General features: G+C 58.3%; 50 protein-coding genes and 6 pseudogenes (2 of these 56 running past the window's edge). 42 read left to right on the forward strand and 14 right to left on the reverse strand.

All coding sequences use genetic code 11. The annotated features are described in order from the left end of the window. The 7 genes from RPS27_RS04005 to RPS27_RS04035 all read left to right on the forward strand — a co-directional run. Positions 1-1074, forward strand: the 3' portion of a protein-coding gene (locus RPS27_RS04005; RefSeq protein ID WP_128929650.1) for an ABC transporter substrate-binding protein. It extends 27 nt beyond the left edge of the window; the window shows 1074 of its 1101 coding nt (coding positions 28-1101); its start codon lies off the left edge, out of view; it ends in the stop codon at positions 1072-1074. After that, on the forward strand, positions 1052-2068 hold the full coding sequence (locus tag RPS27_RS04010; protein ID WP_128929649.1) for an ABC transporter permease: 1017 nt from the start codon (positions 1052-1054) through the stop codon (positions 2066-2068). Before RPS27_RS04005 ends, RPS27_RS04010 begins: the two co-directional genes overlap by 23 nt. Next, positions 2062-2844, forward strand: coding sequence for an ABC transporter ATP-binding protein (locus RPS27_RS04015; protein ID WP_128929648.1), 783 nt, complete (start codon positions 2062-2064; stop codon positions 2842-2844). The genes RPS27_RS04010 and RPS27_RS04015 overlap by 7 nt, the downstream gene beginning before the upstream one ends. After that, entirely contained in the window at positions 2838-4010 is a 1173-nt protein-coding gene (locus tag RPS27_RS04020; RefSeq protein WP_128929647.1) for an acyl-CoA dehydrogenase family protein, read from the forward strand. The genes RPS27_RS04015 and RPS27_RS04020 overlap by 7 nt, the downstream gene beginning before the upstream one ends. Before the next feature lie 28 nt (positions 4011-4038). Then, positions 4039-5133, forward strand: coding sequence for an LLM class flavin-dependent oxidoreductase (locus tag RPS27_RS04025; RefSeq protein ID WP_128929646.1), 1095 nt, complete (start codon positions 4039-4041; stop codon positions 5131-5133). Then, positions 5130-6068 (forward strand): ABC transporter substrate-binding protein, encoded by a 939-nt coding sequence (locus RPS27_RS04030; protein ID WP_128929645.1) that lies wholly within the window; start codon positions 5130-5132, stop codon positions 6066-6068. Before RPS27_RS04025 ends, RPS27_RS04030 begins: the two co-directional genes overlap by 4 nt. 818 nt (positions 6069-6886) lie before the next feature. Continuing rightward, entirely contained in the window at positions 6887-7192 is a 306-nt protein-coding gene (locus tag RPS27_RS04035; protein ID WP_164933838.1) for a hypothetical protein, read from the forward strand. 423 nt (positions 7193-7615) lie between these two features. Here RPS27_RS04035 and RPS27_RS04040 read toward each other — a convergent pair. From RPS27_RS04040 to RPS27_RS04055, 4 genes and pseudogenes are all read right to left on the reverse strand, one after another. Beyond that, positions 7616-8010: pseudogene (locus RPS27_RS04040) on the reverse strand (type II toxin-antitoxin system VapC family toxin). Beyond that, positions 8010-8255 carry a type II toxin-antitoxin system VapB family antitoxin gene (locus RPS27_RS04045; protein WP_128929644.1) on the reverse strand — a complete coding sequence of 82 codons (246 nt, stop codon included), beginning with the start codon at positions 8253-8255 and terminating at the stop codon, positions 8010-8012. The pseudogene RPS27_RS04040 and the gene RPS27_RS04045 overlap by 1 nt, the downstream one beginning before the upstream one ends. Positions 8256-8484: 229 nt before the next feature. Further along, on the reverse strand, positions 8485-9429 hold the full coding sequence (locus RPS27_RS04050; RefSeq protein ID WP_128955087.1) for a VOC family protein: 945 nt from the start codon (positions 9427-9429) through the stop codon (positions 8485-8487). A gap of 27 nt (positions 9430-9456) precedes the next feature. Next, positions 9457-10236, reverse strand: coding sequence for an SDR family oxidoreductase (locus RPS27_RS04055; RefSeq protein ID WP_128929642.1), 780 nt, complete (start codon positions 10234-10236; stop codon positions 9457-9459). A 93-nt stretch (positions 10237-10329) separates the two neighbouring features. Between RPS27_RS04055 and RPS27_RS04060 the strand changes: the two genes are divergently transcribed. The 5 genes from RPS27_RS04060 to RPS27_RS04080 all read left to right on the forward strand — a co-directional run bounded on the left by RPS27_RS04060 (position 10330) and on the right by RPS27_RS04080 (position 16594). Continuing rightward, positions 10330-11022, forward strand: a complete 693-nt coding sequence (locus RPS27_RS04060) for a GntR family transcriptional regulator (RefSeq protein ID WP_128929641.1) — start codon at positions 10330-10332, stop codon at positions 11020-11022. A gap of 42 nt (positions 11023-11064) precedes the next feature. Continuing rightward, on the forward strand, positions 11065-12687 hold the full coding sequence (locus tag RPS27_RS04065; RefSeq protein WP_128929640.1) for an FAD-dependent monooxygenase: 1623 nt from the start codon (positions 11065-11067) through the stop codon (positions 12685-12687). Positions 12688-12801: 114 nt separating this feature from the next. After that, positions 12802-14142 carry an MFS transporter gene (locus RPS27_RS04070; RefSeq protein WP_164933839.1) on the forward strand — a complete coding sequence of 447 codons (1341 nt, stop codon included), beginning with the start codon at positions 12802-12804 and terminating at the stop codon, positions 14140-14142. Then, positions 14139-15068 (forward strand): alpha/beta hydrolase, encoded by a 930-nt coding sequence (locus RPS27_RS04075; protein ID WP_206733167.1) that lies wholly within the window; start codon positions 14139-14141, stop codon positions 15066-15068. The genes RPS27_RS04070 and RPS27_RS04075 overlap by 4 nt, the downstream gene beginning before the upstream one ends. Before the next feature lie 797 nt (positions 15069-15865). Beyond that, on the forward strand, positions 15866-16594 hold the full coding sequence (locus RPS27_RS04080) for a class I SAM-dependent methyltransferase (protein WP_128929638.1): 729 nt from the start codon (positions 15866-15868) through the stop codon (positions 16592-16594). Between the two features lie 521 nt (positions 16595-17115). On the opposite strand, the gene RPS27_RS39610 is transcribed toward RPS27_RS04080, so the two are convergent. From RPS27_RS39610 to RPS27_RS04095, 4 genes are all read right to left on the reverse strand, one after another. Next, positions 17116-17340 carry a hypothetical protein gene (locus RPS27_RS39610; protein WP_371746378.1) on the reverse strand — a complete coding sequence of 75 codons (225 nt, stop codon included), beginning with the start codon at positions 17338-17340 and terminating at the stop codon, positions 17116-17118. Then, complete coding sequence (locus RPS27_RS04085; RefSeq protein ID WP_128929637.1) at positions 17252-18115, reverse strand: asparaginase; 864 nt, start codon at positions 18113-18115, stop codon at positions 17252-17254. The genes RPS27_RS39610 and RPS27_RS04085 overlap by 89 nt, the downstream gene beginning before the upstream one ends. A gap of 272 nt (positions 18116-18387) precedes the next feature. Then, entirely contained in the window at positions 18388-18702 is a 315-nt protein-coding gene (locus RPS27_RS04090) for an extracellular solute-binding protein (protein WP_164933840.1), read from the reverse strand. A 187-nt stretch (positions 18703-18889) separates the two neighbouring features. Next, on the reverse strand, positions 18890-19216 hold the full coding sequence (locus RPS27_RS04095) for a hypothetical protein (protein WP_128929635.1): 327 nt from the start codon (positions 19214-19216) through the stop codon (positions 18890-18892). Positions 19217-20064: 848 nt separating this feature from the next. Between RPS27_RS04095 and RPS27_RS04100 the strand changes: the two genes are divergently transcribed. From RPS27_RS04100 to RPS27_RS04225, 27 genes and pseudogenes are all read left to right on the forward strand, one after another. Then, complete coding sequence (locus RPS27_RS04100; RefSeq protein WP_128929634.1) at positions 20065-21357, forward strand: aminotransferase class I/II-fold pyridoxal phosphate-dependent enzyme; 1293 nt, start codon at positions 20065-20067, stop codon at positions 21355-21357. A 242-nt stretch (positions 21358-21599) separates the two neighbouring features. Next, a complete protein-coding gene (locus tag RPS27_RS04105; RefSeq protein ID WP_128929633.1) occupies positions 21600-23105 on the forward strand; it encodes an argininosuccinate lyase in 1506 nt (501 codons plus the stop codon). A 205-nt stretch (positions 23106-23310) separates the two neighbouring features. Then, complete coding sequence (locus RPS27_RS04110) at positions 23311-23724, forward strand: acetyl-CoA carboxylase biotin carboxyl carrier protein (RefSeq protein ID WP_128929632.1); 414 nt, start codon at positions 23311-23313, stop codon at positions 23722-23724. Between the two features lie 4 nt (positions 23725-23728). Beyond that, complete coding sequence (locus RPS27_RS04115) at positions 23729-23899, forward strand: biotin carboxylase N-terminal domain-containing protein (protein WP_164933826.1); 171 nt, start codon at positions 23729-23731, stop codon at positions 23897-23899. Further along, positions 23896-24300: an acetyl-CoA carboxylase biotin carboxyl carrier protein gene (locus RPS27_RS04120; RefSeq protein ID WP_128929630.1), complete on the forward strand. Its 405-nt coding sequence runs from the start codon at positions 23896-23898 to the stop codon at positions 24298-24300. Before RPS27_RS04115 ends, RPS27_RS04120 begins: the two co-directional genes overlap by 4 nt. Positions 24301-24377: 77 nt before the next feature. Then, the gene (locus RPS27_RS04125; RefSeq protein WP_128955182.1) at positions 24378-25541 is read left to right on the forward strand and encodes an NAD(P)/FAD-dependent oxidoreductase; all 1164 of its coding nucleotides are present in this window, start codon (positions 24378-24380) and stop codon (positions 25539-25541) included. 220 nt (positions 25542-25761) lie between these two features. Beyond that, a complete protein-coding gene (locus tag RPS27_RS04130) occupies positions 25762-27138 on the forward strand; it encodes an NAD(P)/FAD-dependent oxidoreductase (RefSeq protein WP_128955181.1) in 1377 nt (458 codons plus the stop codon). A 71-nt stretch (positions 27139-27209) separates the two neighbouring features. Further along, positions 27210-28628, forward strand: coding sequence for an amidase (locus tag RPS27_RS04135; RefSeq protein ID WP_128929628.1), 1419 nt, complete (start codon positions 27210-27212; stop codon positions 28626-28628). A gap of 243 nt (positions 28629-28871) precedes the next feature. Next, positions 28872-29387: a thiamine pyrophosphate-binding protein gene (locus tag RPS27_RS04140; protein ID WP_164933841.1), complete on the forward strand. Its 516-nt coding sequence runs from the start codon at positions 28872-28874 to the stop codon at positions 29385-29387. A gap of 11 nt (positions 29388-29398) precedes the next feature. Beyond that, positions 29399-29983 (forward strand): thiamine pyrophosphate-dependent enzyme, encoded by a 585-nt coding sequence (locus RPS27_RS04145; protein ID WP_128929626.1) that lies wholly within the window; start codon positions 29399-29401, stop codon positions 29981-29983. Continuing rightward, complete coding sequence (locus RPS27_RS04150; RefSeq protein ID WP_128955180.1) at positions 29980-31437, forward strand: NAD-dependent succinate-semialdehyde dehydrogenase; 1458 nt, start codon at positions 29980-29982, stop codon at positions 31435-31437. Before RPS27_RS04145 ends, RPS27_RS04150 begins: the two co-directional genes overlap by 4 nt. 13 nt (positions 31438-31450) lie before the next feature. Next, the gene (locus RPS27_RS04155; protein WP_128955179.1) at positions 31451-32479 is read left to right on the forward strand and encodes an ABC transporter ATP-binding protein; all 1029 of its coding nucleotides are present in this window, start codon (positions 31451-31453) and stop codon (positions 32477-32479) included. After that, positions 32476-34290: an ABC transporter permease subunit gene (locus RPS27_RS04160; protein WP_164933842.1), complete on the forward strand. Its 1815-nt coding sequence runs from the start codon at positions 32476-32478 to the stop codon at positions 34288-34290. Before RPS27_RS04155 ends, RPS27_RS04160 begins: the two co-directional genes overlap by 4 nt. Positions 34291-34361: 71 nt before the next feature. Further along, the gene (locus RPS27_RS04165; protein WP_128929622.1) at positions 34362-35429 is read left to right on the forward strand and encodes an extracellular solute-binding protein; all 1068 of its coding nucleotides are present in this window, start codon (positions 34362-34364) and stop codon (positions 35427-35429) included. Positions 35430-35546: 117 nt separating this feature from the next. Further along, on the forward strand, positions 35547-36614 hold the full coding sequence (locus tag RPS27_RS04170; protein ID WP_128929621.1) for an extracellular solute-binding protein: 1068 nt from the start codon (positions 35547-35549) through the stop codon (positions 36612-36614). A 71-nt stretch (positions 36615-36685) separates the two neighbouring features. Then, positions 36686-37903 carry a pyridoxal phosphate-dependent aminotransferase gene (locus RPS27_RS04175; RefSeq protein WP_128929620.1) on the forward strand — a complete coding sequence of 406 codons (1218 nt, stop codon included), beginning with the start codon at positions 36686-36688 and terminating at the stop codon, positions 37901-37903. A gap of 22 nt (positions 37904-37925) precedes the next feature. Continuing rightward, the gene (locus RPS27_RS04180) at positions 37926-39350 is read left to right on the forward strand and encodes an MmgE/PrpD family protein (protein ID WP_128929619.1); all 1425 of its coding nucleotides are present in this window, start codon (positions 37926-37928) and stop codon (positions 39348-39350) included. 16 nt (positions 39351-39366) lie between these two features. Next, entirely contained in the window at positions 39367-40071 is a 705-nt protein-coding gene (locus RPS27_RS39615; protein ID WP_128929618.1) for a carboxyltransferase domain-containing protein, read from the forward strand. Further along, positions 40068-41114, forward strand: coding sequence for a biotin-dependent carboxyltransferase family protein (locus RPS27_RS04185; protein WP_128929617.1), 1047 nt, complete (start codon positions 40068-40070; stop codon positions 41112-41114). Before RPS27_RS39615 ends, RPS27_RS04185 begins: the two co-directional genes overlap by 4 nt. Further along, entirely contained in the window at positions 41092-41859 is a 768-nt protein-coding gene (locus tag RPS27_RS04190) for a LamB/YcsF family protein (protein WP_128929616.1), read from the forward strand. Before RPS27_RS04185 ends, RPS27_RS04190 begins: the two co-directional genes overlap by 23 nt. A gap of 25 nt (positions 41860-41884) precedes the next feature. Continuing rightward, on the forward strand, positions 41885-42910 hold the full coding sequence (locus tag RPS27_RS04195; protein ID WP_164933844.1) for an Ldh family oxidoreductase: 1026 nt from the start codon (positions 41885-41887) through the stop codon (positions 42908-42910). A 124-nt stretch (positions 42911-43034) separates the two neighbouring features. Further along, a pseudogene (locus tag RPS27_RS04200) lies at positions 43035-44589 on the forward strand (MFS transporter). 116 nt (positions 44590-44705) lie between these two features. Next, entirely contained in the window at positions 44706-46001 is a 1296-nt protein-coding gene (locus tag RPS27_RS04205; protein WP_128929614.1) for an NAD(P)/FAD-dependent oxidoreductase, read from the forward strand. A 7-nt stretch (positions 46002-46008) separates the two neighbouring features. After that, positions 46009-47325, forward strand: coding sequence for an NAD(P)/FAD-dependent oxidoreductase (locus RPS27_RS04210; protein WP_128929613.1), 1317 nt, complete (start codon positions 46009-46011; stop codon positions 47323-47325). Between the two features lie 29 nt (positions 47326-47354). Next, complete coding sequence (locus RPS27_RS04215) at positions 47355-48176, forward strand: pyrroline-5-carboxylate reductase (RefSeq protein ID WP_164933845.1); 822 nt, start codon at positions 47355-47357, stop codon at positions 48174-48176. Positions 48177-48380: 204 nt separating this feature from the next. Beyond that, entirely contained in the window at positions 48381-49787 is a 1407-nt protein-coding gene (locus RPS27_RS04220; RefSeq protein ID WP_128929611.1) for an MmgE/PrpD family protein, read from the forward strand. Between the two features lie 162 nt (positions 49788-49949). Next, positions 49950-50606 carry a GntR family transcriptional regulator gene (locus RPS27_RS04225; RefSeq protein WP_128929610.1) on the forward strand — a complete coding sequence of 219 codons (657 nt, stop codon included), beginning with the start codon at positions 49950-49952 and terminating at the stop codon, positions 50604-50606. Positions 50607-50687: 81 nt separating this feature from the next. On the opposite strand, the gene RPS27_RS04230 is transcribed toward RPS27_RS04225, so the two are convergent. From RPS27_RS04230 to RPS27_RS04240, 3 genes and pseudogenes are all read right to left on the reverse strand, one after another. Then, positions 50688-51035 (reverse strand): hypothetical protein, encoded by a 348-nt coding sequence (locus RPS27_RS04230; RefSeq protein WP_371746379.1) that lies wholly within the window; start codon positions 51033-51035, stop codon positions 50688-50690. Beyond that, positions 50999-51601: a plasmid pRiA4b ORF-3 family protein gene (locus RPS27_RS04235; protein ID WP_128929609.1), complete on the reverse strand. Its 603-nt coding sequence runs from the start codon at positions 51599-51601 to the stop codon at positions 50999-51001. Before RPS27_RS04235 ends, RPS27_RS04230 begins: the two co-directional genes overlap by 37 nt. Then, positions 51598-51984 (reverse strand): annotated as a pseudogene (locus RPS27_RS04240) (transposase); the annotation flags it as partial. The gene RPS27_RS04235 and the pseudogene RPS27_RS04240, both read right to left, overlap by 4 nt. Positions 51985-52099: 115 nt before the next feature. Between RPS27_RS04240 and istA the strand changes: the two are divergent. The 3 pseudogenes from istA to RPS27_RS04255 all read left to right on the forward strand — a co-directional run. Further along, positions 52100-53590 (forward strand): annotated as a pseudogene (gene istA, locus RPS27_RS04245) (IS21 family transposase); the annotation flags it as partial. A gap of 8 nt (positions 53591-53598) precedes the next feature. Further along, positions 53599-54321: pseudogene (gene istB / locus RPS27_RS04250) on the forward strand (IS21-like element helper ATPase IstB); the annotation flags it as partial. Between the two features lie 211 nt (positions 54322-54532). After that, positions 54533-54983 (forward strand): annotated as a pseudogene (locus RPS27_RS04255) (hypothetical protein); the annotation flags it as partial. A gap of 229 nt (positions 54984-55212) precedes the next feature. Here the strand turns inward: RPS27_RS04255 and RPS27_RS04260 are convergent. The 3 genes in view from RPS27_RS04260 to RPS27_RS04270 are tightly spaced (at most 15 nt apart) and all read right to left on the reverse strand, a layout consistent with a single transcriptional unit that may run on beyond the window. Continuing rightward, positions 55213-56874, reverse strand: a complete 1662-nt coding sequence (locus tag RPS27_RS04260) for a hypothetical protein (protein ID WP_128929607.1) — start codon at positions 56872-56874, stop codon at positions 55213-55215. Further along, on the reverse strand, positions 56871-57092 hold the full coding sequence (locus RPS27_RS04265) for a hypothetical protein (RefSeq protein ID WP_128929606.1): 222 nt from the start codon (positions 57090-57092) through the stop codon (positions 56871-56873). Before RPS27_RS04265 ends, RPS27_RS04260 begins: the two co-directional genes overlap by 4 nt. A 15-nt stretch (positions 57093-57107) precedes the next feature. Next, positions 57108-57671 carry the 3' portion of an SAM-dependent methyltransferase gene (locus RPS27_RS04270; protein WP_194408521.1) on the reverse strand. The gene runs 237 nt beyond the window's last position, so 564 of the gene's 801 nt are visible here — the last part of the coding sequence; its start codon lies off the right edge, out of view; it ends in the stop codon at positions 57108-57110.

The raw sequence follows: 57671 nt of genomic DNA on the forward strand, positions 1-57671 counted from the left end.
TCGAGCCTCGACCGGCGTCATTTGCTTCAGGCGGGACTGGCGGCGGCCTTTGCGGCCCCGTTCGGCGCCCTGGGCGCACAGGCGTTTGTGCCGCAGGCGCCCGCGCCTGGCATAGACTTCTCGGAATTCCCGCTATGCCGCACGGCCGCGGACGGTCCTGTGCTCACGGGAGCCCCGCGCAAGCTAAAGCTCTCGTGGAATGCCGGCGCGGTGTGCCTTGCGCCGCTGCCTGTTGCGATCGAGCACGGCTTCTTCCAGAAGCAGAATCTCGATGTCGAGCTCGTCAACTATTCCGGTTCGACCGACCAGTTGCTCGAGGCCATCGCGACCGGAAAGAGCGATGCCGGTCTCGGCATGGCGCTGCGCTGGCTGAAACCGCTCGAGCAGGGCTTTGACGTCAAGATCGCCGCCGGCACCCATGGCGGCTGCATGCGCGTGCTGAGCCGCGCCGATTCCGGCGTGAACAAGCTTGCCGATCTCAAGGGCAAGATCGGTGCGGTCGGCGATCTCGCTGGTCCCGACAAGAACTTCTTCTCGATCCAGTTGGCAAAACTCGGCATTGATCCTAACAAGGACGTCGACTGGCGCGCCTATCCCGGCAATCTGCTCGATGTTGCGGTCCAGAAGGGCGAGGTGCAGGCTTTCCTGTCGTCCGACCCGCTTGCCTATCTCTGGCTCAAGGACACCCAGTACAGGGAGGTCGCCTCCAACCTCGATGGCGACTATCGCGACAAGAGCTGCTGCATCGTCGGCCTGCGCGGCTCGCTGGTTCGCGAAGAACCCCAGGTCGCGCGTGCGATCACTCAGGCGCTGCTCGACGCCGCCATGTTCACCTCGCAGAATCCGGCCGTCGCGGCAAAGTCATTCCAGCCCTACGCACCGAAGGCCGCAACGCTCGCCGATATCGAGGGCATGGTGCGCTACCACACCCACCATCATCATCCGACCGGTGAGGTGCTCAAGCGCGAACTGAAGGCTTACGCCGACGATCTCAAGAGCGTGCAGGTCTTCAAGCAGAGCACCGATACGACCAAATTCGCGGAGCGCATCTATGTCGACGTATTCTCTGTCTGACGGGCTCGCCTCCGGCGCGCCGCGGACCACGACGGCGTTTGCCAGCTGGGTGCGCGAGTCCGGCGCCGGGGTTTTCGCCAGCATCGCGTGGATTGCCTTCGGCCTCTCCTGCCTGTGGTGGGAGGATGTCGGCGACTGGTCGCGCACCCATTCGCTCGGCATCGCGGCGCTCGTCATTGCCGCGGTCGTGTTGTTCGGGACCGTCGGCGCCGACTATCTGGGCACGGCGGGCAGGGCGCTGCGCCAGCGCGCGCCCTGGCTCATCGCGCTCGGCGCGTTCCTGACGCTGTGGGAGGTCGCGACCGCCAAGTTTGCCTGGCTGCCGCTGCCGTTCTTCCCGCCGCCGCAGGCGATCATCGAGGTCTATACCGACGATCTGCCGAAGCTGCTCGACAGCCTGTTCGCCTCGGTCAAGCTGCAGCTCGGCGGCTACATCATTGGCGCTGCGGTCGGCTTCCTGACGGGGGTGTCGATCGGCTGGTCGCGCGCGGTCGGCTATTGGGTGCACCCGGTGCTGCGCTTCATCGGGCCGCTGCCGGCAACCGCCTGGCTGCCGATCGCGTTCTTCACCTTCCCCTCGAGCTGGAGCGCGTCGACCTTTCTGATCGCGCTCGCGACCGGTTTTCCCGTCACGGTGCTGACATGGTCGGGCGTCGCGAGTGTCAGCAGTGCTTATTACGATGTCGCGCGGACGCTCGGGGAAAAACCGTCCTTCCTGGTGCTGAAGGTCGCGATCCCTGCCGCGCTGCCGCACGTCTTCGTTGGGCTGTTCATGGGGCTCGGCGCCTCCTTTGCCGTGCTCGTCGTCGCCGAGATGATCGGCGTAAAGGCCGGTCTCGGCTGGTACCTGCAATGGGCGCAGGGCTGGGCTGCCTATGCCAACATGTATGCGGCGCTGATCGTGATGTCGCTGCTCTGCTCCGGCGCGATCACGCTGCTGTTTGCGATCCGCGACCGTCTGCTGGTCTGGCAGAAGGGGACCGTGAAATGGTAGAGGCAATCGTGCATCCGGCCGCCGGTGCCGCGCTCGACATCGAGCAGGTCGGCCATGCCTTCGACATCGACGGCGCCGCGCTGCCGGTGCTGAGCGATGTCAGCATCGCCGTCGAGCCCGGCGAGTTCGTCGCGCTGCTGGGGCCTTCCGGCTGCGGCAAGTCGACCTTGCTGCGGCTGGTGGCAGGGCTCGACAAGCCCAAGGCGGGAAGTCTGCGCGAGGACGAAGTCCGCATCGTCAGGCCGCATCCGTCACGCGTCGTCGTGTTCCAGGATCCGACCCTGTTTCCCTGGCGGTCGGTCTGGGACAACGTCGCCCTGGGCCTCGAAGCCCAGGGCATTCTGAAGAGCCAGCGGCAGCGTGTCGATGATGCGCTCGATCTCGTCGGACTGTCGTCGTTCCGCAATGCCTATCCGCACCAGCTCTCCGGCGGCATGGCGCAGCGCGTGGCGCTGGCGCGGGCGCTGGTGAACGATCCCAAGATCCTGATTTTGGATGAGCCGCTCGGCAAGCTCGACTCGCTGACCCGCATCACCATGCAGGCCGAGCTGGTCTCGTTGTGGCAGCGCAAGGGCTTTACCACGCTCCTCGTCACGCATGATGCCGAGGAGGCGCTGGTGCTCGCCAACCGCGTCATCGTCTTCAGCGAGCGTCCGGCGCGCGTGAAGGCCGACATCCGCGTCGACCGTCCCTATCCGCGCCATCGCGGCGATCCATATCTTGCGGACCTGCGCCGCCAGATTCTTGGCCTGCTGGGATTGGATGCAACATGGTGACTTCTATCGCTCAGGGACGGGTGGCGCATGGCGAACCCGACTATATCGCGCGCGCCGAGGCGCTTGCGCCGGGCTTTGCCGTGCGCGCAGCCGAGCACGACCGCGCCGCCAGCTTTCCCTTCCAGAACTTTCGCGAGCTCTCCGAAGCCGGCCTGCTGTCACTGACGGTGTCGGCGGCTCTCGGCGGGGCCGGCGCGGGCGCACGATATGCCGCGCGTGTGCTCGGCATCATCGGCAAGGCCGATCCGTCGACCGCGCTGGTGCTGTCGATGCACTACATCAATCATTTGGTGATGGCGCGCAGCCCGACCTGGCCGGCGCGGCTGTCGCGCAAGCTTGCGCGCGAAAGCGTCGAGGGCCTCGCGCTCATCAATGCGCTCCGGGTCGAGCCCGAACTCGGCTCGCCCGCGCGGGGCGGCCTGCCGGCGACAGTGGCCCGCCGCACCGAGACCGGCTGGCGGCTCTCTGGCCACAAGATCTACTCGACCGGCGCGCCGATCCTGAAATGGTATCTGGTATGGGCGCGGACCGACGAAGCCGAGCCGCGGGTGGGCCAGTTCCTGGTGCCGGCAGGCCTGCCGGGAACGCGGATCGTCGAGACCTGGGACCATCACGGCCTGCGCGCCAGCGGCAGCCATGACGTCATTTTCGACGACGTCGTGATCCCGCTCGACGCCGAGGTCGATGTCCGCAAGCCCGCCGACTGGCGCGCCCCCGACGTCGCGCAGGCGACCGTCCACACCGTCTTCGTCGCCGCGATCTATGATGGTATTGCCCGTGCGGCGCGCGACTGGTTCGTCCAGTTCCTGAAGCAGCGCGTGCCCGCCAGCCTCGGCGCGCCGCTTGCCACGCTGCCGCGCGCGCAGGAAATCCTCGGTGCGATCGAGGCCAGGCTCGCGGTTAATGCTCGGCTGCTCGACACCTTCGCCCGCGACTTCGACGACGGCGTCGATCTCTCCAACGGCGAATCCAACGTCATCAAGCTGACGGTCACCAACAATGCGGTCGCCGCGGTCGAGGACGCGCTGTCGCTGACCGGCAATCACGGCCTATCCCGCAGCAATCCGCTGGAGCGGCATTATCGCGATGTCCTGTGCGGGCGCGTGCACACGCCGCAGGACGATGCCACGCGCACCGGCCTCGGCCGCGCCGCATTGGGCCTCTAGCCTTTCCGAAAACAACAGGGAGATTATCATGTCGGTCGAGTTCATCGGCTTTATCGCCAACAGCAATGCTTCCGAGACCATCGTGCGCCAGGGACCGATCCTCGATCCCGCTTATATCGAGACGGTGGCAAAAGCACATGAGCTTGCCGGTTTCGACCGCGCGCTGCTCGCGTTTCATTCCACCACGCCGGATGCGCTGCAAGTTGCCCAGCATGTGCTGACCATCACCAAACAGCTCAAGGTGATGATTGCGCAGCGGCCGGGCTTCACCGCGCCGACGTTGCTGGCGCGCCAGCTCGCCACGCTCGACCAGCTCTATGGCGGCCGCGTCTCGCTGCACGTCATCACCGGCGGCAATGCCGCCGAGCTGCGTCAGGACGGCAACACCTTCGACGACAAGGACGAACGCTACGCCCGCACCAGCGAATTCCTCGACGTGGTCAGGCTGGAATGGACCAGCGAAAAGCCGTTCAACTACAGCGGCAAATATTACACCGTCGAGAACGGTTTCTCCCAGGTGAAGCCGCTGCAGAAGGGCGGCATCTACACCTTCGTCGGCGGCGGCTCGGATGCCGCGATCGAGGTCTCGGGCAAGTATGCCGACACGTTTGCGCTCTGGGGCGAGTCCTATGCGCAGGTGCGCGACGTCACGGCGCGGGTGCGCGCAGCGGCTGCGAAACACGGGCGGCCGAGTCCGCGCTTCAGCCTGTCGGTGCGGCCGATCCTCGCTGAGACCGAGGAGAAGGCCTGGCAGAAGGCGGAGCACATCCTCGAACGCGCAACTGCGCTCCAGGACCAGACCGGCTATCGCCGGCCAAACCACGCCACCGACGGCGCCAAGCGGCTCCTGGCGCTGGCTGACCAGGGCGCGCGCATTGACAAGCGGCTGTGGACCGAGATCGCAAAGCTCACCGGCGCCAACAGCAACACCACCGCGCTGGTCGGCACGCCCGAGCAGGTCGCCGAGGTCTTCGCCGATTATTATGATCTTGGCGTCAGCCATTTCCTGATCCGCGGCTTCGATCCGCTGCCCGATGCCATCGACTACGGCCGCGAGCTGATCCCGCTGACGCGCAAGCTGATCGCGACACGCGACCAGCAACGGGGCATCGCGGCGGAATGATCCGGCTCATCGCTGCTTTGGCGCTCGCCCTTGCGGGCGCCGGTCTCGCCAGCGCGCAGACGACGCTGCGCGTCGGTGACCAGAAGGGCAATGCGCGGGCGGTGATGGAAGCCGCGGGCCTGCTCAACGACGTTCCCTACAAGATCGAATGGAAGGAGTTTCCGGCCGCGGCGCCGCTGCTGGAAGCGCTCAGCGCCGGCGCGATCGAGACCGGGCTGGTCGGAGACGCGCCCTTCACTTTCGCCGCCGCCTCCGGCGCGCCCGTCAAGGCGATCGCCGCGATCCGGCAGACGCGCGAGGGGCTCGCGATCCTCGTGCCCGAGAGCTCGGCGATCAAGACCTTCGCCGACCTGCGCGGTAAAAAGATCGCGACCGGCCGTGGCTCGATCGGGCATCAGCTGATCCTGGCCGCGCTCGAAAAGAACGGCTGGAGTGCCGGTGACGTGCAGATCGCATTCCTGGCGCCGTCCGATGCCAAAATCGCCTACACGCAAGGTTCGGTCGATGCTTGGTCGACCTGGGAGCCGTACGTCAGCCAGGAAGAGGTGCTGTTCAAATCGCGCCGCATCATCACCTCGGAAGGCCTGACGCCGGGCCTCAGCTTCCAGGTGGCGCGATCCGATGCCATCAGGGACAAGCGCACCGAGCTCAACGACTTCATCCGTCGCCTCACCGCGGCGCGCGCGTGGTCGCTGAACAATATCGACAGCTATGCCGCGACCTGGGGCAAGTGGATGAACATCCCGACATCAGTACCGCAGAACTGGCTCTCGCGCGCAAAAATCCGGATCGCGCCGATCGACGACGGCGTGGTTGCGGACGAGCAGGGCACGATTGATCTGTATTTCCGCTGGGGCCTCATCAAGCAGAAGCTGGTTGCGGCGGAGATCGTCGATCGTTCGTTTGCTGATGCGATCGGAAAGGCGGGGTTCTGATGCTTCTTTGCGAGAATATGCGTGGTGCTCCGTAGCAGCCGCCGCCGACACGAAGCAACTATCGCGGATAGCGCGCTCGCGCATTAGGTCAAGCAATTTGTCTCGGAAATGTGGCTCGCACGCTGGCGCTGTGCGACATCGGTGACGGAAAGATCCCAGTTGCCGAGATCGTTCTCATGTCAACCAAGGTCGATGTTGGCCCTCTGGTGGTGAATGGCATGCCTTCGGTGGGCTTCCAGTGAGGTCATGCTTATAGCTGTCCGCGAATTGTCGAAGGCGGCGTCGCAAGAGATAGGACATCGACGATGTCTCTGCCGCAGGTGGACGAGCAAACAACGCTGAACCAATGGGCCCCTTGAAGCAGGCAGAGCCGCTTGATCGCTCGTTGTAGCCGCGCCGCTCTGGTGGCTCCGCCGCGACGAGGGATATTGAAGCCCTGGGCCGCAAGCGTGATGCGCCGCGCTTCGGAAAGCGAGAGTTCCGACTTTAGCAGCGCTCTCCCAAGACTCTGCCGTTGATAGCTCGCAAGTCGGCCAGCATCAGCTTTGGCTCTCCCATCGCTGCGAAATGGCCGCCTGTTGGCATGTCGGTAGGTGTGCTCCGCAAATGAGCGCGGAGTCGGCAGGAACACGGGATCGGGGAAGGCCGCCACGCCATCGGCGCTCCAACACGGGTGCCCGCGGGAAACCGAGCTGATCCTTCAAGGCGCTTACCGTGATAAATCCGTGTCGCGGTTACAACCGCCGGCGTCGCGACATAGGAGGCGTCGTTCGACCGTGCGACAATCGAAACTATCCAGCGAATAGGCGGCGTGCCGCTTGGACATGGCAGCGTTGCACCCGGTTGCCCTAAATGCCGGTCAATTTGACCTCGGTCCTCAGATGCTCGGCGGCAGCGCCGAGCATGGTCGTTCCGATCGTTCACTAGCTGCGCCGGTGATGCGCTTGAATTCCTCACTTTGCTCTCCTCGGTCGACGTCATCGTGCAATGCGGACTTGTCGGATGCAGCCTCCTTCATCCTCTCCGCCGCATTTAAGAAAGAAGCGTTCGCCATAAAAATCGAGCCCCATGAGTTCGTGAAGGTGGCTGTCTTTATGCGCGAATCTTGTTGCGCATCTCGATGATTTCATCATGAACTTTGTGAAACGTTTAAGGAAGGTTATGGCGATCGAATCCGCTGCCGTTTCCGCCCTGATGCAGACGCACATAGGCTACGACAAACGCCGTCGTGAGCATGTCGAGCTCCATGATGGCATCCATGGTTGCGTCGAATGTGTATTCCGACAGGCGTTTTGCGCATATTTATGAGCCACCGCGGAGGTGAACGAGTTGGAAACTCGGGAGAGCTGCAACAGTTCTGTCTCGACGGAGTCTAGGGTGGCGCGTCCGCTCTGGAAGTCAATGCACCACTCTTCGGGAAGAAGATGAGACTGCCCGCGTTCTTCGGAAAGCCACCTGCCCTTTCCAGTCACTGGCCGGTCGTTGACCGGGATTTGTAGCTCTCGTCCTGGCCTACACTTGCCGTGAGCACTCCTGCGCGGACGGCATCATGCAGCTTCAATATTAGTCTGCGGAAAATCGGTGCCTTTGAACATCAAAGGCTCTCCTAAATGGCAGGCGCATGCATAAGCAAAACAGTCCCGAAATTCAGCCGTGCTGGGTGTCGGCCCTTGCCTTAACGGTCAAAGGCGTCGAGCGCGATCCGGGCCGTTTCGGGCGGCACTTGCACCATCTTGATTTCCATTAGCGCCAGATAGCTCTCGACTGCTTCGCTAGCGTCCGAGATTGGAAGACCAAGTATTCGGGCTACGGCGATCACCGCCTCCCACACTGCCAGCGGCGAGTGTCAACGCGCGGCCGCTTGTTGAAGGCGCGTCAACAGCTCCCGCGCTTCGTCTTCATCGATCGACATCGCGGTCAACGCCGAGGCATCGATAAACATCAGTCAACTTCGTAAAGGCCGTCGCGAAACACCTTGTCTGCCGGCCTACTTTTTTGCGGATTGCCCCTGGCCCGGAGATCGCGACAGAACTGTACGCCCAAGTCGACCAAGGTAGGCTTACCCTGCTCACGCTCCAGCTCATGGGTGAGCGCCGTATGCACGGCCTCGGTGAGGCCGATCTTCTTGAGCGCCGCGATCCTGCGGGCCAGCGCGTCAGTATCAGGATTCTTAATATGGAAAGCCATCCGGATCCTCTAGCCGTTGCCGTGTATCATTATATAGCACGTCGGATACACCCTTTGAAGGCTAGGGCTCCAAGTTGATCACCGAGCTCCCGACGCAGGCAGTCGGCGCGCTGATGGTTAACCTCGCGTCGCTCTAGCTTTTCAGTCCTGAATTCCACCCGGGTGCGCCTCTTCTAGAGGTACTATTCGGAATAGCCGGTGGCCCTCTGCCGCAGCCAGTTTGGCCGGACTATTCTGCCGCGCCGAACGGAGCTGCCTCGGTCATCCACGATTGGGGAGGAGGGGGGCCCCATCCACCGGCCAATACCTTCGCCATCTCCCATTTGAGCGGTTCGTCCTCGATGTCGATCGTCTGGTAGTGAGTGTTGAACAGTTCGATGCGGTGTCCGTCCGGGTCGCGGAGATAAACGAAGCGGGCATATCCGGGAGCGAAATGGCGCGCCGGGCCGTACTCCACCGACCTACCGAAGCCCATCTCGGCGAGCAGATCGCAGATGAACATGAGATGGTAGGTCTCCGGGATGGTGAAGGCGGCGTGATGAAGGAGAGGTCCTGGGCCCGGACCTGGGGCGAACACTATGTCGTGCGGATTGCCCTTTCTCTGCAGGAAAACGAAGCTCGGTTCTTCCGATCCGTCCTGCGTAATGTACTCCGACAGTCTGAATCCGAGACGAGTGTAGAATTCGAGCGCCCGGTCCACGTGTGGTGTCAAAATCTGAAAATGGTCGAGCCGCTGCGGACAGGCGCCGCTAAAACGGCTGGATTGCAAGATCAGACGAGGCCTCGTTTCCATGGAGGCGCAAATATCGAGAGGAACACCCGCGGCGTCGGAAACACGCAGCGTACGAGCCTGATGAGGTACCTCGACCCAGGTCGGACGATGACCTAGATCCCGGAAGAAAGCTTCTGCAGCATCCAAATCCTCTTCGGTCAGAACGCGAAAGCCAATGTGTTGCGCGCTCGGCTTGCCGCCCTGTTCCAGAACGAGGGAATGATGGCAACCTTCTTCGAGTCCTCGGAGGTAGAGGCGGTTTTCGTCTTCGCTGCTGACTACGAATCCGAGCGCGTCGACGTAGAAGCGCTTGCTCTCTTTCAGGTCTTTCACCGCGAGCACGACATGGCTTGCTCGGGTCATGTTGAACGGTGGACGAAATACGGGTCGCGGTATCGCCATCAAGTCCTCCCTTGTATTGGTTTTCGTTCAAATCAGGCCGGGGTAGGAGCCGCCGTCCAGTTGAAGATTCTGGCCGGTGATGAAGCCCGCCTGTACGCTGCAGAGGTAGGCACAGGCATCCCCGAATTCTTCTGGCTTTCCGAATCGCTTCGCCGGAAGCGAGTCGGCGATCCTGGTGCGTGCCTCTTCAAGCGATATTCCCAGCTCCGACATCATCCTTTCCGCCATGAAGCGCTGACGATCGGTATCGATGCGCTCGGGCAGCATGTTGTTGATGGTGACGTTGTAGGCGGCGTATTGCCGGGCAAGCGACTTGCAGGCCGCCGTGAGCCCGGCGCGCGCGCCTGACGAGAGTTCCATCTTGGGATGCGGCGCCTTCACCATGGCAGACGTGATATTGATGATCCGCCCGAACTTCCGGTCCCGCATTCCAGGAAGAAAGGTTTTTACGAAGTGAAGGGGCGCGAGCATGTTCTGCTCGATCGCCTCCAACCACTCCGTGCGGCCGAACTCGAGGAAATTTCCGGGCGCCGGCCCGTGATTGTTGTTGATGAGGATGTCGGGTTCGGGACAGGCCTCGATAACCGTTTGGCGACCCGATTCTTCCGCGATGTCCGCCTGGACGAACGCCACTGGCTTACCCGCGAGGGCCTCGATGGACTTTGCGGCCAGGCGAAGGCGCTCCTCATCCCGGCCGTTCAGTGTGATTTCGCAGCCCTCGCGGGCGAGCGAAGTCGCGCATGCAAAACCCAACCCCTTAGAGGACGCGCATACGAGGGCCCGTTTAGCCGCCAAACCGAGGTCCATTTCGGCTCCAAACAATATATTATTTGACTTGCCCGACTTAAATAAAGATTATCATACGTCAAGGCAAGAAATTTCTATTTCAGGAGGGGTAGTTTGTCGGACGCATCAGAGACGCTCGCAACGGCCGCCTACCAGAAGCTCCGTATGGACGTGATCGGAGGGATGTTTTCCTTCGGCCAAAAGCTGAAGATCCGCTCGCTGTGCGAACGTTATGGGGTCAGCGCAGCTCCGATGCGCGAGGCTCTGACCCGGGCGGCCAAAGACGGCCTCATCATGCATTCCGACCAGCGCGGCTTTTCCGTCGCGCCGTTGAGCATCGAGGATTTGGACGACCTCTTGCAGACCAGGATCGTGCTCAACGAGTTCGCTCTCAGAAAATCGTTCGAGTACGGTGGGGCCGAGTGGGAGGAGCAGGTCCTGCTCTCATGGCACCGGCTGTCCCGCATTCCGTTTACGCCGGCTTCCGTTGACCCGGAATGGGAGCGCGCGCATCGTGTCTTCCACGCCACGCTTCTCTCCGCGTGCCGCGCGCCGCGCATTCTGGCGTATTGCGATCAGTTGTTCGACAGCGCCGACAGGTATCGGTTCATGTCTCGCGCCGCACACGTCGGCGGAGCCCGCACCGCCGACCACAAGATGATCGCCGACGCGGTGCTCGCGCACCGTCCGGACGAGGCGGTCGTCCTGCTGACACGACACTTCAGCGAGACCGCCGAACTCTGCCGGCAGCAACTGCTGTTGCAGGGAAAAGCCCAGCCCGGTGTCGTGACGCGAACGCCTTGCTAGGCAGCGTTCCTAAAAACAAACAAGAAGCCGAAGAGAGAGGAAATGACAGGCGATTTCGAGGAAACGTTCGTTCTTATCGTAGGCGGAGGACCCGTCGGGCTGACATCCGCGATCGATCTCGCGCAGAGGGGGGTACCTTGCATTCTGATTACGGAAAACCTCGAGACGGCGACCCAGCCCCGCTGCAATTTCGTGAATGCACGCACTATGGAGCATTTCCGTCGTCTCGGACTGGCGGAGGAAGTTCGCGCGGCGGCGCCGCTTGCCAAAATGCATCCGCGCGTAGCCTTCGTCACGCGCTTCTGCGGCCACGAATTCGGTAACATCGATCTGCTGAAGACGCGCCTTAGTGAAGGGCAGCTCGGACCGGAGTCCGGCCTGTCCATCTCCCAGCTCTTTCTGGAGCCGCTGCTGCGCCGACATGCCGAGGCCTCGGAGTCGGTCGACGTGCGCTTCGGTACACGCCTGGTCGCGCTCGGTGGGGAGGACGGCGCTCCGATCGCAACGGTCGAAGACGTGCGCACGGGAGTGCGCAAACGAATCCGGTCTCGGTACGTCATCGGTGCCGATGGGGCTCGGAGTCCGGTTCGTCGTCACTTCAACATTTCCATGGCGGGCGACGACGGGCGCATCGACAATGCGTTCGTCTCCGGCACCATGATCACGTATTTCGTTCGGGCCCCGACTCTGCTGGAGGAGAGCAGGCGTGCGCCGGCGACCATCACCTGGATCATAAATCACGACCTCCGCGCGTTCGTTTTTGCCCAGGACGGCCGCGAGCGCTGGATCATTCATTATCAGGTTCCGGAAGGCCTCGGCTGGGAGCAGGTCCGCAGCGACGAGGTGATGCGGTCGATATTCGGCAAAGACCTTCCGTACGAAATCCTCGCGGAGGGGCCGTGGACCGGCGGTTTGTCTTTGGTTGCCGCGGCATACCGGGCAGGTCCCGCTTTCCTCGTTGGCGACGCGGCGCACCTCTACACACCTCTAGGTGGCTTCGGCATGAACACGGGCATCGGAGATGTCCTGAACCTGACTTGGAAGCTTGCGGCAGCATACTCGGGGTGGGCCGGTCCCAACCTCCTGGATTCGTACGAGGCCGAGCGGAGATCCATCGGTTTGAGGAACTCGAAGATCGGCATCCACTGCTCGAAACGGAAAGGCAAGTGGCTGATCCCGCCGACCATCGAGGATGAAGGCGAGGCCGGTGCGCGTGCCCGGAAGACGTTCGGGGATTTCGTGGTCGTAGACGATCTCGACGAATACGACACGTCCGGACTGCAGTTGGGCGAGCGGTACGAATCCTCCCCCATCGTTTGTGCCAATGGCACTGCCGCGCCTCCGGACACATGGAGCAACTACAAGCCCGCCGACTTTCCGGGAGCGCGTTCGCCCCACTTCTGGCCGTCGCCCGGACGCGGCTTCTACGATCTGTTGGGTCGAGACTACACCCTTGTCGATTTCGAAAGCGGAGAACCTCTCGAGGCGTTGCTCGAGGCCGCGAAGCTGCGGAGGCTCCCGCTGTCGGTGGTCCGTTGTCCCGCTCCTGGCCAGCCCTACCAATCCAAACTCGTTCTGGTCAGGCCCGACCAGCACATCGCATGGCACGGAAACGCTCCACCGGAGGATCCGACGGCTGTGATCGACCGGGTGCGCGGAGCTTGACGAACCAAAACGAACGAAAAAGCGGGAGGGAATATGGGAATCGGAGGACAAGTCGTCGTTCCGTTCGATGGGTCCGCTCCGGTCGATAGCCGACCGGACGGCCGCAGGATCGACTTGGACGAATTCGTGGAAGGCCGATCGATCGGCGCCTTCCACCTCAATGTCGTGCTTTGGCCACTGCTGGTCACGATCGCAGATGGTTTCGATCTTGTCGTAATGGGCTATGCCGCCCCCGAGATCATCAAGATATTGAACTTCGATCGGAGCGCGATGGGCGTCATCCTGAGCTCCAGCCTGGTCGGAATGCTGATCGGCACTCCGATAGCCGGCTATCTCGGCGACCGTTTTGGCAGGAAGCCTCTGATCGTTCTGTCGACATTGCTTTTCGGCCTAGCCACGTGCTCGACCGTGCTGGCCGCTTCCGTCGCGCAGTTCTGCGCTCTTCGTTTCGTCGCGGGAGTCGGCCTTGCCGGGATCATCCCTAACGCGACCGCGCTCGTATCGGAGTTCATTCCACGCCGCGTCCGCGGTGCCTTCCTCATAGTCGTACAGCTCGGCGTGCAGATCGGAGGCATAGTACCCGGCCTCGTCGCCGCGTATCTGGTCTCCCGCTACGGCTGGGAAGTACTTTTCCATATAGGAGGCGCCGCTCCGGTGGTGCTGGCGACGGTGCTCGTTTTCGTACTGCCCGAGTCCATCAAGTACCTGTCGCTCGTTCCATCGAAGCGAGCGGAGCTTCTCAGGATCGCCAGGGCTCTCGACCCGAGGGGCCACCTTCCGGACGACGCGGTTTTCGCCTTGAAGTCCACGGGCTCGAGGGGAGCCTTGTCCCCGCTCGTGCCGCTTCGAAACGGCATGCACATCATCACACCGCTCCTCTGGCTACTCGCGGTGGTCAATTTGTTCACGACCCTTCTGATGGCGAGCTGGGCTCCGACGGTCTTGCGTGACATTGGACTTTCACCCGAAGCCGCCGCGCTCACGGCGACCCTGTTCGGTCTCGGAGGATTGATCGGAAGCTTCATGCTTACGGTGGGGTTCAATCGCTATGGTTTTCTCGTCATCGTCGCTTTCTACATCGTCGCGATCCCCTCGATGGCGCTCATCGGCCAGCCGTTCGTCGATCGCGGAGTCCTGCCGTGGTTGGTTCTTGTGACCGGCATATGCGTTGCCGGTACCCAATCCGCGATCAACTCGGCTTTCGGAATGTTATATCCAACCACCATCCGGTCGAACTGCGTCGGGTGGGGAATGGCGATCGGCCGCCTCGGAGCGATCGGAGGCCCTCTGTTCGGAGGCTTCCTGATGTCCAAGCAACTCTCCGGTACCGCTTTCTTCGAAACCGCCGCGTTGCCTCTCGTATTCGGCGTCCTGATAGCTGGCGTGCTGACGTACGCCTGCCGGCAGAGGTTCGGAGGCTGGACTTTGGATGAAAGGGCAAAGGGGGAGGCATGACCGCTCCATTCGAAAACAATCGCTGGATGTCTTCGCCGCCGAACGAGATAGCAGAAAGAATAAGAGCCTTGGGGCCGGTGATAGATCCGCCCGGAACCGCGCGGATCTACGCAGACATCCTGGCTCACCAGCCGACCGACGGAGTCGACGTCATTCCCAACATCCGCTACGGAAACGGGACCAGGCAGTCGTTGGACGTCTATCGGCCGGTTGCGACATCGGGTTCGGTGCCTGTGGTGCTGTTCTTCCACGGTGGCGGCTACAGTCGCGGCGACAAGTCCGATAGGAGCAATGTGGGTTACTTCTTTGCCCGCAACGGGGTCACGGCCTTCATCGCGAACTATGGCCTTGCCCCGGAATGCAAGTGGCCGTCTGGGGCACGCGACGTGATTGCTGCCTTGAGGTGGGCCCAGGAGAATGCGCAAGATCATGGAGGAGATCCGAGACGAATATGTCTGCTCGGAGAATCGGCGGGAGCCGCGCACGTCGCTCTCGCTTCCTTCGTCTCCACCTTCCACAAGGGGCGACCTCTCCGAGCGGCCGGCGTGGTTCTGCAGTCCGGGTCTTACAACGTCGCTCTCGAACGCGTCGCGGCTGCGGCTTTCGGTATACCTTCTCCCGACCTGCGCAATCAGGCCTATTTCGGCGAGGAGACTGCCCGATATTTGGAGATGTCGACGACCCGTCTGATAGATGCCCCGGACGTGCCGACCTTGATCACCTACGCGGAATACGATCCGGTTCCGATGCAGGTGCAAGCCGGAGAACTATTCGCCACCTTGGCGCTGCGGGCGTCCCATTGCCCCCTGCTACTCCGGTTGTTGGGCCATGGGCATATCTCTCAATTCAGCTCGTACAATACGGTGGATACCAGCGTAAGCGGACGGGTGCTCGATTTCGCGAAGTCTCTGCCGAGAGTCCAATGATCCATGGAGAACTGCAATTCGGATCCGAACGCCGGCCTCAGTCCCGCATTGCGATGTCAGGGGGGCCATCGCTGAATTGCGAAGCCGAAAGCGAACGGGGCGGCGACTTCCAGGCCGCTCCACGAAAGCGCTCTATGACCACGTAGTCCAAAGCAAGCTTCATCTGAATTGACGGCGCTCTGTTGAGATACCCGGTCCTTTGGTGATGCCCACCAGAGCTCTCTTTCCAAGCGGCTTACCTAGAGCCTTACTGAGTAACACTTGCGCTATGAAGAGTAATACGAGCCGTGCCTCGGTTGTCCTGATAGTTCCTGTTGAGCGGCCCTTGGAGACGACGGTAATACTCCGGAGTGATGTCAGGCGGCAGAATGGTTGGAAGCGTTTGAACCGCGTCATTTACGTAAGGCAGACCTCTCCCGTTTCCGGGGCGACAAAGTCAGCAATGAGAAGGCGAGACAGATTTTGCTTTTGCCAAACCTCATTGGCGACGGGCAATAGAGCGTCCGGGATGGGGTCTAGAGTCTCCAAGTCGCTCTGTTCTTTTTGACGCCCAATAATCCCGGCATCATCCGACGTTTCTTCCAGCCGCTTTGGGCGTGCAGAGTGTCGGCTGCATCCCCTAGGTCTAGATTGAGCCCCGCATCGCTGGGTTCAAGGGGAAGCTCGCCGCCGCCACTGCCCCAAATAGTGAGAATTGGTTGAAACCAATTCGCGCCGTAAACGCGACGAAAGGGGAACAAAAGGAATCTCGGTCTGTCGTATGATCCGAATCCCATTACGCCGGACAAGAGAACACCATGGCACAGAATATCTACGACAATCCCGATTTCTTCGCCGGTTACAGCCAGCTTCCGAGACAAATTCGCGGTCTGGACGGTGCGCCTGAATGGCCCTCCATACGCGCGATTTTGCCAGCGATTTTCGGCAAGCGCGTCCTCGATTTGGGGTGCGGCCTTGGTTGGACGTCGCGCTGGATGCGCAAGCAAGGCGCAAACTCGGTGCTCGGCCTGGACCTCTCCGAAAACATGATCAGCCGGGCAAAGGCGGATACCAACGATCCAGAAATTAAATACCGGATTGCAGACCTGGAGACAGTGGAGTTGCCGCCGGCAGCCTTCGATCTCGCTTATAGTGCACTCACCTTTCACTATATCAGGGACTTCAGCCGTCTCGCGCGCATGGTCCACCAAGCGCTCACGCCCGGCGGGCATATCGTATTCACCATCGAGCATCCGATCTTTATGGCAGCGGTCCATCCGCATTGGATCGCCGACGAGGACGGGCGCAAGACTTGGCCAGTCAATTGCTATTCGATCGAGGGTGAGCGCCAGACTGACTGGTTTGCGAAAGGCGTAATCAAATATCACCGGACCATCGGCACGACGCTTAACACCTTGATCCGTGCTGGCTTCCGGATCTTAGCCGTCGAAGAGTTTGCCCCGTCCCCCGAGCAGATCACACAAACGCCAGAGCTGGAAGAAGAGTTGGAGCGACCGATGATGCTTCTGGTTTCCGCGCAACGGTAGCACCCAAAGTCAATTGTTCGGGTCGTTCGGCGCGCTTGTTGTCAATGACTGCATCGAGTCAATCAGTAATCTTCTCAAAGCCCTTGGCCATGCGCATTATGCAGATATCGCCATATTGACCAGGCGGACCAGCCGGCGGGTCGGGTCTTTCAGCGATTTTCGACTGCGGCCAAAGAACTCTCGGCCAGGACCTCGCGAAGCCACAACAGAAAGACCCCCGTCGCCGGGGATGCCTCTCGCCCAGGATTTGGGATGGCGAGAAAGCCGTTTGGGATGCGAAGCATGCGCGGATGCCTCCTAATATTGGGCTGTTGCGCCGTCGGCTTGGAATGAAGCGGGTGGTCGGGAATGCTGGTCGTTGAGATGACCGCCAGAAGTGCCGTGCGACGTTGCCTGCTTCAAGGAACGTCTCAGCACCCTCATGAATGATGCACCACCCGTCCCCTTCATCCGATGAGCGCACTGGCGCGTCGCAGAGGGACAAGGTAGCCATCTAGGACATGCGCACTCGTCCATGTCGGTCAATACTCGGAGAAGATTCGCTTTATCTCATGCGGCTTGTTGGTCCTGGTTAGGGCCAACGCAAGGAGGATGCGAGCCTTTTGCGGACTTAAATTGTCTGCGTTGAGGACGCCAAGCTCTAGGTAGTGGTCGCGTTCAATGACGCGCCCGTTCAGTGCGGCTGGAACGCATGATGATGGCTTCACCACCTGTCTTACGATAAGCCGCGACGGCCGCCTTCTCATTTTGGGATAGGGTCCCGGCACCCGCGCCGGCAATGACAACTCCTTTCGCGCCCGAAGCGAGAGCATCCCGGATCGGTGTTCCCGGTGCATCGGCGTAGGAGTAAACAATATGCACCGTCGGCAACTCGTTGATGTTCTTGATATCAAATTCAGAGTTGTTGCCATGACGACGGACAGGTGCCCGATAGAAAACAATCCTATCCGTATCGACATAGCCTAGAAGGCCAAAGTCTCCCGACTTAAAGGCCTCTAGCCGGAAGGTGCTGGTCTTGACAACCTCGCGAGCAGCGTTGATCTGCTCGTTCATGACCACCAGAGTTCCCTTGCCTGCCGCCTCTGGCTGAATGGCAACGCGAACTGCACTGTAGAGATTGTAGGGTCCATCCGTACTCATTGCAGTTGGGGGACGCTGCGATCCGACCAGGACCACCGGCTTGTCCGATTTCATCGTTAAATTCAGAAAGTAGGCTGTCTCCTCCAGGGTATCGGTTCCGTGGGTAACCACAATGCCCGCAATGTTCTCTTCTTTAGAACTGAGAAGACCGTTTGCAGTCTCAGCTAACTTTTTCCAATGACCGAACGAAATGTCTTGACTGCCAATGTTCGCAATCTCGATGACCCGTGTGTCCGCTAACTGAGCGAGTTCGGGGATGGCCTGAACGAGGTCATTGCCGGTAAGAAGACCGACCTCGTAGTCGGCAGGGCGAACCGACGAGTCGCCCTTGCCCGCGATCGTGCCGCCAGTCGTCAATACATATACTAATGGTAGTGACATGCTCGCCTCAGCTGTTTGCGGGGGAAAGGGATGCTTTTTCTCCGATGATTGTGGAGGGTCCAAGCCAGGGTAGCTGCGTCCATGCCTTCTGAACCATGGTCACTCTTCTGACGCCCTTCGGCACTGCCGGCCTGTAAGAGCCTGCTCCGAAGTTACGCCAGCTCACTGGAGTATCCACTGCCTGAATCGTTCCTCGCCTTCGGCAAGGTTCTTGCTCCAAGATTCGTTGTCGACCGGCACCATTTGCTTCAGATTGTCAGGATAGGTGGACATTATCGACTGACGTCTTTGCTCATAAACTGATATGCGTTCACATTAGACGGTCCGGCACCGATCTTGGCGCAACGAGCTGCCTGACTCTCTGGTTCCAGCGAGAAAACGATGAGACGTCGAGTCAGCTCGGCTTTGGGATTACCTTTCGGGATGACCCAGCCATAAGAGTTGTAAAATGCCTGATTCCAGCAAATCGCCAGCCCATCCCCTTGCGCGATCAATTGATAGGCCCGGTTCGAAAAAGTTGGCATAATATCGATCTCGCCACTGTGGAACAGCTGAGCGCCTTGTGGCGGAGTCGTCCACCAAGTCACTATCTTCTGATCTTGTCGAGTTTGTTGAAGGCGCGCTTCCAGCCGTCGTCAGTCTCAAGAACCTTGTAGATCTCCTCGCCTCCGGGCACCCCGTCAGCCCGCAAGGCAACTTCGCTGTCGTCGCGGCCGCCATTGCGAAGTGAACGAGCTCCTGGGATCGAAAAGTCCCACATGTCGGCGAAAGACGTCAGCTCCTTCTTGGTGGCAGAGGGAAGGCATACCAGAGCAATGGCAGAGATATATCTGGCATAAAGCTTGGATTGTGCCGCATCTCCTCGGGAATCTGATCGACGAATTCGCCACTCACGTTGAGCGGTTCTAGCAAATCCGCCTGCTGCCACTGCAGCGACTCATCGGCGCCGGCCCCGAAAACACAGTCCCACATGTAGTTCTTGGTCTCTACCATCGATTTGATCTGGGTGGTCGGACTAGCGCTACGGATTACGGGGACGACCTGGATTCCTGTGGCTTTCTCAAATGGCCCATAGAGAAGCTCACGATTGACTTCAGTCATCGCTCCTCCGGTATCCGCAACGTATAATGTCTGTGCGCCGGACTCCAGACTGTGGGCGCGGCCAACGAGGCAGTTGCGCGCGCCGTCCATTTTAAAAACGTCCTTCTGTTCATGGCGTTCCTAGAATTCCTGATTGCCCTTACCACTGTCGCGTTGGCTCTCGTTGCGGTCACGTGAGCGATAAGCATCACAGAGCGCACGACCAGCAGAAGCCAAGCGGAGACCGCGGCAAGAGAAGGGGTCGCGCGGTAAATCGCTTCTTCCCAAAGCTGCTTGGGCAGTGCGACGAAGGTGCCGCCGTGAGGCGCAGATTTTTGTGAGTTGCCGTGTTACGGGAGCTGCCATCGCCAACCTTCTCCGGGTTTCTTGCTGTTGGCGCGCAAGTCTGGCATTCCGCTTCGCGGTCGCCAGCGCTGCTTGACTACCAGACGCTATTTTCGTATCCAAACACCGTCAAGTGTATAATCAACAGCTTTGCCGAGCTTCTGAGATCGAATCCTCCAGGTGGAATTCCGGCAAGATGCGGCGGCTGTGGGCCGGCTGGAGCAACTGGGTGCTTCCCGAAACTCCGTGTCTCCGCCACGACCAGAAGTGCTGCGTTTTGGCCTGAGGCGACGGATGGACCATGCGGAGGAACAAGCGCGTGACCATGTTGGTGGTGACGCGCGATCTGGGTTTCGCCTGCAACTGGATGAGACCACGCGATGATGGCCAAGAGGCGAGCAGTAGATCGGCTCAGGCGTCGAAATGGCATTAGTGCGAAGAGCTAAGCCGTACGTGCGATGATGCAAGACCTCGGGATCGGATCGTCCCACAGGCCTCATCTTCGCCAGGTGCGAGAGAGGATCATGATGCGGCTTGCCGAGATGAGCGCCGACGAACTTCAGCAGATGCTCCGCCACGTGAGGGCGGAATACGATGCTATTCGCGCGCGCAAATTGAAGCTGAACATCGCGCGCGGGCGCCCGGGAGAAGAGCAGCTCGATCTGTCGAACGAACTGCTTTCGCTACCGAAACCCGATGATTGGATCACGGAAGCTGGGGACGATGCACGAAATTACGGGGGCGATCCGAAGGGACTTGTCGAACTCCGCCGCATATTCGCTCCCATCCTAGACGTTCCAGTGGAGCAAGTCGTGGTAGGAGGTAACTCCAGCCTTGCGATCATGCATGATGTAATTGTGTGGGCTCTTCTAAAGGGTGTGACAGCAATTGCGACCCCTTGGATGAAACAGGGAAGAATCGCGTTCCTTAGCCCCGTGCCTGGTTATGAACTGCATCATAACATGTGCATCGAGTATGGCATCGATCTGATTCCGGTCCCTGTCACGCCCAAGGGGCCAGACATGAAGGTGGTGGAGCATCATGTGCGGGATCCACGTGTGAAGGGCATGTGGTGCGTGCCGACTTATGCCAATCCGACGGGCGAAATATGGTCCGATGAAGTAATTGATCGACTGGCTGCGATGGAGGCTGCGGCCACAGATTTTCGGCTCTTCTGGGACGATGCGTATGTCGTCCATCACTTAGCCGATAACAGCAAGCCAGCTAAACGGATCTTGCCTGCTTGCGCGGCCGCCGGGAATGCGGATCGACCGCTTATGTTCTGGTCTACCTCAAAGATTACCTTCGCCACAGCCGGTATCGGCTTCTTCGCAGCTTCTCCCGCGAACGTTCGTTGGTTTCTTGACTGCGCCAAGCGGCGTGGAGCTGGTCAAGACAAGCTTAATCAACTTCGTCACGCGCGTTTCCTCAAGGACGCAGGGGGCGTGACACGACACATGAAAAGACACCGCGCTATTCTTGCTCCCAAGTTTTCCGCAGTGCTCCAAGCGTTCGAAAGACGTCTCGCAGGCAAAGGTGCTGCCGTCTGGACTCGGCCTGAGGGCGGTTATTTCATCAGCGTCGATACTATTGCAGGCGCAGCGCAACGAGCTGTCAGGCTGGCGGGCGACGCGGGAATCTCTCTCACTGCAGCAGGATCGACTTTTCCAAACGGGCATGATCCCAAGGACAGCAATATCCGCATTGCGCCAAGTTTTGCATCGTTGGAAGACGTGCGGATTGCAGCTGAGGCAATTGCAATCTCAATTCTGCTGGCGGCAGTCGAGAAGCAGCTTGGCATCAATGACAATGACTGAAGTGAACACGCAGCACAACTCGTCTCAAGCCATTTGTCTTCTGACCCGTCACCTCAGCGGCCACCTCGCCATCGATTTTTCGTCCGCTTCGCCGGAGGCTATCGGCCACGCCCAGTGTCATGTTATTGACAGGCAGCGCGACTGGATACAGTATAATTAATATGCATACATCAGGCTTGCTTGGTTGTGTCGGTGGCCGGCAAACCGGCTCGTTCGGGCCCGAAGCTAAGGCAGATCCTTAAATGGAAACCCACGCTCCGCAAACTTATCGCAGCGCCGCCAACCCCGGAGCGCGTTTGAAGCAAGTTCCTCTAGATTATCTTGACAACTACAAGTCTCGGTTCGATGCGATAACGGCTCCGCATATTCATGCGTTCGACAAGGCCCATCTAGTTGCGCTAACCGAAGGGGGCGCAATTAAGCGTAAAATCGGACAGCAACTTCTAGCCGGCCTGCGACAGATGGAGGCAGAAGGTGTTCTAAATGTTCATTCTAAGATGAACTCGGGCCTGCACGCGGGCGAACGATATCTAACAAAGCTTTATGGCAGTGAAATTGGTGGGCAGATCGCCACCGGGCGCAGTTCGGGAGATCTGAATGCCGTTTCTCGAAGGAGGGCGTTTGCGGCTCAGATCTGTTCAGCCTTGGATGGCATGATGAAGCTGCGCCATTCTCTCATAGAATTGGCGTCGAAACACATCGAGACCGTCATGGCGGGCAACACGCATGGCCAGCACGCCCAGCCAACAACACTGGCGCATTGGGCTCTGATGTTTGAACTGGTCGCAGCCCGGCATCAGCAGCGATATCAAGAAGCTCATGCTCGCATCAATCAGTCGCCTGCTGGCGCTGCCATCATGACTGGGAGCGATTTTCCGATCGATCGTCGGCGCTCGTCAGAGCTCCTCGGCTTCGATGGGCCCTTGCCCAACACTTTCGATGCGATCATCAGCCACGACATGGAGATCGAATATGCCGGTCTCATGGCAGGTTTAACGCATTCGCTCGCTCGCTTGGCCGATGATCTGCAGTTATGGTCGACATTTGAATATGGCTATGTCGAATTGCCGGATTATCTGTGTGGTACTAGCTCGATCATGCCGCAGAAGAAAAATCCTGATGGGCTGGAGGACATCAAGAGTTTGGCGACGCAAGCATCATCGGCCTTCCTGGCTGTAAGCATGTCCGAACGCGGACCTACTGGTTTTACCACCATGGAGCGGGTCAATACGGACAGTCAGCTCAAGGCCATTGGTGAAATGATTCCCGCACGACTGGATACTCTGTCGCGCCTTGTGGGCGATGTGCGCTTTGATGTCGCGAGAATGAGCTATTTGGCGGGTGCCAACTGGTGCACCGCAACGGACCTTGCTGCGGCCATAGCGCGCGAGACTGCGTTGGGGTGGCGTAAAGCGCATGAATTGGTCGCCGGATTCGTGGCGCACTGTTTCAATTGCGGAATGATGCCAAACACGGTGACAAGTGCCGACTTGGATGCAGCAGCAAATCAGCTCGGTTTTCCTGCACCAAGCCTTGACCCCCAACTGTTTCGGGAAAGCCTTAGTCCACTCGCTTTCGTTGGCCGACGTTCGACTTACGGCAGCCCGGCGCCCGCCAATGTGTGCGCGCAGATAAAGCTCGCTCGCGAGAGCCAGACCAGAGATGCGGAGCAGCAGGAAAAGCTGCGTTGTGTTCGCGAACGCGCCGCTAAAGCTCTTGATGAAGCCGTGAATGCCATCCTTGAGTAACATTGGGTGGTCGATATGTCCGGCCAGCATCTATCGCAACATGATGATGTATCCAAAAGGGCCGCAATAGAATACATTGTGCTTGACTGTTATGGGCGTCGTGCTCATTGTCTCGCGATCGGCGCAAACGGCCCGGCGCAGTTTGATGCTGTCAGCCCCGTCTTCGGTTGCCGATTAGTTCGTTCTTCGGGAGACCGCGGCCTTCATGGACCTGAAGCAGATCGAAGTTTTTTGCCGGAAGGCGGCTGAGCTCAATTTGCAGAAGATTGAGCTGAAAAGAGGGGACATTCGGCTGCTGCTGATCGCCGCCGCTGAAGTGACATCCGCTTTCACCAGCGCGCCGCTGTCACTGCAAAAAGCTGACAGTCTCGGTTCGAATCAAGAAGGTCATAAGATACGAGCTTTGACCGACGGAGTGTTTTATCGCTCGGATGTCCAGGGTGGTTCTCCTGCGGTTGAAGTAGGGCAGACAATCACCAAGGGGCAGATCGTTGCTGTCGTAGAGTCCATGAAAACACTGTTCCGTGTCGAAGCTGACAGAGCGGGGACGGTGCGAGCAATCCTACCCGACGACGGCCAGGTGGTTTGCGCGGGTGACACTCTTCTCGTTCTCGAGTGAGCAAATGTTTGACAAGGTGCTGATCGCCAACCGTGGGGAAATAGCCGTTAGAATGGAGCGCGCCTGCGGTGCCATTGAAGCGTTCAAAGCCGGCAGCGCGGACATCCGGTTTCTGAAGAATTGGTTGGCCGCTGGGCTGAGGCTGAAGAGAGCCACTTCTGCGGTGGCATCATGACGGGTCTTTGCGATTACATTCCGCAATTGACTGCCATCATGAGGCGCCATGGCTTGATCCGGCTGGAATATGAGGAAGGCGGCGAGTTTATAAACATTGAGCTTGCGGCGACGACCGACGAGAAGGTGCGAGCGGCGCCGCCGGCTACGGCAAATATTGTTGTTCGCGCGGTTGGGCCGGGAAGATTCTTACCAAGGCATCCCGCGGCGGCTTCAGCGGCGGTGCCGATGGGCTCGTCTTTAAACTCGGATGATATCCTCGGCTACCTACAGGATGATTTGATTCTAATCCCGATCAGAACGCCGCAGCGGGGGCGGTTGGTCACAATTCTTATCGAAGAAGGCGCCGCGGTTAGTTACGGCGCGCCCTTGTTCGAGATCCTTCCGGTAGACGTGGAGTAGGCGGCATCTACGAACGGCATCGGCGCACGGCGTTGGCATAGTATCACACCATCTACTCTACTCGGGCAGGTAGGAAAATGAAATATGATGTCGCAATTATTGGGGGCGGAGCCATCGGTTCCGCGGCTGCCTATTTTCTCAAGCTCATGGCGCCGGCTTCAGATGTCATAGTGATAGAGCGCGATCCGACCTATGCGATAGCCTCGACGCCACGGGCGTCTGGTGGCGTCCGACGTCTTTTCGCGCTTTCCGAGAATATCCAGCTTTCAAATTTCTCAATCCCCTTCTTTGAGTCATTTCCGAAGACGATGGCGATCGAAGGCGTGGATGCCGAGATCGGCTTTAAGAAAAATGGCTACCTCTTCATCGTGCCCCTTAGTGCGACGGGGATGTTGCGTCAAAATTACGACGCTCAACGAGATCAAGGTTGCAATGTCGTATGGCTGACGCCGGACGGTCTGAAAGAGAAATTCCCTTCGATGAACGTTTCGGACCTTGGCGCCGGCGTCCATTCTCCCGATGACGGCTGGCTGGATCCGCATAGTGTGCTGATGGGTTTTCGTAAGAAATCGCAATCTCTCGGCGTCAAATATCTTGCCGACGATGTGGTGGGGATGGACCGCGCCGCTCATGCTGTAACGCATGCCCGAGTGGCATCCGGCGCTCAGATTGAAGCGGATCAATTCATCAATTGCGCAGGAGCGTGGGCAAAGGAAATCTGCAAGCAACTGGGGTTCGATGTTCCAATCACCCCGCTGCGGCGTTTCGAACATTACTTCGAAACGCAAGAACCCATCGAGCCGCTGCCTTACCTCAAAGACCCCGAAAGATTAGCTTTCCGTCCCGAAGGCGCCGGCTATTCAGGCGGTGTTCCGACGCTCGCGGAACCGCGGGGCTATAATTTCGAGGTCGACTACGACTATTTCGAATCAGTTGTGTGGCCAGCATTGGCGCACCGTTTCCCGCAGTTCGAACGGACGAAATGCCGTTCAACTTTGCCGGGTCTCTATGATCAGAACGACTTCGACGGCAATGTCATCATCGGGCCGGGGGCCGATGGTCTGGGCAATTTCCACATGCTGGCGGGCTTCTCAGGTCACGGCCTGATGCATGCGCCCGGCTGTGGTCTGGCGATTTCCGAACTTATCCTGAAGGGACGATACGAAACGCTGGATTTAACTCGTTTCGGTTGGCAGCGACTGATCGACGACGCCCCTCTGCCCGAGCGCGGCATCATATAGTTTCAACGCTTTCCCCTGCCTGTGGGATTTGGGAGCTTTGCCTTCCAAGACCTTCCGATGTGACCGCGAGGCCGTTCTCCTTGAGGCGCCACGCGCCACGGACCGTGTGACCTCGAAACGGCGCTTTGGAACCCTTCCGTAAAACGCGATCGGCGATGCGAAATCAGTTGCGGTGTGGCAATATAAAATGTATCCAAAAACAATAGAAGGGATGCAAAATATGGCGAGCGTGAAAAGCGCCGAGGTCGCTATCATCGGGTCCGGTACGATTGGTATCGCGGTCGCCTACTATCTGGCCAAACACCACGGCATCACTGATATCGCGCTCATCGACCAAGGCCCTCCGATGGCCTTCACGTCCGCTCAGTCTGGCGAGAATTATCGAAATTGGTGGACCCATCCACTGATGGTTCGTCTCTCTGATCGTTCCATCCAGCTCATGGAAGACATCGCGCGAGAGTCGGGCAATCGGCTGAACATGACTCGACGCGGATATGTCTTGGCGTCGCGAAAGACAGATGCCTCCGAGCTGATCGAGGGATTGCGCTTCAGCTTGGGTGCGGAATTCGATGAGCAGGTACGGATCCATGAGGGTACCACGAGCCGCAGTTATCAACGACCCGCAGACGCTGACTGGACGCTGGCGCCACGAGGCTTCGATCTGCTTCGCAATCCCGAGCTGATCCAATCGCTGTTTCCCAATTATGATCGCGACCTGCGAACAATCCTGCATGTACGCCAAGCCGGCGACATTTCGGGGCAGCAGATGGGAGCCTTCATGCTGGAATACACGGGCAGCGTCGGCGCGCACCGCATGCAGGGCATGGTCGACGGCATTAAGGCGGAGCGAGAAGGCGGGTTTACTATCGCTTTTAAGGACGAGGGGACCTCTAAGACTCTCCGAGCGGTCAAGCTAATTAACTGTGCGGGTCCCTTTGCGAACGACATTGCCGCCATGCTCGACGTCGAGTTGCCCCTATTCAATGTGATGCAGCAGAAAATCGCCTTCGAGGATGTTCACAAGGTCATTCCTCGGGACATGCCGTTTTCGATCGACCTCGATGATCAAATGATCAATTGGACGGAAGAAGAAGCTAGCCTGCTTCGGGCCAGTGCAGACACTGCCTGGCTCACACAACCAATGACCGGCGCAATTCATTGCCGTCCCGACGGAGGAGACGGCGGCAGCTGGCTACGGCTCGGATGGGCCTACAACGAGAGGGCGCAGGTAAACGCGACCTGGGACGTTCCGCTGGACGACCGCTTTCCCGAAATTGTGCTTCGAGGGGCTTCGAGGCTCAACCCCGGACTCAGGACCTATATCGGACGGCTGACGCGCGGTCTGCATCATTATAGCGGCTGGTATACGCGGACCCACGACAATTGGCCGCTGGTCGGGCCCATGGGACCGGAAGGCTCCTATATGTGCGTCGGTCTTTCCGGCTTTGGCACGATGATGGCTTGCGCTGTCGGAGAGCAAACGGCCGCATGGGTTGCGGATAAGCCGTTGCCCGGATCGGCTGTCTTCACAATGGACAGGTTCACGGATCCTTCGTTGATCCCTGATCTGGGCTCGGTGGGCGCGGGGCTGCTTTGATGTCTGCGCCCGACCGATTGATGCATTGCTTGAGAGATACGCGCCTAGCGTTGGACTAGTTGGGAACTCCGATGAGTGACAGCCATACATTGCCCCTTGGTGACGTCGCGTTCGCTACGATCGGGGAGCTTTCGCGCGCATTGGCCACCAAGCAGGTCACGTCGCTCGAGATCACGGAGCGTTTTCTGGCGCGGATTGCGAAGTTCGACCCGCAGCTCCATGCCTTCGTCGCAATCTACGCGGATTCGGCTCGCGTAGCTGCCAAGACCGCCGATGCACGGCGTGCGGGCGGCAACGCTTTGCATATGCTGGACGGGATACCTTTCGCGGTCAAAGATCTATTTGATGTCAAGGGGAGACCGACCCGGGCCGGATCGCTTGCGACCGCATCGACCCCTGCGGAGAACACAGCCCACGCTGTTCAGCGCCTCCTCGATCGAGGAATGGTTCTCATCGGGAAAACGCACACCGTTGAATTCGCTTTTGGTGGTTGGGGGTGCAATCCCGTCTGCGGTACGCCGGTGAATCCCTGGGATACCTCGGTTGCGAGAGTACCCGGCGGATCATCCAGCGGATCGGGAGTCGCGGTCGCGGCGGGGCTCGTGCCGGTTGCGCTCGGGACCGATACCGGCGGCTCAATTCGTACCCCCGCATCGCTTTGTGGAATTGTTGGCCACAAGAGTACGCTCGGCTTGGTCGGCCGGGGCGGCGTCTTTCCATTGGCGCCGACATTTGACACTGTGGGTCCGTTGGCCCGCAGCATCCGGGATGCCGCGTTGGTACTCGATGCCTTGCAAGGGCGGGATCCCCAGGATCCCTCGACCTACGGAATTGGGCGCATAAATCCTCTTGGCGAGTTAACGGCTGGCGTCGAGGGCTTGATCTTGCGAGCGCCAACTGACTCTCAGCTCAAATTCGTCGACCCCCGAATTATGGACCTTTTCCATAAGGCACTGGGCGACCTCAAGAGACTAGGCGCTCACATAGATGTGCGTCCCATGCCTCGGAGTCACGAAGAATATGCGGCTCACGCATCCGGTATCACGGGGACCGAAGGCTGGAATGGGCTATCGCAATACATCGAGGGGCTCGACAGTCGAGTTGATCGTTTGATAGCGCAGCGAATGCGCAAAAGCAGTGGCATCAGCGCGAGGGACTATTTCGGCCTGCTTACAACCCGCCGCGAAATGCAGGTGGAATTCGATCGTTATCTGGAAGGCGCAGCAGCGTTTCTCTTGCCCTCGGCTCCGATCGTGACTCCAGAGATCGAGGGGGCGCACGAGCAAACCGCACCTTTTGGTCTCCTCGCCCGTATAGCCAATCTAATGGACTTGGCCGCTATATCGATACCCATGGGGCTCGCAGCCCTTATGCCGGTAGGTCTGCAAATTACCGTCCGCCGTTTTGGTGATGCAACGGCCTTCCGGATTGCGCAAGCGTTTGACCGCGAACGAGGGGGCGCCGTAGCAATCCCTCCCGGATACATATGAAACCGTTCGCGATCCCCCCAATGACTTGTCGCAGACCGAGCCCTTTTGGGGGGCTTGCCGAGTTTCGGGCATTGTTCGTGGCTTTCTGAAAATGAGGATTCCATTCGGAAATTACGATTTCGTCACATTCAGGTTGACACGAATGTGCCGGAGGCCCTTTAATCGTATCCTAAATTAACGTCTCGGATACAAATTGGGCCGCGGGCCCTCGCTCCCATGGCGGCCGGCGAAAAGAGGACGATGATGAGTGACGAGCAAGCCGCGGCACTGAGTCCCGAATCGGTCGTTGCGCAAATGAAGCAAAACGGCGTGTCGCATGTTGTTTGGCTGCCAGATAGCGAGACGAACTGGCTGTTCTTGAAAATGCAGGAGGAGCAATCGCTGAGCTTGGTCGGCGTCGCCCGCGAAGGGCATGCCTGCTCAATAGCGGCCGGACTTTTCGCAGGAGGAGCAAAGCCGATCGTGTTGGTGCAGAATACCGGCATGATGGAATCGGGAGATTCCATGCGCGGCTGGCTGCTCAATCTGAACGTTCCGGTCGTCTTCTTGGTTGGTTACCGCGGTTACACGCGGCACGGCGTCAATCACGATAGCGCGGCCGAATATACAGAACGCTTCCTGCTCGCTTTCGGAATCAAGTTCTACATGGTGGAAAGTAATGCGGACGCCGATCGCATCTCGCTCGCTTTCACCGAGTCTGAACTAACTCAGCGCCCAGTCGTCGTACTGATCGCCGACGAATTTCACGGTTTTAATTGAGGCGCGGGTCGATGATTTACACAAAAGATCTTGTCCACGCTTTCGCACCTCATCGCAGGAATGCGCTCGTCGTCTCGGGTCGCTCGGGTCAATATTGGTTGGACATCAGCGAAGGAGGTGCGGACCTTCCAGTCGGTGATCCTTCCATGGGCGGTCATGCCGGCTTTAGTTTTGGGCTCGCATTGGCCCAACCTGAGAAGCCGGTAGTCGTTTTCGATTCTGAGGGCGATCTACTAATGAACCTCAGCATCTTGACAACGATCGCCGAAAAGGCGCCTCGAAACTACTACTACTTCTTGATGGACAACGAATGCTATGCCACAACTGGTGGACAGCCCGTACCGAACGCGAAGAACGTTGCTTATGACCTTGTGGCTCGCGGATGTGGCATCAATCGCACTTATTTTTTCGATGATCTAGCCACATATACTGCCGCCCTGCCAGAAATCCTGGCGAAGGACGGGCCCGTCTTCGTCTGGAATAAGATCCACCCAGAAATCGAAAACCGTCCGCCAGGTCAGCGCGCGCCGTGGCGTAAGCGTAGTCCGGCAAAAGTGGTGGCCGACACACGAAAATTCCTCGGAGTGACCCGATGACTGGGCACACCCCAATAAGGCTGTTTATCGGTGGAAAATGGATCGAACGTAACGGCGCTCCGATATTGAACCCCGCAAACGAAGCCGTGCTGGGGATCGTTCCTATGGCAAGGGAGGCCGATCTTGCCGCTGCCGTCGATGCTGCAACGAACGGCTTCAACGTTTGGTCACTGACCTCAGCGGCCCGGCGATCCGAGATAATTCGTCAAGCCGCGGCGAACCTGCGTGCGAATGCCGATGTGGTGGCCCGCGATATCACTCTGGAGCAAGGCAAGCCGCTACGCGACGCGCAGACCGAAGTTCGGCGGGCATGTCAGGTGTTGGAATGGGATGCGGAAGAAGGACGCCGACTTTACGGCAGGACCATTCCGTCCGAGCCCGGGTATCGAAACACCGTGCAACTCTATCCGATTGGCCCTGTAGCGGCCTTTAGTCCTTGGAACTATCCCTTAAGTTCAGTCGCCCGGAAGGTTGGCGGTGCGCTATCGGCAGGCTGCAGTCTCGTCCTGAAAGCTTCTGAGGAAACACCGGCGGCTGCCGTGCATCTGGCGGAAGCCTTTGTGAAAGCCGGACTGCCAGATGGCGTGTTGAATTTGGTATTCGGCATTCCCGCAGATATCTCGCGCTATTTGATAGGACACCCGTCAATCAGACTGGTTGCGTTTACTGGCTCCGTTCCAGTTGGCAAGGGACTTGCCGCGCAAGCCGGAATGCATATGAAGCCCTGCATTATGGAATTGGGCGGGCATGCGCCGGTCATAATTTGTGACGATGTCGATCCGCTCGATTCAGCGAGCAGGTCGGTTGCCGCTAAAGCCAGCAACTCGGGCCAAATCTGTACATCACCGACACGCTGGTTCGTCCACGACTCCATTTATGGAGAGTTTGTCAACAACATGGGCGAGGCGGCTCGAAAAATTGAGGTCGGCAATGGCCTCGATCCGGCCACGCAGATGGGGCCCGTAGCCAATTCACGGCGCCTTGCTGCGATACAGGAACTCGTCAGCGAGGCGATCGCGAAAGGTGCCAGGCTTGTTGCCGGTGGGGAGCGCATCAAGAATAACGGCTACTATTGGCCTCTTACGGTATTGGCCGACGTGCCCGCGGATGCGCGTATTATGAAGGAAGAACCGTTTGGCCCAGTCGCACTCGTAAATTCGGTTACTTCGCTGCCAGACGCGATCAAGCGCGCCAACGAACTGCCCTATGGGCTTGCGGGTTACGCGATGACTCATTCGGCTGACTACGCCGGCTACATCGCCGACCACATGCAGGTCGGAAACCTTGCGATCAATCACTTCACGTCATCGCTGCCGGAGACGCCTTTTGGGGGAACAAAGGACTCGGGGTATGCGCGTGAGGGTGGGGCTGAGGGGTTGTTGAACTACACGATTGTACGCAGCATTTCATTCCTGGCGGGACCGCCCCGCAACTCAGTTCCTGCGCATCGTTAGAGCGGGCATACGAATGAAGCTCAAGATCGAAAACCTCTCGAAACGGTACGGTGCGTTCGACGCTTTGAAGCCGACGTCTCTCGATGTGGCCGAAGGAGAATTTCTGACTCTATTGGGCCCTTCTGGCTCCGGAAAGACGACGCTCCTAACCATGATCGCCGGACTAACCCCTCCAAACTCCGGCGAGATCTACATCAACGGTCGTCGAGCTACCAACGAGCCCGCGTTTTATCGGGATATTGGCATGGTCTTTCAGAACTATGCCTTGTTTCCTCATTTGAGTATCGCGGAAAACCTCGCATTTCCGCTGCGCATGCGGAAGATGCCGGAGGCTGATATACGCGACCGGGTAAAGTCGATGTTGGAGATCATCAGCTTACCTCACGTTGCCGAGCGTGTGCCCAAGGAGCTATCGGGTGGTCAGCAACAACGCGTGGCTCTCGCACGCGCAATGGTCTACCGGCCGTCGATCGTACTGATGGACGAACCTTTGGGCGCGCTGGATAAGAACTTGCGCGAGCAGATGCAGATCGAAATCAAGCATCTGCATAAGCGATTAAAGACGACCATCATCTACGTGACCCACGACCAAGAAGAAGCGTTGGCCATGTCAGATCGGATCTGTCTGATGAACGGTGGCGAGATCGAGCAACTGGCACCACCGAACGAAATTTACGATCGCCCCTCGACGGTCTTCGCCGCTAACTTCATCGGACAGTCCAATATCATGGCGGCTGGCGAAGTGAGCGATGCAAGCGGCAACGTGACGCCCATGCAGGCGGGAACGCGACTGATGGTTCGACCTGAATACGTTCGCGTCAACGCCGACGTCGTTCCCGCGCACCACCGGACCGAAGCGACGTTTATTGAGCGCATCAATATTGGGCCGACAACCCGGTACTTCTTCAAGTCGGCGTCCGATCGCGTCCTTTCAGCCCTTGTTCTGAATGCACAGGCTCCTCACGATATCGAGAACGGTCAACGTTGCATCTTGAGCTGGGCCGCCTCCCGGTCGGTAGAAATAAAGGATGTAGGAACGTGACAGATCGGACGACCATCCCGGGATCATGGCCGCGATCAGATCGGCGCCTACCTCTGAGCGAATTGCTAGCGCGCTGGCCGTTTCTTCAGATAGCACCGCTGCTGACGTTTCTATCCGTCGTATTTGTACTGCCTGTCGGCGGAATTCTTGTTCTCAGCCTCTTTGACGCTCACGGTGCGCTGACGCTAGAGAATTTTTCGCGAGTATTTAAGACCAATCTATACGTTAGCGTGCTCGTGCGAACGATTCAAACCGCTGCTTGGGCCACCGGGATCTGCCTGACGCTCGGTTACCCCGTTGCATATGCACTCTCCAAAGCAAATGCAGGGGTTCGAGCAGCAATCCTGACGTCCGTTCTGGTGCCGCTTTGGACTAGCTTTCTGATCCGCAATCTGTCACTGATTATTATCTTCGGTCGCCGCGGTTTGATCAACGTAACCGGCTTGAAGTTGAGCTGGCTCGATCATTCGATCGCCTTCCTCTACAACTGGAACGGCGTGATGATCGGCCTGAGCAGCTCGCTTTTGCCTTTGGCGATTATTACGATGTACTCCGTAATGGAGGGCATCGAGCCGAACTTGGAAAAAGCGGCGAGCACGCTGGGTGCCCGCCCCTCCCATGGTTTTTGGCGGGTCTATTTTCCTCTGTCGTTACCGGGAGTGGCGGCCGGCGGTATCTTGATCTTTGTGAGTGCTCTTGGGTTTTTCATCACGCCGCAGCTGCTCGGGAGTCCTCGGGAAACGATGATCGCTCAATTGATCATCGAACAAGTTACCGAGGTGTTGCACTGGAACTTCGCTGCGGCGATATCCGCCATGCTGTTGCTGGCAACACTTATTTCCTTCTTTCTGTTTGATCGGGTGGTTGGAATGCACATTCTGACCGGAGAAGAGGGCGACCAGCATCCGTCGAGACTGAACCGAATGCTCCGCCGTGGCGGAATGAAACTAATCAACGGAATTTCATGGATTACCGCCAGCTTCGGATTGGTCGCCGAAAAACTGACGGGACGGACGGTGAAGCTCAGGCAAAGGGTGAGTAGACCCATTCTGTCGATGGTTTCGCTGGCAATTGCGTTGTTCTTGATACTTCCGATCTTCTGTATCGTTCCGATTTCATTCTCTAACAGCCTTCTGTTCGGCTGGCCGCCCCAGGGTTTCTCACTCCGATGGTACACGTCGGTCCTTAGCTCACCAATCTGGGTATTGGCTTTCTGGCGATCGGTTGGCATCGCCGCCATCACCAGCTTGATGGCCATTGCCATCGCTATTCCGGCGGCACTATTTCTCGTTCGTCAAAAGACGAGGGCAAAGTTCCTGATAATTCTGCTGCTGACCATTCCGATTTTTCTGCCTCATATCATCACGGCGGTCGCGCTGTTCTACGCTTATGCCCGCTTCGGGCTGATTGGCACATGGGTCGGATTGATCATGGGGCATATGGTGTTTGCGCTGCCCTATGCCACGATGTCACTGATGGCCGTGCTCAAAAATTACAATCGTTCGTTGGACTATGCCGCATGGACGATGGGCGCGTCAAAATTCAAGACCTTCCGATATATCATGCTGCCGATCATCAAGCCTGGAGTTTATGGCGCGTTTCTTTTCGCATTCATCCAGTCGTTTGACGAAGTGACGATTTCTCTGTTTGTCACGGGAGGCAGCTTCACCACGCTTCCGAAGCAGCTATACCAACAGGCAGTGTACGGGGCGTCACCGGAGTTGGCAGCAGTGTCGACGCTACTCCTGGCGTTAATTCTCGGATTTATGCTCATAGCCAATTCCGTTGGCGGGACGTCCAGACGCGTGTAGCGCTTGCATCGGTTGGATGGGCCGACATTAGAGCCGTCAGTTCGAGGCAATGGTTAGTGAGGAGGCCAACAATGAATAGAAGGCAATTCGTCAAGATAGCTGCGCTATCCGGCGCGACTTTCCCACTACCCGCCATCGTCGGACGCGCATCGGCGGCCGGTGAGACCCTCTATGTTGCGGATGCGGGCGGTGCGTACACCGAGTCCTACAAGAAGGTTATCTATACGCCCTTTACTGCAAGCACGGGAATTGATGTCGTTCCGGTCGTTCGGCCAGCCCAAGCGCTGGCTCAGATGAAGACCATGGTGGAAACGCAGAACTATACGTTCGATGTGCATGGGGCCGCCGGTCTCGATGAAGGTGTCCGCTACGATGCTGAGGGGCTCAGCGAACGAATTGAGTTGCCGAGGTCAATATATGACGACCTTCCTGACTCCATCAGAAATGTTCCGGGCTTCTATCCGGACTCCGTTGCAGCGTTTGCGACGGTATATCGGCCGTTAGCGACAAAACGGGATCTGAAACGAGTTGCCGATATTTGGGACATGTCCATTCCGGGAGTTCGCTCGCTGCGTACTGGCGGTCGCGACAACATAGAATGGGCGCTTCGAGCGGATGGCGTTCCCGCGGGACCGGCCATTATCAATGAGCTGAAAACAAAAGCCGGGTGGGAGCGCGCATTTCGAAAATTGGATGAGATCAAACCGAAAATCCTGACTTGGTGGAGTACGGCCCCACAAAGCGCTCAGCTTCTGCAAGCTCAGGAGATCGATATTACAGCGACGTATGCGAACCGGGCTGCAACGCTGATCCGGCAAGGTGAGAACCTCAAAGTGCTTTGGAACGAAGGTTATTACACTGCCTATGGGTACGTCATCCCAAAAGGCAATCCAAAGGTCCATTTGGTGCAGAAGCTCATCGAGTTCTCATTGGATCCGAAGCGTCAAGCCGCGCTTGCTTCCGAGTTGATGCAAGGAAGCGCCTCGAAAAGTGCCTTCGAATTTATCGACAAGAAGGTGCTCGAGTACGTCCCGACGCAACCAGATAATTTCAAGCAGATGGTCCCGTTGGACGTGGCTTTTTGGGGAGAGAATCTCACGAAATCGAATGAGCTGTTCAATCAGTGGCTTGTGAAATGACGAATGATGATCGGCACTATCGGCAACGACCATCCCTTTGAACGCCCCGGGATGATTGCCTCCGACGACATTCGATGAAATCCGCGGTCGGCGTAAGTCGCTAACGGAAGGCCAGAAATGAACAGAAGAAAGTTTACTAAGACCACAATGCTGGCGGGCGCAACGTTAGCAGCACCCGCGATCATGGGTCGCGCTTCGGCAGCGGGCGAAACTCTCTACATTGCAGATGCTGGTGGCTCCGTATCTCAGATTTATAAGGAGCTCTTTTACACTCCTTTCACGGAGGCTACCGGCATCACGGTCGTTCCCGTGGTGCGAGCCGCGCAGCCGCTGCCCCAGATGCAGTCGATGGTCGACACGAAGAATTATATCTTCGATGCTTGCATTGGCGCAGGCATGGACGAAGCAGTTCGATATTTGGCTTTGGATTTGGTTGAAAAGATCACCCTTCCAAAACACCTGTATGACGACCTTCCGGTGGAGCTGAGGAACCTCGCCGGTTTTGTGCCCGACTCGATATCAGCCTATTCAACGGTTTATCGGACCTCCGCGACCGGGAAAGATCTGACTTGCGTTGCGGACATGTGGGACAAAGCGATCCCTGGCGTGCGGTCCCTCCGCAACAGCGGCCGGGACAACATCGAGTGGGCATTGCGCGCCGACGGCGTCAAGCCCGGCCAGGCCATCATAAACGAACTGAAAACAGATGCCGGTTGGATTCGGGCATTCAAGAAGCTCGATCAAATCAAACCGCGGATCGCTATGTGGTGGACGACGGCGCCGCAGAGCGCGCAGCTGTTACACAGCGGCGAAATCGACATTACCGCGACCTATGTCAACCGGGCAGCGGAGCTTATCGTGCAAGGAGAGGATCTTAAGATCCTATGGAATCAAGGCTATTACACCGCATATGGCTGGTCGATTCCGAAAGGGAATCCGAAGGTGGCGATGGTTCAGAAGCTCATCGAATTCACTCTTGATCCGAAGCGACAAGCCGCGCGTGCAGCGCGCGTCCTGAACGGAACGGCTTCGATCAGCGCCTACCAATATATCGACCCCAAGATCTTGTATTTGATCCCGACGCAGCCTGACAACTTTAAGCAGCTCGTGCCCCTCGATGTCAGCTTCTGGGGTGAAAACTTGTCCAAGTCGAATGAAATGTTCAACGCTTGGCTCATCAAATAAGAGGCTGCGACAGCCGAGCCCGCGCGCAGACGGGTCGAAAGCCTGGCGTCGTTCTCACGGACTAGGAAGCGGTGACTAATTTGAATACACGAAGCAGATCGAAGCGGGTTGGCAAGATTCAGGTCGATGTCTCCGAGAGCATGGCTCAAAAAGCAAAGTTGAGAGTGGCCTCAGGCAAGCGCGTTATCAGCCTTGCACAGGGCGAACCTGACTTCGATACGCCAGAGCACGTTCAGGAAGCGGCAATTGCGGCGATCCGAGCTGGAGAAACCCGCTATACCATCAATACGGGTACCATTCAGCTGCGCGAGGCCATCTCGCGCAAGCTGAGACGCGACAACGACTTGGAATACGGAGTCAATCAGATCGTGGTCGCTCCGGGCGCGAAACCAAGTATATATAATGCCTTCGCCGCAACCTTAAACGACGGCGACGAGGTCATTATACCTGCACCCTATTGGGTGCCGATGCCAGACATGGTGCGGCTCGCCGGCGGACAGCCGGTGATAGTCGCGTGCGGCGTCGAAAGTGACTTCAAGATGCAGCCTGGACAACTACAGGCGGCCATCACACCTCGGACGCGTTGGCTTCTTTTGAATTCGCCAAACAATCCGTCGGGATCAATTTACTCAAAGGCGGAATTGCTTTCCTTCGCCGAAATATTGCGTCGCCATCCTAACGTCCTTGCTTTGTCAGATGACATCTATGAGCACATTCGGTTTGATGGGCGGCCGTTTTACACCTTGGCGCAGATTGCGCCCGATTTGCGGGAGCGCATCCTGACGGTCAACGGCGTTTCCAAAGCATACGCCATGACGGGTTGGCGTATCGGCTATTGCGCCGGGCCGGATTGGCTGATCAGGGACATTACTCGAGTCTTGTCGCAAGCGACGGGTGGCGCATGTTCAATCGCGCAGGCTGCTGCTCTGGCCGCACTCGAAGGGCCACAAGATTTCTTAGCCCAGCGCGTAGCTGTGTTCCACCGGCGGCGAGATTTTGTCTTACCGATCATCAAGGCAATTCCAGGTCTTTCCGCCGAGCGCCCTGAGGGAGGGTTCTATATCTTTGTGAGCTGTACCGATCTGATTGGGAAAACGACGCCGGCAGGCGGCCGAATCTCGTCTGATAGCGTTCTGTGCGATTACTTACTGGCCGAGGCCGACATCGCAGTTGTACAAGGCGCGGCCTATGGCCTTTCTCCTTACTTCCGTATCTCCATCGCGTCGTCGGACGACGACTTGCGTACCGCCGTGGCAGCGATCCGCTCCGCGGTTCTAGCCTTACGCTGAACCAAATTCGAAGTATCATAATATGAACGAGATCACTTCCAGTGCCGCCGAGGCGACGCGATCACGTCCACCCGTGACCGCCTTCCTTGCTGATTGGGTTACGAAACTGCGCTTTTCCGACATCCCGACAGAGGCGGTGGAGACGACCAAGCGCGCTTTCGCAGACACGTTGTCTGTGACGCTTGCGGGCGCAGGCGAGGCGGCCGCAAGCAGGGCGCGTCAAGCTTTGGTCGATGAACCCGGCAAATCGCTGGTTATCGGCACTTCCTTGCGCACGACGGCGAGAACGGCGGCTTTTCTCAATGGTGTGGCAGCTCATGTGCACGATTTCGATGACGGCAACGCGACTATGCTTGGCCATCCATCCACTGGCATGGTTCCGGCGCTTCTTGCGCTGGCCGACGAGCGCAACGTTTCGGGCGAACAACTGATCACCGCGTATGTGGCTGGGATGGAAGTCGGCGCCAAGATTGCGCGGGCGATGACCTACCAACATAATGCCAACGGTTGGCATACGACGTCGACTTTCGGAACCTTCGCAGCGACGGCTGCATCGGCAAAGCTGTTGGGTTTGGACGCGCAGCAGACCAGAGATGCGTTGGGGATCGCCGCCTCGATGGCTTGTGGCATCCGTCAGAACTTTGGAACGTCGACCAAGCCCGTCCACGCCGGCCGTGCTGCCGAGAACGGCGTAATGGCCGCAAAGCTGGCTCTGGCTGGCATCGACGCAAGCCCGACTGCCATCGAGGGTCATGAAGGTTTCATGCACCTATTCGGTGACTTGAGTGTGATCTGTTTTGAAGACGCAATGCGCGACATGGGAGCCCCCTTTGAAGTGATGCGCATCAACGTCAAGCTATATCCGGTTTGCGCGATGGTGCTCCCGGCTCTCGACGTGCTTGTCGAAGGCCTCCGAAATAAAGAGCTTGATCTGGCAGATATAACCTCGGTGCGTTGCGGCACCAGCTATCAAACGCTTAACATCATGCGTTATGATCGGCCTGAAAGTCACTTACAGGCAAAATTTAGCTACAGCTATTGCGTGGCTGTGGCACTGCGAAAAGGCGACGTCACGCTAGCCGATTTCACTCCCGATGCGCTCAAGGATCCCGCGACGCGCAAGATAATGGAGTCGGTTGAACCTTATGTTCATCCAGACCAGAGCACGCCAGAGCTTTTCGAGCCGCTCTACAGAGCCGGAAAAGCCTTTACCGAAGTTGATGTCATGCGGCGAGACGGGAGTCTCTTTAAACGGCGCAAATCCAATTATATCGGCTCGAGCAGCGACCCCGTCAGTTGGGAACATCTGGAGCGGAAATATCGGGCGTGTACTGATGGAATGTTCGATTCCGCCAGGTCGGATCTTATTTTGACACGTTTCCAACATTTGGACAGGCTGAACCGGGTCGGTACACCAATTCTATTGGGCCTTGAAGAGCTGCAGTGACGGACAAAGTACGGGCATGTGCGCAAAGCTAGTGGTTCTTGATGCACCGAGGGTCAGTCACTGCGGTGCTTCGGCTCTGCTGCTCGATGCCGAAGGGCCACTTTCGTTGCAAACGCAGCAACGCATTTGGGCGTTGGATAGAACGGTCCGGAATTGGCAAGAGGTGACTGACGCGCAGGTGGGATTGAACAGCCTCTTAATCGTTGTCGACCCTTTGACAACGGACACCGAGCCTTTGGCGATGAGATTTTTGGCGGAATGGAATGGAACGACCGCTTGGTCCGGTAATGGCCGCACACTCGAAATCGGGATCGTTTACGGGGGAGCTGCAGGTCGGCACCTGCGCGAAGTTGCCGATCGTCTCGGAGTATCGCCGAGCAGGGTGGCTGAATTGCATTCGGCAGGCAATTACACTGTCTTTGCGCCTGGAACGGGTCCAGGCTTCGGCTTTCTCTTCGGACTGGATAGACGGCTGCACCTGCCACGCCGGCCTGAACCTCAAATGGTACCCAATGGTCCAAATTTGAGCATGGCGGGAGCGCAGACGTCTCTTGGACCGCCGTTGAAGCCGGGGGAGGAGCCTTCGCTCGTTCCAAGCGGCTGGTACGCACTCGGACATGCACCGGCATCGCCCATACCGTTCGACTTCAGCAAAACGCCGCCCAACGTTCTTGACCTGGGAGACTGCATTCGTTTCCGAATCGAACGGGTTGAGACATGATCGAAGTGCTTCAAACGCTTCCCTTGAATTCTGTGCAGGATTTGGGGCGGATAGGGCAACGTCACCATGGAATTGCCCGAACGGGAGCGGCCGACCGGGTCGCTCTATCGGTGGGCAACATCTTGCTTGGAAATTCCACTGAGGCCGCCGGAATTGAGGTCCAGATGGGTCCCATGCGGTTGCTGTTCAATCAGCAAATCATGGTTGCACTGTGTGGGGCCGATTGTCAGGCCGTTCTCAACCAACGTCAAGTCGCACCATGGTCGCGTTTCGCGGTTGCGCCGGGCGACGAGCTGGCGATTGGACCGGCACGTATGGGGCTTAGAGCCTATCTTTGTGTGCCCGGAGGCATCGACGTTCCCGAGGTGCTGGGATCCCGCAGCACCTATTTCAGGCAACGCGTTGGTGGCCTGGAAGGGCGCATGCTTCGCGTAGGCGACAAGCTAGGCGCTCTGAAAAAGAGTGCGCAGCCGCAACCCGAACTCTCCGTCTTGCCGCCCGACAACGTTCTCGAACGCGGACTTCACGCATTAGCGGAGCAGGACGATATTGTTCTCCGCGTCGTTCGTGCCGGAGAATATGATGATTTCACATCTAGGTCGCAGCAAACGTTCTGGCGTGATCCCTGGAGGGTCTCCGCTCAGAGCAATAGAATGGGCTATCGATTGGATGGCGCCGAACTGATGCGTACCGACCCCGGAGAAATGCGATCATGTCCGATCACGCCCGGGGTGATCCAGGTGCCCCCAGGCGGGCGCCCTATCGTGCAATTGGTCGACGGCAACTCTGCGGGTGGCTATCCGAAAATTGGTTACGTCATAGAAGCCGATCTCTGGCGCGTCGCCCAAGCGCGGCCAGGCAGCGTGTTCCGTTTCGTGGAATGTTCGGTAACCGAAGCGCGTAAGGCTCTATCTGAGATCGTGAAATATTTGGACAGGCTGGGTTGCCTGATAGCGACGGCCGACAACGGCGGCGTACCAGCGCGCATTTCGCGAGAAACCGAGGCAGGGATGGCGAACGATGAAAATCGATATCAATTCTGACATCGGAGAAGGGTTCGGGCGTTGGCGGCTTTGCGATGACGCCGCTCTGATGGCGCTGATTTCGTCCGCGAATGTGGCCTGCGGTTTTCACGCGGGTGATGCGGTCATCATGACCGACATGGCGGCGCAGGCGAGAGCGCGGGGAGTGGCGCTAGGAGCGCATGTCGGCCTGCCCGATCTACTAGGCTTCGGTCGTGTTCCGATGAAGATTGATCCCCACGATATGCGGAAACACGCACTTTACCAGTTGGGCGCTCTCTCGGCGATCGCCAAGGCTGAAGGTTATAAGGTGACACATGCCGGTACGCATGGCGTCTTTGGCATGATGTCGCGCGAAACACCGGAATATCTTCAGCTCATCTTCGATGCTTTCAAAGCCTATGATCCCGACATCATCGTGCCGGGAGAACCCGGCAGCCCTTGGCAAGCTTACGCGCGGAAGATCGGGTTGCGGACTGTTGGACGAATTTATGCCGACCGGGCCTACGAGGAAGACGGCTCGCTCGTTTCGCGAAAGAAGCAGGGAGCAGTCATCAACGATCTCGATCAAATCGCCGCGAGAGCAAGCCAGTTCTTGAATGACGGCACGGTGACAGCTATCACGGGAAAACGAATCAAGTTGGATGCGAAAAGCATTCTGGTTCATTCAGATACGCCTGGCTCGGTCGAGATTGCCAAGACTTTGCGCGACACGATTGAGAGAGGCGGTGGACAAGTGACGCCACTGACAGAGCTTGTCGAATAGAACAGCGTTCATCGCGGAGCGTCACTTGACCGTAGCGGACGACGAAATTCAGATCCCGCTAGAGATCCTCGAACCCAAATTAGCTTCGGCCTTGCGCAGAGCGGGACTGTCGGAACCCATCGCACGAATCATTGCCGAAACGGTTGCCGGCGCCGAAATCGACGGCAGTAGAAGCCACGGGATCCATCGCTTGCCCGGCTATGTCTCAAGCATATCCAGCGGCTGGATTAATACTGCAGCTAAACCGGCTTGCGAGCAGACGCGGCCCGGCTGTTTGGCGGTTGAGGCTGACAACGGGTTTGCTCAACAAGCAACGCGCGCCTTCTCGAACCGTCTTGCTGGTATGGCTCGGAGCCAAGGTGTCGCGACGATGTTTGTCCGCAATTCGCATCATTTTGGTGCTTTGTGGCAGGACGTGGAACCCCTGGCGCGCGCCGGTCTGATCTCAATTGCGATGGTGAACAGTCGCAGCCATATGGCTGTTTGGCAGGGTAAGCGAAAGACGCTCGGCACCAATCCGATCGCATTTGCCTGTCCAAGGACAAACGCGCCGCCTTTGGTGTGGGACCAAGCTTCGAGCATCATGTCGCACGGCGACATCCTGCTGCACGCTGCCGCTGGTAGACCCGTTCCTTCAGGGGTCGGAATTAACAGGGACGGAGACGTAACTACTGATCCGGCGGCGATACTGGACGGGGGGGCGCTCCTGCCGTTCGGCGGAGCAAAAGGAGCGTCGCTTGCCTTTATGGCCGAGGTTCTGGTGGCGGCACTCTCCGGCGGCACCTTCGGATTTGAAGATTGTTCTTCCAACTTTCCTGGGGCGAAGACCTCGAATGCCGGGCAATTCATTTTGGCCCTTGATCCCGGTGCTGGCGGGAATGCTTCGTTCCAGGGACAGTTGGAGAGGCTAATAGCGGAATTGAAACACGCAGGATCAACTCGCATGCCGGCCGATAACCGCTATCGGCGTCGCCAAGCGGTGCATGAAAGCGGAATGCTGTCGGTCGATGCGCGCAATTGGGCGCGCGTTCTCAGTTTGGCGGAGGACTAGCGATCTTGATATCGCGAAGGCGACAAGTGTTGCCAAAAGCATCACCGAGACAATTGTGCCGGTTCCCCTGTTTCTGTCTCCATTAAAGCAAAAGGCGTTTCGATCGCTCTGGATCGCGACGATGATGTCGAATCTCGGGACGCTTGTGCAGTCGGTGGGCGCCAGCTGGGTCATGGCCACTATGATGGGTTCGCAGGCCATGGTGGCGCTGGTTCAGACAATGAATTCCCTTCCCGTGATGATCTTCTCGATGATAGCGGGTGCGCTGGCGGATAATTATAGTCGTCGTCGCATATTGATCATGGCACAAGGTGGCATGGTGTTAGTATCCGCGGTTCTCGCGACTTCTATCTGCTTCAATGTTCTGGATCCTTGGCTTCTTCTCGCCCTTACATTTCTAATCGGTTGTGGCAACGCGCTGTACAATCCCGCGTGGCAAGCCTCGATAGGCGATGTCATCTCAAAGGAAGATGTTGCCGGCGCGGTCGGTTTGAATGGGCTCAGCTTCAACATGATGCGCAGCGTTGGCCCTGCCTCGGGCGGATTGGTCGTCGTAGTGGCAGGGTCCGCCGCGGCGTTCGCTGCGAATGTTCTTCTCACACTGCCGCTGATAGGCGCGCTCTTGCATTGGAAGCCGCACTATCCAAAGCCGGAGCTCCCCCCGAGCATGTGGGAGCAGCGATTGGTGCCGGCCTTCGTTACATCAGGGTGTCTCCCCATCTTTTGAGAGTTCTCCTACGAACGGCGATCTTCAACTTGGCCGGTGTCGTCGTTTTGGCTCTGCTTCCGTTGGTTGCACGAGACACGTTGAAGGGAACGGCACTAACCTACGGCATGATGTTGGGCACTTTTGGCTTCGGTGCGATCGGCGGCGGCTTGGCAAACGCTGCCATTGTCCGCAAGTTCAATAACGAGGTTGTCATTCGCGCAACTTTCGCGAATTTTGCGCTCGCGCTCATCTTGTTGGGCGCTTCAACTTCGATGCCCCTTAGCTGCATCGCACTACTTGTCGCCGGTGCCTGTTGGGTCATTTCATTGTCCTTATTCAACGTCACCGTGCAACTGTCACGCCACGGTGGGTGGTTGGAAGAGCGCTCTCCTTCTATCAGACCGCGACTTTCGGCGGGATGGCCCTTGTATCCTGGCTTTGGGGCGAAGTTGCAGGTTCACACGGTCTTTCGATCGCCTTCGTGGCGGCAGGGACCGTAATGATGATCGGAGCGGTCTTGGGCTTTCAATATCCGCTTCACGCGTTGTCCGGCGATGATCTCGATCCCATCGGACCATTCCAAGCGCCCGAGCCTATGGTCGAGATCAAGCCGGATTCGGGGCCGGTCTTGGTCTTAATAGAGTATGAAATTGCCCACGAGGATACTCTTCGCTTTCTTGAGCTGATGCGAGAACGGCGTCGTATCCGTTTGCGTGACTGGGCCCGTCGTTGGGCCTTGTTACGAGACATTGAACGGCCACTCGTCTGGGTTGAAAGCTACTACTCGCCAACGTGGATCGAATATCTGCGTCATCATGGCCGCCGTGTACGGGCAGACGCTGACAACTTGGCGTCGCTTCGCAGTCTACATCGGGGGCCTAAGGATCTGCGTCGTGTGCATCGCCTGATTGATAGCCGGATTGTTCCCACGCGAAGCGATTTTCCGCCAAAACCCGAAGCAATGCTTTGATCTTGAGTACGATCCAAGCGCCCTCTCACCTTTCGACGCAGAAGTTGGTTGATTGTATCCAATAGCTAAGTTAAGTATGCACCAAGTCTCTCGCCCTGACTTTTTGCTGGTTCGTCATGTCCCAACTGCCCGCTTCAACCAAAGTGATCGTGATAGGGGGCGGAATTATCGGCAGTTCAACTGCTTACTACCTGGCCAAGCGAGGGGTTCCAACCTTGCTTTGCGAGAAGGGACTTATCGGAGCAGAGCAATCCGGACGCAACCAGGGTTGGGTTCGCGCTCAAAAGCGCGACGCTCAAGAAATGCCGTTGATCCGGGAAAGTTTGCGAATCTGGAACGATCTGGAGCGGCAGCTAGGCCAAAGTGTCGGCTTTAAACAGACGGGTATTTTGACGGTATTCAAGCGCGACGAGGAAGCAGAAGCTTGTGAAAGCTGGCTCGCCAACACCTGTCCCGACGATATCGTTGCTCGCATCGTTTCAGGGGCTGAATTGCGAGCCTTGCTGCCTGGCGCGTCAAGACCGTGGGCTTGCGGCCTGTATTCTCCCAATGACGGCAGGGCGGAGCCATCATTGGCAGCTGCTGCGTACGCAAGCGCGGCGAGGGCGCTCGGCGCGCAGATTGTCGTGTCATGCGCTGTGAGAGGAATTGAAACCCGGGCGGGACGCATTTGTGGCGTTGTGACGGAGCTCGGGCCAGTATCTTGCGAAGCAGTTGTTTTGGCGGGCGGAGTTTGGTCTTCGCTCTTTTGTAACAATATGGGTTTGCGGTTGCCGCAACTCAAGACAATGTCGAGCCTTGTCCGAGCGTACCCGTTGGAAGGGGCTCCAAAAACGTCGATCAAGGGCCCCGATTTTTCGATCCGCACTCGGCACGATGGAGGGTTCACCATAGGTTACGGCGCGTGGAATCGAACGGAAATCGTGCCCGACAGTTTCCGCTATCTCGTCGACTATTTGCCGATGATTTTGACTGGTGGAAACAATGTACGGCTGCGTCTGGGGCGGCGCACGCTTGCGGAGCTGTTTCAGAAATCGCGCTGGCGCATGGATGAACAAACGCCTTTTGAACAGACACGTGTCCTGGATCCCGTGCCATCACTATACGATCTTCGTCAGGCGCAGCGTAATATCAGTCGCGAGTTTCCCGTATTCGCCAATATGAGAGTTGCCGCAACCTGGGCCGGCCTGATCGATGTCATGCCCGATACAAAGCCGGTCATTGGGGCAGTGGACACCATTCCGGGATTTTTTATCAGTAGCGGGTACTCCGGTCACGGCTTTGGGATTGGTCCTGCGGCCGGGCATCTGACGGCTGATCTGGTTACTTCCGAAAAACCTATCGTCGATCCTTCTCCTTTTACTTTCAACCGGCTGTCGAGCGTCAAACGCCAGCCGGCTTTCGCACAGTAGAACGGATATGTATCGCGCAAGCACGTATCAGATGCGAAGCGGTTGGAACGCGATGCTACCGCCTCGCATTTGCCGGCCCGCCCTCAACGGAAAGCTGAGCGTCGATCATGCCGTTGTAGGCGCAGGTTTCACTGGGCTCGCTGTTGCAAGAAGGCTCAAAGAGCTGGAACCCGAAACTGATATTCTCATCATTGACGGCGGAACAGTTGGCGAGAATGCTTCAGGTCGGAATTCCGGCTTTTCTGGCAGCGATCTGCCAACGGTGAGTATGGCATCGGCCAGCAGAGCTGACGCCTCAGCCGATGCTCTAAGCAAACAGAACGTCATAGCCGTATTTGATGCCGAGGGTTTGGCTTGGCTGAAAGACCTCGTGGCCCGGTACGGGATCGATTGCGGGCTTCGACAGGTCGGTTCGTTCAAGGCCGCTGTAAGCGAGCGAGCCGCTGCGGCTCTGTTGAGAATGAGCGAGAGCGCATCGACACAGGGCCGCACGCTTCCGGTTTACAAACAAGATGCTTTGGAAGAGCTAACCGGCACATGCTTTTATCGGTTGGCCATTCGATCCGAGTCTACACATCTATTTCAGCCGGCTGCGCTCGTGCGCGGTCTGGCAGATCATCTACCTTCTGACATTGTCTTTCATGAAGGAACCACTGTCAGCAACATCGAAAAAGTAGGTGAGCGTTGGCACTTGACTTGTCCGCAGGCGCGGATATCCGCGCGGAACGTCATCCTGGCCAACAATGCCTTTGTTAAGCTGCTGGGATACGGCAAAGATCGGTTGGTTTCCTTATTTACTTATGTGGGCGTGACGGAAAGGCTGGGCAACAGGGCACGTCTGCTCGGTAGTCTTCCGGAATGGGGCATGACGTCGGCCCAACGGGCCGGTGGTAGCACCCTTCGTAGACTTTCCGACGGACGCTGTATGATCCGCAGCCTCTATTCCTATGAGGCCGAGCTCAAGGAGAGCGTAATCCGACGAAGATTGCTCGATCGGTTTCGCCGTCGTTATCCGCATCTTGCGGATATCGACTTCGAATACGTATGGGGCGGAGTTACCGACGTCACGCGTGGAGGCGCTCCATTTTGGGGAGAGCTGGAGCAGGGGCTTTTTATAAGTGCCGGCTATAACGGCTCTGGTGTCGCGAAAGGTACCGCATTGGGGCGCCGTCTTGCCGAACTAGTCGCCGGCAAAGTCGCACAAGAAACGGTGACTGGACCGCTCGGCCGTCCCGGATGGCTGCCGCCCGAGCCATTCAGATTCGTCGGCGTGCGTGGCACGGCAATGTACGAGGAATTCCGTGCCGGTGCAGATGCAACCTGATCTCAAAGTTGGACCAGCAGGATAGGGAAATGGTGGTGATGAAGGAGTCCACTCGACTGCTGTTCTTCGGCGGGGGAAATATGGGTTCGGCTCTTATCCGAGGAGTACGCCAAGCACTACCTAATTTAAAATTGATCTTGGTTGATCCGGATGTCGGCCGAGTGGAAGACGCTGTGCGTGGTCTTCAAGGCGTATCAATCTTGCCGGACGCTCCGAGTTCATCATCAGGCTACGATCTGCTCGTATTGGCGGTGAAGCCGCAGAATGTTGCAACTTTCTCTGATGGACATCGACGCTTGCTGGCCGAGAGTCCGGTTCTTTCGGTTATGGCCGGCATGCCGCTTGGGCGATTAATGGAGGTATGCGGCAGTGCGAGAGTGGCGCGCGTTATGCCCAACCTTCCTGCGTTTGTTGGTCAAGGGACGAGCCTCGGCGTAACCGGGCAGACGTTTCCAATCTCGGCAAAAACGGCCGTAGAGCAAGTCTTCGCGCCAGTCGGCAAATTTGAATGGGTGGTGGACGCGGCATTGATTGACAAGGCTATGCCGTTCTACGCCTGCGCGCCTCGCTATATTTTCGCTTTTGCTGAGCAGCGGCGCAAGCGGCTGGCGAGGCTGGATTTTGATACAGAATTCGCTCAGTTGCTCGTTGCGCAGACGATGTTGGGTTCGGCGGCGATGTTAGCAGCTGATCCGCGCTCGCCTTCCGAGCTCAAGCGAGCCGTCATAAGTCCGGGAGGGACCACTGAGGCTGGCGTGATCGAAATGGAGCGTGAGGGGGCCCTTCCCAAGATAGTACGCGCTGCAACCAGCGCTGCGTATCGACGGAGTGTCGAACTAAGAAAAAGTTAGATTTGGGATCGCAAGACGATTGGGAGGTTCGAAAGTGTACGGCGAATTCTCGCCGAACTGGATGCGTAAGCGGCCGGATCGCGCTGCCGCGCACCGAAGGCGCGATTTGAAAAATGGCGGACCTATGCCAATCGAGCTCGAACCGAATTGGCCGGACAAAAACGTCTGGTCGGCATAATCGATAGATAAGCAAAAGGAAGCAAAATGAACGCGAAAAGAGCGTCAGACTCTCAAAAGCAGCGACCGGAAGTCGGCCGCATCCTTGCTGACTTCTGCGCGGAGCTGAAGTTCGAATCAATGTCCGCTGCCGCCGTCGAGGCCGCAAAGAGGGGCATTGCCGACACGTTGTCTGTTGCCCTAGCGGCGAAAGCTGAGGAAGTTGCGGGAGTCATGGGCGGGTTCTTCGCCGAAGAACCAGGAAAGGCACGTGTCTGGAATACTGCGCTGCGAACGACAGCTCGAAATGCTGCTCTGGCCAATGGCGCTATGGCTCATGCGCATGACTTCGACGACGGTAATTATGCGATGGTGGGGCATCCATCCGCCCCAGTATTGCCCGCTATCCTTGCGCTCGCAGACGAACTGGCAGCTTCGGGTGCAGATATCATTGCGGCCTATGCGGCCGGTGTCGAGATGGAAGGCCGTCTCGGCATCGCCGTAACCTATGAACACAATGGTCGTGGCTGGCACACAACTTCCTCGCTCGGGACATTCGGAGCTGCCGCTGCCGCCGGAAACCTGTTGGGGCTTGATGGCAAGCTCATGCTAGAAGCCTTCGGAATTGCAGCCTCGCTTGCATCTGGATTACGTCAAAACTTCGGATACATGACCAAACCGCTACATGCAGGATTCGCAGCGCAGAACGGCGTCCTTGCCGCCAAACTTGCTAAGGCCGGAATGCGATCAAGCCCTAATGCGATCGAGGGGCACGAGGGGTTTTTCGATCTCTTTACAGATCCAGAAAAGCTGAACGCGGACGAAGCAATCCGCGATCTTGGCCTATCCCTCGAACTCATCCGCAATAACCCCAAGCTTTATCCGACATGCTCGCTTGTACATCCGGCCCTGGATCTTGTAACGGAGGGTATTGCGAGTGGCGAAATCGTGGCGGACGACCTCGAGGTCATCAATGTGGGCGTCAGCTACCATGCTTTGAATTTAATGCGATACAACGATCCGAAAGATGCACTGCAGGCGAGGTTCAGCATCCCGTATTGCATAGCGGCGGCATTGGCGCATGGCGACGTAACGCTTGGGAGTTTTTCCGACCAGTCCGTTGCCGGAAATGAGATCCGCGGCCGCATGGGCAAAGTCAATGCCTATGTTCATCCCGACCTGTCAACCAAGGAGCAGTTCGAAAAGGTCTATACCAAAGGAGCCGCCTTTACCGAAATCGAAGCGGTTCACAAGTCGGGGAAGATCCATCTCAAGCGGCAAAGCGTGGCGGTCGGCAACCATCAATATCCGGCTCCGCCTGAAAGGCTCCGACGAAAATTCGAAACGTGTGCAGCGCTTTCTGTTGGAAAGCCGAAAGCCAGGGATCTTTGGAATATGCTGATGAAACTCGAAACTGTGCAGTGGTCGGAAGTCGATAGCCTTCTGGATGAGTAGTCAATACAATCTGTCAGAATCAACATCTGCTGGTGGTGGGTATTTAGGGAGAACAACGGAGGTCGGAAGGCCCAGAAACGCTTGATGTTCGGGTGAGCGAATTGCTTTCGTCCTCCTTTTGTATATAATTTCGGCAAAGAGGATACATTTGAGGCGAAGTTTGTGACAGAACTGGACAATCAACAAAGGCCTTCGGCGACTGAGACGGTGAGAAAGCTTCTCCGGGCTGACATTCTTGCTGGGACATTCGCCCCCGGCGAGCAGCTTCGCCAAGAGGAATTGGCGGACAAATTCGGAACGAGCCGCATTCCGGTAAGGGAGGCCTTGCGACACCTCGAGGCGGAGGGTCTGGTCACGCTCCTAAACAATCGGGGCGCCAAGGTAGTCTCATTCACTTCGGCCGAGGTGATCGAATTGATGGAAATTCGCATTGCGCTGGAGTGCCGCGCGTTGCGTCTAGCCATTCCTAATATGATTCAGAGTGATTTTGATGAGGCCAAACGTATTCTCGTGGAATACGACAAGAAAAGCGACCCCGCTCAATGGGCGGAGATGAACTGGAAGTTTCACGAAACCCTCTATATCCCCTGTAATCTACCTAGATTGCTGTCTCTTATCGAAGGCAACTACGGGCAGGTGAGCTTGTTCGTCCGGGCACAAGTCTCTATGGCGTCAGGCAAGAAAACGCCGCAAGAAGAGCATGTGGATATCTTAAAAGCTTGCCGCGCCGGGAACGTTGAAAAGGCCGTCGATCTTCTCGAAGCACATATCTCTAACACCAAGAAGGCGCTCATGGTGCAGCGCCGTAGGAGTCGGTGAGCGCTCCTATTGCTGGCGCGGAAAGCGTACTTTCCTTCACGCCACCGGCGTTTCCTGAATCTTCATACTGCGGCGGTTAGATCAACCCAGTACTTTATCGAGAAATACCCGGGTCCGTTCTTCGCGTGGCGTACCCAAGATCGAACTTGGTGCACCGTGCTTGACGATGACGCCGCCATCGGTGCAGTAGCCATGATCCGCCACTTCGCGAGCGAAGCCCATCTCGTAGGTGTCGAGAATGCAGGTCATGCCTTCTGCGGCGAGATCGCGAATGGTGACCAGATCCTCCTTCTTTGTTTCCGGATCGAGCGCGGCAGGACCTCGTCGAACAGCATTACCTTCGGATTCATGGTAAGTGTAGCTCTGCGGCCCTTTTGAATGGCGCTTGACGCCTATTTTGTTCGCGTAGCGCGCCGCCGCGGTTTCCATATGTCGGACAACGCGTTGACGGCGGCTTCGAGCGCCTTCCGGTCGACGACGTTGGGATCGAACCGCCCCGGGCCCCAGAGGCGCATATGTTCGTGGTCCGGATGGGCGGGGTCTCTGATGGCTTCGAGGTATTCGGCATAACCCGGCGCACCGCCTACGTCTTCCGGAGGACAACGACCGGCGGCCTCGAGCAAGAAGGGAAGTCCCTCCGTCGTGGTGTTCTCGAACCATTTTTCGAGCTTGATCACATGGTCCCAGCTGTCGCCGAAGTCATAGAGATAGTGGATCGTCTTGGCGCCGGTCTCGCGAACGATGTCGCAGAGGCGCGCTTTGCTCGCATCCATGGGCTGGTGGCCGTAATCGTTGTGGGGATCAGGAATTCCCCAATGAACATCGCCAGCGAAGAACTCGAAGAGGTGACCGTTCGTCCAGCCGAATGCCTCCTGAAGCGTCAGATGCAACCGATCAAGGCGCAAGGTGACGGGTACGACGAGGCGACGCATCACCGCCGGCTTCACATCCTTGAGGGTCACCTTGATCCGGACCGCGGTCGTGTTCAGGTTCATGCCGCCAGCCTCGGATCAAGTGTATGCATCGTATAGGTCGACGCCCAGGGAAGCAGTTCGTCCAACCGCGCCGCAGGCCAACCATTGACGAGCTTGGCGAGAACGTCAGCGAGCCAGTGCTCGGCACTGACGCCATTGAGCTTACAGGTCTCAATGAGCGAAGCCAGCAATGCCCAATTCTCGGCACCTTCGTCGCAACCGGCAAAAAGGGAGTTCTTGGCGTTGAGCTTGATCGGCCGCATCGCACGCTCGACAGCATTCGTGTCCAATTCGATGCGCCCGTCATCAAGGTAGAGCGCCAGGCCGTTCCAATGACGCAGCGCGTAACGCAAAGCCTTCGCCGTGTCGCTCTTCGGTGCAAGGTGATCAAGCTTGGCCTCAAACTGTCATTCGGCCTGCAATATTGACCCCCTAAGCCGGGGGATCGGCGTCCAAAATTGACCCCCTACAGATTGGTCTGTTGCGCTGCCTGCTTTGGAACGAAGCAGGTGGTGGGGGATGCTGATCGTGGAGACGATTGCCCGGATCCGGCGCGAGCACTTCATCAAGGGCAAGACGATCAAGGAGATCGCCCGTGACCTGAAGGTGTCGCGGAACACGGTCCGGAAGGTGCTGAGGTCGGGAGAGACCTCCTTCGAGTACGAGCGGCAGGTGCAGCCGCGGCCAAAGCTGGGCCGATGGGCAGTAGAGCTTGACGGATTGCTGGCGGCGAACGCGGCCAAACCGGCTCGTGAACAGCTGACGTTGATCCGGATCTTCGAAGAGCTGCGCCGCCGCGGCTACGACGGCGGTTACGATGCGGTGCGGCGTTACGCCAGGCGCTGGAGCAAGGAACGCGGGCAATCGACCGCAGCCGCTTATGTCCCGCTGAGTTTTGCCCCAGGCGAAGCTTACCAGTTCGACTGGAGCCACGAGGTGGTCTTGCTGAGCGGCACCACGGTGATGGTGAAGGCCGCCCATGTTCGGCTCTGTCACAGCCGCATGCTGTTCGTGCGGGCCTATCCGCGGGAGACGCAGGAGATGGTGTTCGACGCCCACGACCGTTCGTTCGCGCTGTTCAAAGGCACCTGCACCCGCGGCATCTATGACAACATGAAGACCGCCGTAGAGACGATCTTCGTCGGTAAAGGGCGTCTCTATAATCGCCGCTTCCTGCAGATGTGCAGCCACTATCTGGTCGATCCGGTCGCCTGCACGCCAGCGTCGGGCTGGGAGAAGGGGCAGGTCGAGAACCAGGTCGGGCTGGTCAGGGAACGCTTCTTCACGCCGCGGCTGCGGTTCAAAAACCTCGACGAGTTAAACGCCTGGCTGCTCGACAAATGCATCGCCTACGCCAAGGCTCATCGCCATCCGGAGCTGGTCGATCAGACGATCTGGGAAGTGTTCGAAGCCGAACGCCCCAAACTCGTTCCCTATGCTGGCCGCTTCGACGGCTTCCATGCGGTGACGGCATCGGTCTCGAAGACCTGCCTGGTGCGCTTCGACAACAACAAGTACTCGGTCGCAGCCAGCGCAGTCGGACGGCCGGTCGAGGTTCAAGCCTATGCCGATCGCATCGTGATCCGTCAGGATGGACGCATCGTTGCCGAGCACCCGCGATCCTTTGGCCGCGGCGATACCGTCTACGACCCCTGGCATTACGTGCCGGTGCTCGCCCGCAAACCCGGCGCCTTGCGCAACGGTGCTCCCTTCAAAGACTGGGTGCTGCCGGCCGCGATCGAGCGGATCCGGCGCAAACTTGCCAGCACGGACGATGGCAATCGGCAAATGATCGACATCCTCAACGCGGTGCTGACTGACGGTCTGCCCGCGGTGGAAGCGGCCTGTGCCGAAGCGCTCAGTCACAGCGTCCATTCCGCCGATGTCGTGCTCAATATCTTGGCCCGTCAACGTGAACCCGCCCCACCGGCCAACATCATGACGCCGGCCGCACTGACGCTCCGTCATGCGCCGATCGCCGATTGTGCCCGCTACGACAACCTCCGGAGGACCATCTGATGGAACGAACCCAAATCTTCGACCTCATGGGCGAACTCAAGCTCTACGGCATGAAGGCTGCCTTCGACGAGATCATGGCAACTGCCGTCAAGCGCCAGCACGAACCTCAGCGCATTGTCGGCGACCTGCTCAACGCCGAGATCAACGAGAAGCAAGCCAGGTCGATCAAATACCAGCTCACCATTGCCAAGCTGCCGTTGGCCAAGGACATCGCCGACTTCCAGTTCGACGGCACGCCGATCAATCAGACTCTCGTCAATGATCTCGCTGGCGGCGGCTTCATCGCCCAACAACGCAACGTCTTGCTGGTTGGCGGCACCGGCACAGGCAAGACCCACCTGGCCATTGCCATCGCCAGAAGCTGCATCCGATCCGGTGCCCGTGGCCGCTTCTTCAACGTCGTCGACCTCGTCAATCGCCTCGAGACCGAGACCCGCAACGGACGGCAAGGACGGCTCGCCGAGCATCTGACCCGGATGGACTTCATCGTGCTGGATGAACTCGGCTATTTGCCCTTCGCCCAGTCCGGTGGCCAGCTTCTCTTCCACCTCGTCAGCCGGCTCCATGAGCGCGCCTCCGTCATCGTGACCACCAATCTCGCCTTCGGCGAATGGCCGAGCGTGTTCGGCGACGCCAAAATGACCACCGCGCTGCTCGACCGATTGACCCATCACTGCGACATTGTCGAAACCGGCAACGATAGCTGGCGGTTCAAGAGCCGAGACGACGATCACGCCACCGCGCTCGTCTCGCCTCCGCTATCCCGGCCAGCTCCGACGAGACGAGCGCTACCAGCAAAGCCCGCCGCACGAAGGGGTCAAAATTGGACGCCGATGAGGGGTCAAATTTGCAGGCCGATTGACAGGCAAATCGCCGCTCTTCATGAAACCGCGGTATGATCTGCCGTGGCTGGCGCAATTCGCAGCAGAGATGGCGGCGCGCTGTTGGCCGGTCTTCGAGACGAAGGCTTGGGGATGCTCGGCTACCGAGGTCGACTGGCGGAAGCATGGCTTCGAGGGGTCGCGTCTCGGCTACCTGTTGAACGGTGCCGGCCTCTTCCACCATGCGCATCGCGCGGTCGACGATTGCCACGCTTTATTGGAAATCCTCTCGATCGACCTGCCGACAACAGGAGAGCCTGCTCTCGCGCTCCTGCTCGGGACCGCCCGCAAGCCGACGCTGCGGGTGTGGGCGGAGCAATCCCCGTTCGATCTCAAGGATTTACTCAAGAGGCGCGGCTATCGCGGGAGCGACGGCAGCGACGGTCGGTCCAAATCCTGGGTACATCGACGTCTGCGAGACAGCGTCCGAGGACGAGATCGCTTTCCTGAAGGCGATCCAGTCGCGCAGACCATTGATGCTGTGGAATCCGTCGGAAGCATAACATCGGATCGAGGGGAATGTGCTCTGCATCATCTGGGCCAGCGCGTGTCCCGGACCGAGGTCGAGCGCGCGGTCGACCCCTTGCTCCGCAAGAGCCTCCAGTGTCGTCTGCCCAGGCGATCAGGCGTGCGGCTTTGTAAGCGAGCTTGGTCGTTCCGGCGCCGAGAAGATGCTTTCTGTGCCATCGTCGGCGAGGAGGATTCGCTGAGACGAGACCGGCGCCTTTGTGCTCATCGAACAAGCGCAGTGAACAGCCCGACCAGCAGGCCTACGACCGTAACGAATAGACGGAACCCGGACTCAAGCAGCGAATCGAGTGTCGCCTGCTTCTGTTCGTAACTCTTCGTCAGTTGGGCGATCGGAAACGCGCTTTGGTAGGCATCGTTGAATCGACCGTAGATCACTTCACCGGCTACCCACACAGTGCCGAAGCGGCTGATCAAGTTCATGAACTTCCGCTTTTGCAGCAAATTCTGCCAAAGCGGTTCTGCTAAGCTGAAAGCGACCACCGAGATCGACAGCCAGAAGAGGATGGAAGCGCAAACTTCCAAAAGCCTCGCTGGCCATCTCAAAAGTGTTAGCGGCCACGATGCCCGCACAGATGCGTAAATGATGACTACTGCAACAAAGAGAGCCACCAGCGAAATTAAGGCTACAGCGAGCGGGTTACGCCAAGTCCTAGGATGCAACTCGGTCCGAACGTTCTCGAGATCGCTCCCTAGTCGTAAATTCACGTGCTGCAGCGAAAACAACTGCATGACCGGGACCTCGGCGAGGAGCATCAACTGGAAGAGGTCGTCGAGAATCGAGTCTTGCACCGTCTGCCCGGCCTTCGGCCTTGAGAACGGCATCTCCGCATGGATTTCGACCGTGCTCGCACGCGAGACCAGGATCACCCCATAGTCGTATTGTAGTAGATTGGCCTCGAACGCCTGTTCGACCTCGGAGGCCGCAATGGTTTGGTCCAAGAGGCGGTAGCGGTTGTTGATCGAAACGATCTCCTGCCCTGTTTTCCCCTCTTTGAGGTCGGCCGCATTTCTCGTGTCCGCGACGGAGGAAACGTACAAGAAAGGATAGGAGAAAGACGGGTCTTGTTCATCACCCTCTTGACTTGGTTCCTTGAAGTCGCGCGAAAGATCCGGATACTTCTCTTGAAATCTGGCCCAGTAGGCTCGGGCACGTTCCAAGACTTGCCTATAGGTCTCGTTCCATCGTCGCAGCTCGGGATGAACCGCAGGACGCTCGGGGGGCTCGGTGAATAAGGCCGGAGATTCTTCCCGGAACATCTGCAGGTAAAATTTTGCAAGGTCCGAGACCTGCTCAAAGGGGGTCGACCTGTGAGCCACCTTCAGACAGCCGAAAGCCGCAGCGGGGTCGGTCAGCTTGAAGAGGTCAACCGCTTGCAAAGCATCGCACGCATGGATTGACCCGATTTTCAGCCAGAAGGCGATCGTGCCGACGCCCGTCCCAGGGAAGAGTGAAACGATCGCCCTGAAGCGAGGATTCTCAATCGGAAATTTCCGCGGCTTTTTAGCCTCCTCTCTATCAGGCTTCTCTTCAAGCTCTTGTTTATAGAGGTCGAATTTTTCGATCGGCACCTCGATGCTGAACTGAGTGACCTCGCGCCAAGCCGGTTGCGCCTTGTAGATGTTGTCTCTAGCTTTGCCGAATGCCTTGACCCAGCTTGGTGTCGCCGCTTCGGGCGTCTGCTGGGGGGACGTCGCTGCCTTGGCCGTCTTTTTTTCAGACTTTACTCGCGTGAAGTGCTTCGTGCTCCCGCATCCCCCAAACTCATGAATATTGGGTTGGTACAAGAACGGCATAATCGCCGCCGCGTAGACTTCGCGGTACGGCGGGGGTGAGTCCTGTTCGGGCTCACCTGTCTGCGTCAAGCCTGCGCAGCCTTCCGTGACGCCACACGCCTGATATCGGCGGTCGCCAGGAAACCGGCGATCTCGCGCACGGGCAACTGCGCGACAGCCGACCGCTCGGCTGATGACAGCTGTGTGAATTCCGGCATTGCTCTGATTTCACGGGCGCAATCGTCGGGCGCCGTCAGCAGCAACTCCTTCGCTCTGGCGAGCACGCGCTCAAGTGGGCCGGTAGTCATGGCAAACGTCCCGTTTCAAAAGCCGTTCTCGCGACCGCCATTGGCGGGGTCGATCGGCGGAATGTAGATTGTCGTCGCGTAATTTACCCCATCCGCCGCCAGGCTCCAAGCGCAAAGCGGAACGGTCAGAAACAGCGGCTCCGCGCCGCTCTCATCGAGGTCGCAAAAAGTTATGCGGTGGTCGGCGGGATACTGCTCGAGCAGCCGCTCCATCAATGGTGCCAGCAATGCGGGAGCCAATGCCTGCTCGCCGTCTGCGGTGGGGATCCGAAAGCTGCCGATTTGCGCGACGAGGGTCGATCGCCACGGATTGATCGAGGCTGTGCCTTCGACCAAGGGATCGGCCGAGATGACCTGGAAGCCGGCCGGGCCGACCACAAGCGGCAATCGTGCGATGATGGAATCGACGAATGAGACACCTGGTACGACGTGCGTCCGCAGACCTCTTGCCGGTGCGCCGGCTATCATCAAACGAACGGGCTCGTCGAGATACATCGGATGCCCGTAGGTCAAATACGCGACCGGACGCTCCCTGGTCGCCTTTTCGAAAATATGGGCGGCGACATCTGCGTAAATCTT

The sequence above is a fragment of the Bradyrhizobium sp. WYCCWR 12699 genome, from assembly GCF_032144035.1.
Taxonomy (GTDB): Bacteria; Pseudomonadota; Alphaproteobacteria; order Rhizobiales; family Xanthobacteraceae; genus Bradyrhizobium.

Excerpts from the sequence above, each read along its gene's own strand:
- RPS27_RS04010 (WP_128929649.1), top strand. The coding sequence starts at position 1,052 with ATGTCGACGTATTCTCTGTCTGACGGGCTCGCCTCCGGCGCGCCGCGG.
- RPS27_RS04015 (WP_128929648.1), top strand. The coding sequence starts at position 2,062 with ATGGTAGAGGCAATCGTGCATCCGGCCGCCGGTGCCGCGCTCGACATC.
- RPS27_RS04020 (WP_128929647.1), top strand. The coding sequence starts at position 2,838 with ATGGTGACTTCTATCGCTCAGGGACGGGTGGCGCATGGCGAACCCGAC.
- RPS27_RS04025 (WP_128929646.1), top strand. The coding sequence starts at position 4,039 with ATGTCGGTCGAGTTCATCGGCTTTATCGCCAACAGCAATGCTTCCGAG.
- RPS27_RS04030 (WP_128929645.1), top strand. The coding sequence starts at position 5,130 with ATGATCCGGCTCATCGCTGCTTTGGCGCTCGCCCTTGCGGGCGCCGGT.
- RPS27_RS04045 (WP_128929644.1), bottom strand. The coding sequence starts at position 8,255 with ATGGCTTTCCATATTAAGAATCCTGATACTGACGCGCTGGCCCGCAGG.
- RPS27_RS04050 (WP_128955087.1), bottom strand. The coding sequence starts at position 9,429 with ATGGCGATACCGCGACCCGTATTTCGTCCACCGTTCAACATGACCCGA.
- RPS27_RS04055 (WP_128929642.1), bottom strand. The coding sequence starts at position 10,236 with ATGGACCTCGGTTTGGCGGCTAAACGGGCCCTCGTATGCGCGTCCTCT.
- RPS27_RS04065 (WP_128929640.1), top strand. The coding sequence starts at position 11,065 with ATGACAGGCGATTTCGAGGAAACGTTCGTTCTTATCGTAGGCGGAGGA.
- RPS27_RS04075 (WP_206733167.1), top strand. The coding sequence starts at position 14,139 with ATGACCGCTCCATTCGAAAACAATCGCTGGATGTCTTCGCCGCCGAAC.
- RPS27_RS04080 (WP_128929638.1), top strand. The coding sequence starts at position 15,866 with ATGGCACAGAATATCTACGACAATCCCGATTTCTTCGCCGGTTACAGC.
- RPS27_RS39610 (WP_371746378.1), bottom strand. The coding sequence starts at position 17,340 with ATGAGAAGGCGGCCGTCGCGGCTTATCGTAAGACAGGTGGTGAAGCCA.
- RPS27_RS04085 (WP_128929637.1), bottom strand. The coding sequence starts at position 18,115 with ATGTCACTACCATTAGTATATGTATTGACGACTGGCGGCACGATCGCG.
- RPS27_RS04095 (WP_128929635.1), bottom strand. The coding sequence starts at position 19,216 with ATGACTGAAGTCAATCGTGAGCTTCTCTATGGGCCATTTGAGAAAGCC.
- RPS27_RS04100 (WP_128929634.1), top strand. The coding sequence starts at position 20,065 with ATGATGCGGCTTGCCGAGATGAGCGCCGACGAACTTCAGCAGATGCTC.
- RPS27_RS04105 (WP_128929633.1), top strand. The coding sequence starts at position 21,600 with ATGGAAACCCACGCTCCGCAAACTTATCGCAGCGCCGCCAACCCCGGA.
- RPS27_RS04110 (WP_128929632.1), top strand. The coding sequence starts at position 23,311 with ATGGACCTGAAGCAGATCGAAGTTTTTTGCCGGAAGGCGGCTGAGCTC.
- RPS27_RS04115 (WP_164933826.1), top strand. The coding sequence starts at position 23,729 with ATGTTTGACAAGGTGCTGATCGCCAACCGTGGGGAAATAGCCGTTAGA.
- RPS27_RS04120 (WP_128929630.1), top strand. The coding sequence starts at position 23,896 with ATGACGGGTCTTTGCGATTACATTCCGCAATTGACTGCCATCATGAGG.
- RPS27_RS04125 (WP_128955182.1), top strand. The coding sequence starts at position 24,378 with ATGAAATATGATGTCGCAATTATTGGGGGCGGAGCCATCGGTTCCGCG.
- RPS27_RS04130 (WP_128955181.1), top strand. The coding sequence starts at position 25,762 with ATGGCGAGCGTGAAAAGCGCCGAGGTCGCTATCATCGGGTCCGGTACG.
- RPS27_RS04135 (WP_128929628.1), top strand. The coding sequence starts at position 27,210 with ATGAGTGACAGCCATACATTGCCCCTTGGTGACGTCGCGTTCGCTACG.
- RPS27_RS04140 (WP_164933841.1), top strand. The coding sequence starts at position 28,872 with ATGAGTGACGAGCAAGCCGCGGCACTGAGTCCCGAATCGGTCGTTGCG.
- RPS27_RS04145 (WP_128929626.1), top strand. The coding sequence starts at position 29,399 with ATGATTTACACAAAAGATCTTGTCCACGCTTTCGCACCTCATCGCAGG.
- RPS27_RS04150 (WP_128955180.1), top strand. The coding sequence starts at position 29,980 with ATGACTGGGCACACCCCAATAAGGCTGTTTATCGGTGGAAAATGGATC.
- RPS27_RS04155 (WP_128955179.1), top strand. The coding sequence starts at position 31,451 with ATGAAGCTCAAGATCGAAAACCTCTCGAAACGGTACGGTGCGTTCGAC.
- RPS27_RS04165 (WP_128929622.1), top strand. The coding sequence starts at position 34,362 with ATGAATAGAAGGCAATTCGTCAAGATAGCTGCGCTATCCGGCGCGACT.
- RPS27_RS04170 (WP_128929621.1), top strand. The coding sequence starts at position 35,547 with ATGAACAGAAGAAAGTTTACTAAGACCACAATGCTGGCGGGCGCAACG.
- RPS27_RS04180 (WP_128929619.1), top strand. The coding sequence starts at position 37,926 with ATGAACGAGATCACTTCCAGTGCCGCCGAGGCGACGCGATCACGTCCA.
- RPS27_RS39615 (WP_128929618.1), top strand. The coding sequence starts at position 39,367 with ATGTGCGCAAAGCTAGTGGTTCTTGATGCACCGAGGGTCAGTCACTGC.
- RPS27_RS04185 (WP_128929617.1), top strand. The coding sequence starts at position 40,068 with ATGATCGAAGTGCTTCAAACGCTTCCCTTGAATTCTGTGCAGGATTTG.
- RPS27_RS04190 (WP_128929616.1), top strand. The coding sequence starts at position 41,092 with ATGAAAATCGATATCAATTCTGACATCGGAGAAGGGTTCGGGCGTTGG.
- RPS27_RS04205 (WP_128929614.1), top strand. The coding sequence starts at position 44,706 with ATGTCCCAACTGCCCGCTTCAACCAAAGTGATCGTGATAGGGGGCGGA.
- RPS27_RS04210 (WP_128929613.1), top strand. The coding sequence starts at position 46,009 with ATGTATCGCGCAAGCACGTATCAGATGCGAAGCGGTTGGAACGCGATG.
- RPS27_RS04215 (WP_164933845.1), top strand. The coding sequence starts at position 47,355 with ATGGTGGTGATGAAGGAGTCCACTCGACTGCTGTTCTTCGGCGGGGGA.
- RPS27_RS04220 (WP_128929611.1), top strand. The coding sequence starts at position 48,381 with ATGAACGCGAAAAGAGCGTCAGACTCTCAAAAGCAGCGACCGGAAGTC.
- RPS27_RS04230 (WP_371746379.1), bottom strand. The coding sequence starts at position 51,035 with ATGGAAACCGCGGCGGCGCGCTACGCGAACAAAATAGGCGTCAAGCGC.
- RPS27_RS04235 (WP_128929609.1), bottom strand. The coding sequence starts at position 51,601 with ATGAACCTGAACACGACCGCGGTCCGGATCAAGGTGACCCTCAAGGAT.
- RPS27_RS04265 (WP_128929606.1), bottom strand. The coding sequence starts at position 57,092 with ATGACTACCGGCCCACTTGAGCGCGTGCTCGCCAGAGCGAAGGAGTTG.